Source organism: Aeromicrobium erythreum, from assembly GCF_001509405.1.
Classification (GTDB): domain Bacteria; phylum Actinomycetota; class Actinomycetes; order Propionibacteriales; family Nocardioidaceae; genus Aeromicrobium; species Aeromicrobium erythreum.
In genome coordinates this window covers 3,551,343-3,605,896 of sequence record NZ_CP011502.1, presented here as the reverse complement: position 1 = coordinate 3,605,896, position 54,554 = coordinate 3,551,343, and the positions used below count along the sequence as shown (strand labels likewise).

The window sequence follows — 54,554 nt, the reverse complement described above, 5'->3', positions numbered from 1 at the left end:
ACTACACGACGGAGGGCGTGCGCCCGCTCGGCAAGGACTACACGCCCCGTCGGGTCACTCCCGACGAGCTCGACCTCGACTTCGTGAGGCACGGCCACGGTCAGGCGGCCGGGTGGGCCGAGCAGGTTCGGCCGGGCGACCTCGCGTGGATCGCCGGACCCACCGTCGGGCAGGCCTTCCCGCACGACGTCGACGCGTTCGTGCTGGCCGGCGACGAGACCGCCCTGCCCGCCATCGGGCGCTTCCTCGAGGAGCTGCCGCCGGGTCCGCCCGCCCACGTCGTCGTCGAGGTCTCCGGACCCCAGGACGAGCAGGACCTCACCGTGCGCGACGGCGTCGACGTGACCTGGTTGCACCGACCGGTGGGTGCCGAGCCGGGGACCACCACGCTGCTGCTCGACGCGGTCCGTGACCTCGACTGGCCGGCCGGGCAGGTCTACGCCTGGATGGCCGGGGAGTCGACCGCTGCCCGCGACGTCCGCACCCACTGGCGTGCCGACCGGTCCGTCCCGCGCGACTGCCTCGACGTGTCCGGGTACTGGCGACGCTGACGCTCAGGCGCCGAGCACCATCCAGGCGGTGCCCCGCTGCCGCAGCCAGAGCGTGACGAGACGGGCGAGCTGGAACCCGCCGTAGGCGAGCCACAGCCACGCGAGCCCGGCGCCGAGCGAGCCGGCCAGCAGGGCCAGGGGCGCGTAAACCGCCAGCACCGCGAGGCCGGCCCACGCCAGGTACACGCCGTCGCCCGCCCCGATCAGCACACCGTCGAGCACGAACACGACGCCCGAGACGGGTTGCACCGCAGCCACGACGACCAGGGCCGGGACGAGTGCTGCATGCACCTGCTCGTCGGCGGTGAACCACGACCCCACGACCGGCGAGAGGGCGAGCAGCAGCAGCCCCGCGAGCAGACCGGTGCCGACGCCCCACGTGATCATCCGGCGGGTGAGCTCCCGGGTGCCCTCGGCGTCCCCGGAGCCCAGGGTGCGACCGGTGAGCGTCTGGCCGGCGATGGCGATCGCGTCCATCGCGAACGCGAGGAACGTGACGAGCGACGTCGCGATCTGGTGCGCCGCCAGAGGCGCGTCGCCGAACGTGGCCGCCACCGCCGTGCCCAGGAGCAGCGCGGCGCGCAGGGTCGCGGTCCGGGCCAGCAGCGGCACGCCGTCGCGCGCCGCGCTCACGACGCCCGCCACGTCGGGACGTCCCGACGACCCCGCCGCCCGGGCCCGCCGCAGCACCACGGCGACCAGCCAGAGCGCCGCCACCCACTGGGCGATCGCCGTACCGGCTGCGGACCCGGCCACGCCGAGCCCGGCCCCGTGCACGAGCAGGAGGTTCAGCGCCACGTTGAGCAGGTTCGCGACGACGGTGACGACGAGCGGCGTCCGCAGGTCGAGGACCCCGCGCAGCGCGCCGGTCGCGGCGAGCACCAGCAGCATGGCGGGCACCGCGGGTGCGGAGACGAGGAGGTAGGTCGTCGCGTGGCCCTCCACCTCCGGGGAGCTGCCGAGCACCCCGGCCAGGGGACGGCTCGCGGCGGCGAGCAGACCGCCGAGCACCACGCCGAGCCCGACCGCGAGCCACAGTCCCCCGGTGGCACCGTCGAACGCGGCCCGTTCGTGGCCGGCGCCGTGCAGTCGCGCGACCGTCGCGGTGCTGCCGTAGGCCAGGAACACGCACAGTCCGACGACCGTGAGCAGGACGCTCGACGCGACGGCCAGACCGCCCAGCTCGGCCACGCCGAGCCGGCCGACGATCGCGGTGTCGGCGAGCAGCATCAGGGGCTCGCTGACGAGGGCGAAGAAGGCCGGGACGGCGACCGCGACGATCTGCCGGTCGGCCGCGCCCCAGGTGAACACGTTTCTGTGCCTGGCTGTGGATTTCACCGGAACTTCACCACCGCTGTCGACGTGCCGATGCGACCGCAGGTGGCCGGAGGATGACGTCCACGTAATGTGGGCCCACAGTGTGTGCACGGCATCGCCGCAGGTCAGAGGCCGTTTCCACGTCCTGTTCCCCCCGTTCTCCACAAGGCCGTCCACGGACTGTGCACAGGCTTTCCGGCGATTTCCACATTCTCCCCAGCCTTGTCCACAGGGGCTGTGCGTGCCGGGCTTTCCTCTGCGCCCGCCGGGCCCCTAGTGTGACGCGTCGGCTGTCGCACAGGACGAGGGACCTGCCCGCCGGGGAGGCTGCGCGAACGTGTCGGAGGTCCGACCTACCGTGGGGTGGGTCGAGAGAGGAAGGCTGCTGCGTGACTGTCGCAGATCTGCACGCCATGGGGCCCGAGCCCGAGGACGACGTCCCCGCCGGACGCGTCCCGCCGCAGGACCTCCCGGCCGAGCAGAGCGTGCTGGGGGCCATGCTCCTCAGCAAGCAGGCGATCGACCCGGCGAACGACCTCCTCGAGGGCCGCGACTTCTACCGCCCCGCCCACGAGGCGATCTTCGAGACCATCGTCGACCTCGCACAGCGCGGTGAGCCGGCCGACGCGATCACGGTCGCGGCCGAGCTGCAGCGGCGTGGCGAGCTGACGAAGGTCGGCGGCGCGCCGTACCTGCACACCCTCGTGGCGGGTGTCCCGATCGCGTCGAACGTCGACTACTACGCCGAGATCGTGCGCGAGAAGGCCATCCTGCGCCGACTCATCGAGGTCGGGCAGAAGATCGCCGGGCTCGGCTGGGCCGAGACCGGCGAGATCGCCGAGATCGTCGACCGCGCCCAGGCCGAGGTCCTCGACGTCGACGGCAGCAGCGGCACCGATGACTACAAGGTGATCTCCGAGCTGATGGCGCAGACCATCCAGGAGATCGACGACATCCAGTCGCGCGACGGCGACATGGCGGGCCTGGAGTCCGGGTTCCCCGACCTCGACAAGCTCACCACCGGCTTCCGCGGTGGCCAGATGATCGTGGTGGCGGCTCGCCCCGGTGTCGGCAAGAGCACCCTCGGCCTCGACTTCTGCCGCGCCGCGTCGATCAAGAACGGCGTCCCGTCGGCCATCTTCAGCCTGGAGATGTCGGGCGCGGAGATCGCGATGCGTCTGCTGTCGGCCGAGGCCAAGGTCGCCATCCACCACATGCGCGGCGGCGGCATGACCGACCGCGACTGGGACGCGGTCAGCCGGGTCATGCCGCGCGTGCAGTCGGCACCGATCACCATCGACGACTCGCCGAACATGACGATGCCGGAGATCCGATCCAAGGCGCGGCGCATCCAGAAGGCCGCCGACGGCAAGCTCGGCCTCATCGTCATCGACTACCTGCAGCTGATGACGTCGGGCAAGAAGGTCGAGAACCGTCAGGTCGAGGTCTCGGAGTTCAGCCGCCAGATCAAGCTGCTCGCCAAGGAGATCAACGTCCCCGTCGTGGCGATCAGCCAGCTGAACCGTGGCTCTGAGCAGCGCACCGACAAGACGCCGCAGATCTCCGACCTGCGCGAGTCGGGCTCGATCGAGCAGGACGCCGACATGGTCTTCCTCATCAACCGTCCCGACGCGACCGGCGCGGGCGAGTCCGAGCGCCCGGGCGAGGCCGACATCATCGTCGCGAAGAACCGTTCGGGTCCCGTCAACAAGGTCGCCGTCAGCTTCCAGGGTCACTACTCCCGTTTCACCCCCATGGCCCGCGAGGCCGAGGCGCCCCCGGGCGCGGCCGCAGGCGAGTTCTACGGCGGCTGACGCTCTCGCGCCTACGACCCGATCGGCCGAGTGCCGGGCTCGACGGCCTCGAGCACCTCGACCGGGTCGCCGACGGCGATCGTCGCCCCGGCCGGCAGCGGGTGGTCGGGTATGACGTTGACGCCGAACCAGACGCCCTTGCCGAAGCGACGCAGGCGGGCGAGGGTGCGGGTCGGTTCGGGACCGCGCGCGACGCTGCCGGCGTCGTGGTCGGGTTCCATCGTGGTCATGACGCACCGGGCGCAGCCCTTGACCACGCGGAACGTGACGTCGCCGATCCGGAACCGCCGCCAGGAGTCCTCGGCCCACGCCTGCGTGCCCTCGACGACGAGGTTCGGACGGTAGCGGTGCATGGGCACCAGAGCCCCGGCCGCCACCGAGACGGCCTCGGCCGACGCCGCGGTGGTGAGGAGCAGCGGGTACCCGTCGGCCAGGCTCACACGGTCGTCCGGCTCGGAGTACGTCGGGCTCGTCGGCCGGCGTCGGGGGTCGTCCAGGTGGACCAGCCGCACGTCACGGCCCAGCACCTCGGTCAACCACGCCGCGGCGCCGTCGCCGGCGTCGGCCGCCGTGAGCCTGGACGACCAGATCGCGATCGGCACCTGCCCCGCCGGGTCCGGGACCGGCACGTCGACCGCCGGCGCACCGGGGGCCGTGAGCCGTAGCCCGTCGTCGGTGAGTGTCGGGTGCACGACCAGCAGCCGGTTCAGCTCGCGGGCGGTGACCATCGTCCCCGCCGGGTCGACGACCATCCAGCGTCGGTCCTGCGCGACGCCCCACGGCTCCACGACGACCCGCTCGAGCGACTCCCCGCGGCACGACTTGACCGGGTAGCGCCAGAGCGACGCGACGGTGGACTGCACGCCCACACTGTCGCACGGGCGAGGTGCGACCCACCGCGCCGCCGCTGCGAGGCGTTCGCACCGACGTCGCAGCAGGATCGCAGTGCCGAGGAACAGGCTCGCGGAGCGACGGCTCGACCCACGAGCCCCTCGACGGCAGGAGCACCTCATGAACCGACGATCAGCACTCACCTCGACCCTGGCGGCGATCGCCCTCTGTGCCGGCGCCGCCGTGTCGAGCACGGCCGCAACGGCGGGACCAGCCGAGTCCTCCGTGGCGGCGGGAGCGTCGATCGCCGCCGCCGAGCGACCCTCGCTCGAGGTCCCGTTCCCCTGCGGTCAGGAGTGGCGCGGCAACACCCGCAAGAACCACGACCCGTTGAACGCGATCGACTTCAACCTGCCGACCGGCGGCGACAGCGACCTCGGCAAGCCGGTCCAGGCGAGCAACGGCGGTCGCGTCACGTTCGCGGGCAACAAGGGGACGGGCTACGGCCTCACCGTCGACATCTATCACGCGAACGGCTGGTCGACTCGTTACGCCCACCTCAGCAAGGTGGACGTCGAGGTCGGTCAGATGGTCAAGGCCACCAGCGGCATCGGCCGGGTCGGCAAGAGCGGAGGCCAGTCGTCGGCGCACCTGCACTACGAGCAGCGCTACAACGACACCGCCGCCGGGATCTACTTCAAGACCACGAAGGCGAAGTACTGGGGCGACGCCATGTACACGCGCACCACGATGTGCAGCTGACGGGCTCCCCGGCCGTCGGGTCCGTGGACCCGGCGGCCGGCCCGTGCGTGGTCCCGTCAGCCGACGCGGGTCGCCCGCGGACCGTCGAAGGCGCGTGACAGCAGCAGGATCGGCGCGACCAGCACGAGCGGCACGAGGAACGCCACCCGCAGCCAGCCGCCCTGCGCGACGGCACCGATCACCGCGCCACCGAGGATCGCGCCCATGTAGTTGGCGATGTTCATCCGGGCGATCGCCGCGTCGGCGGCCTCCGGGGGGACGGCGGCGCCGACGGCAGCGAACGCGAGCGGGGCGATGACCGCGATCCCGAGACCCGCGACGAGGAAGCCGGGCACCGCCAGCACCGCGACCGGCGCGGCCAGCACGACGGCGAAGCCGACGACACCGAGGAACGCACCGCCCGCGACCACCCGGGCTGCACCCACCCTGCGCACGAGCTGGTCGCCGAGGAGACGCGAGACGAGGGCTCCGACCTGGTACGCCGCGTACCCGAGCGGGACCAGCCAGCTCGCCGCGCCGAGCGCCTGCTGCAGGTACACCGCACTCCACGAGCCGGTACCGGTGTCGGCCGAGTAGAACAGGCAGATCACCAGGCCGAACAGCAGGACGGGTCGCCAGGGGACAGGGATCGTCGCGGCGGCCGCGAGGTCGTCGACCTGCGTCCCCGGCGCGTCCGCTGCGAGGTGGCGGGCCGAGGCGACGGCGAGCGCGACGACGACCACCGCCACGACCGACAACCCGACGCCCAGGGGCAGACCGAGCGCGGCGTACCCGGCGCCGACGATGCCGCCGACGCTCCAGCACGCGTGGAACCCGGTCATCACGCTGCGTCCCCGCAGCGCCTCCACCCGCACGCCCTGCATGTTCATGCTGGCGTCGACCCCGCCGAGCGCCACGCCGTAGACGGTGAACGCCGCGATGAGCAGCGGGTACGAGGGCGCCCAGCCGACCAGTGCGGCCCCCGCGCCGATGCCCACCAGCGAGGTCGTCAGGGCCGTCCCGCTCGAGCGTCGAGTGGCCAGGACACCCGCGAGCACGCTGCCGAGTCCCGCCACGACGGCGACCCCCACGAGAAGGACCGTCACGTCGCCCTCGCCGAGGTCGAACCTGTCCTGCAGGCGCGGCGTCTGCGTGACGAGCGCGGCGAACGTGAAGCCCTGGAGCAGGAAGCCGGCGCTCACGGCGACGCGGGTCCGGTCCATGCCGTCAGGGTAGGACCACGGAGGGGCACCCGCCCTGTCCTGCCCAGCTCACTGGTACGTGACGAGATCCGGTCGGGGCCTGACGTCGCGCCAGGTCTGTGGCACGGTGAGCATCGGCTCGTCCTCGTCGAGGAAATTCTTCCAGCCCCAGTGGACGCCCTTCGGCGACCCCTGACGGATCGTGTTCCAGGTGCCGATCTTCGCGCCCGGCGTGCCCTGGCCGTCGACGTGGACCACGGTCGACAGCTCGGGGTGGCCGACGTCGAGGGTGCTGCGGTCGCGGATCATCGACGTCGAGAACTGGTGGAGCACGAAGAGCTTCTGCGGCAGTCGGCGCTCGCGGGTCAGCTCGGCCAGCCAGTCGGCCACGGCGTTCACCTCCGAGGCGCCGACCGACCCGATCTGGGTGAGGTGCTTCTGGTCGCGCGCGAGCCGCCACTCGGGATCGAGCGCGAGGCCGACGTGCGGGCGCTCCAGCAGCGAGCGGTAGCGCTTGGCCTGGGCGAGGAAGTCGGTCCGGCCGGGCTGCAGGTCGATCACGACGTACTGGCCGGCCTTCTCGGCCGCCTCCACGAGCGGCCGCAGGTCGCGGACGCTGCTCTCGGCGGAGTAGTCGCCATCGTCCCCGGCCTCGGAGGAGGCGACGGTCGCGATGATCTCCAGCGCGGGGACGACGGGCTGGTCCGAGAGCTCCTGGTACTCGCGCGCCAGCCGCGCGGCTCGGCGCACCGTCGCCGCAGTGCCCTGCTCACCGAGCAGGCCGAGGGACGGGGTGCCGGGATGGCCGTAGAGCGCGACCACGTGACGCCCCGGGAATACGAGCAGTCCGCCGCCCGGCTGGGTCAGGTCGCGGCGCACCGCGGTGACCTCGTAGCCGAGGCCGCGTCGGAAGGTCGTCCCGACGCCGACCACGGGCGCGTCGGGCTGGTCACGCAGCGCACGGATCGCGCGTCGGTCCGCGCGCGGGTCGCCGCCCTTCACCCCGACGACGGTCGCGCCGGCAGCGCGGGCGGTGCCGACGGAGGTGAGGTCGGCACCGGGCGCGTGAACGAGCACCACGACGTCCTGGTCGCGGGGCGAGGTACGCGGGATCCGGGCCACGGCGCGGTCGACGTCGGCCTGGTCGTCACCGACGAGACGACGTCCGGGCAGGTCGGGCCAGTTCGCGTCCTTCGGCCCGACGGCGAGCGTCGTGCGCACGCCGAGACGGTCGAGCTCGGCGCGGGTGGTGGGTCCGACGAGCAGCACGGGGACGCCCAGGCGCGCGGCCACCTTCACGGACCGCTGCTGGGAGCGGGCGCTGCGGGCCGACACGATGGCCACGTCCGAGCGTTCGAACAGCCGCCGGGAGGTGCCGACGGCGTTCTGGGCAGGAGTGCGGCCCGCCACGACGTCGACCGCCCGCGACGGTGTGCGGAACGTCGTCGCCGCGTCGCCGTCCTCGTCGTGGCCGCCGGTGCAGGCGGAGAGCAGGAGGAGGGTCGCGGTGAGCACGGTGGCGCTGCGTGTGACCCGAGATCGCATACCGCGACGGTAGCCCCGGGTCCGTGTCGGACCCTGGCTCGGGTGCGCGCAGGTACCCTCGCCTGGTGATCAGCGCAGCCGTGACGTCCGCCCTCGTGCAGTCCGCCACCTCGACGGGTCCGGACAGCGGCCTGGCCGGTCTGACGGTCGACCTAATGGAGAAGCTGGGCCTGTTCGGCGTGGCCCTCGCGGTCGGCGCCGACAACATCTTCCCGCCGATCCCGAGCGAGATCATCCTGCCGCTGGCCGGCTTCGCCGCCGCGCAGGGCACGTTCAGCCTCGCGGGAGCGCTGTTCGCGACGACGGCGGGCTCGGTGATCGGCGCGGCGATCCTCTACTGGTTGGGCCGCGCCTACGGCCGCGACCGCACGGTGTGGGTGTTCGAGAAGGTGCCGCTGCTGAAGGTCAGCGACCTCGAGCGGACGGAGGCGTGGTTCGCGAAGCACGGCACCAAGGCGATCTTCTTCGGCCGGATGGTCCCGATCTTCCGCAGCCTGATCTCGCTTCCCGCGGGCGTGGAGTGCATGTCGTTCGGCCTGTTCCTGGCGCTGACGACGGCGGGCAGCCTGATCTGGAACAGCATCTTCGTGGTGGCCGGCTACCGGCTGGGCGAGAACTGGGAGCAGGTCGAGCCCTATGCCGACACGTTCCAGAAGCTGGTGATCCTGGCGGTGCTGCTCGTCATCGCCGTGTTCGTGGTGGTGCGGGTGCGGCAGCTGCCGCGCTACCCGCGCCGCCGTCCCCGCCGCCCCCAGTGAGCGACGCGCGCAGGATCGCGTCGCTGCTGCCGTCGGCGACGGAGATCGTGTACGCCCTGGGTCTGCAGCACCGGCTCGCGGCCGTCACGTTCGAGTGCGACGAGCCGGTGTCGGCGCGCACGGAGCACCGCGTGGTGGTGACGGGCGCCGACACGAGCGGGTGGACGCCGGGCGAGATCGACGCCTACGTGCGGGCGCGGCGTGAGGAGGGTGTCGACCTCTACACCCTCGACGAGGGTGCGCTCGCCGACGTCGACCCGGACCTCGTCCTGACGCAGGACCTGTGCCGGGTGTGCGCCCTGCCGACCGACCGGGTGGACGAGGCACTGGCACACCTCGGGTGCAGCGCCGAGGTGCTGACGCTCGACCCGCACACGTTGGACGACGTGCTGGTGTCGGTGGAGCAGGTGGCTGCCGCGGCTGGTGTCGTCGACCGCGGCCGTGCGGTGGTGGCGAGTCTGCGCGGGAGGCTGGCCGACGTGGAGGCCCGTGTGGCTGGCCGCCAGCGTCCTCGGGTGTCCGTGGTCGAGTGGGTGGACCCGCTCTTCACGGGCGGTCACTGGATCCCGGACCAGGTGGCAGCCGCCGGTGGCGAGCCCGTCGGGATGCACGCGGGGACGCCGTCGGGTCCGTCGGGCTGGGACGCGCTGCGGGCGGAGCGTCCCGAGGTGGTCCTGGTGGCACCGTGCGGCTTCGGCCTCGACGGCGCCGCCGAGCAGGCCGAGGTCGTCGCGCGGGAGCTCCCGGACACCCAGGTGTGGGCCGTCGACGGCAACGCCGTGGTGGTGCGACCCGGTCCGCGACTCGTGGACGGGGTCGAGGCGTTCGCGTCGGTGCTGCACCCGGAGGTGTTCGACCGCTCCGCACTCGTCCGCCGCGTGCGGTAGCGGCTCAGCCGGCTCGGGTGCGACGGGCGTTGGTGCGTCGGGTCCTGAGGGTGCGGTGGGTCTGGTGGGTGTCGGGGTCGATGGTGAAGAACCCTTGGTGCACCGCTGAGTGACATCTCGGACAGAGCCCGATGAGGTTGGCGAGGTCAGTCGGTCCGCCTTCGGACCAGTACTCGACGTGGTGGACGTGGACCACGGGTCCTCTGCAGCCGGGGCCTGCGCAGGTGCCGCCTTGTCGGTTGACGACTGCCTTGCGTTGTTGGGGTGTGGCGAGGCGGTGGGTGCGGCCGACGTCGAGGACGCTGTGTCTGCCGGCGGTCAGGATGGGGGTGAGGTCGCTGTCGCAGAGCATCTGCTGCAGCTGGCCGGGGCCGATGGTGCCGAAGCCGGCGAGCTCGGCGGTGGCGGTCTCGGGGTTGTGAGCGAGCCGGGACAGGTCGACGGTCAGGTCCACGTGGGGGCGCACGCCCTTGTCCTGGGGCAGGCCGGAGTCGAGTACCGAGGACAGCAGGGCGTCGAGGGCGGTGACGCGGCGGATGCTGACGGGTCGGTCGTCCTCGGCGCAGGTGGGCGCGGACAGTGACTGGAGGACGGTCTTGAGCTTGGTGCCGGTGTCGAAGGGCAGGAACCCGGTGACGGCGACGCCGTCGCCGACGACGGAGACCTTGAGGTCGTGGCGGTCCATGCCCTTGATCCAGGCCTCGTCGAGGTCATCGGGGTGGGCGGTGGCGCGCAACTTCTTGACGGCTTGACGCACTGTCGTGGGTGCTGCGTGGGTGGCCAGGTCGAGCAGTGGGTTCATGCACTGCTCGACGACCATGGGGTCGATGTGCTTGGCGGCGTAGGTGAACGCGTCGACGTGGTCGAGGGAGACGGCACCTTCGACGGCGAGTGACTCCAGGTCGGGCATGTCGCGCAGGGTCCGACTCGAGCGGACCAGCTGGCCCGCCTGCTTGCCGTCGAGGTGCAGCTGGTCGCGCAGCCAGTTCTTCAGGCTCGAGCAGCCCTCGGCCTCGAAGTCCCGATGCTCGTCCACGTCCGCGACCAGGACCACCTTCTCCGCGTCGATCGCGTTGGAGAGCCCCTGCAGCAGCCGCAACGCATCGGTGGGCGTCGGGTACGCACGCAGCTCGGCGGCGACGGCCTCGAGCCGGTCGGCGAGCTGCGTACTGGACATGCCTCTATGATACCGAACACAGAAGCGAAAGAATACGGACAAAGGCCATGCTTGCAGTGAGGCTAAGGTCACCAGGTGCCGACCGGCCGCGACCGTCGTAGCCTCGGGACATGACCTCCTCCGCACTGCCCGACGTCCCCACCCAGCTCTTCATCGGCGGCTCCTGGCGCGACGCGACCGGCGGTGCGACCTTCGCCGTCGAGAACCCCGCGGACGGCTCGACGCTGGTGGAGGTCGCGAACGGGACCGTGGAGGACGGCAAGGCTGCCATCGACGCCGCCGTCGCTGCGCAGCCCGACTGGGCCAAGGTGCCGCCGCGCGACCGCGGGGAGATCCTGCGCTCGGCGTTCGAGACGGTCGTCGACCGCGCCGACGAGCTCGCCACGATCATGACGCTCGAGATGGGCAAGCCGCTCAGCGAGAGCCAGGCCGAGATCACCTACGGCGCCGAGTTCCTGCGCTGGTTCTCCGAGGAGGCCGTCCGGGTGTCGGGCCGCTACTCCGTCGCGCCGAACGGCGCCACCCGCCTGCTGACCCTGAAGCAGCCCGTCGGCCCGTGCCTGATGATCACGCCCTGGAACTTCCCGCTCGCGATGGGTACCCGCAAGATCGCGCCCGCCATCGCCGCCGGCTGCACGATGGTCGTCAAGCCCGCCGGCCTCACCCCGCTCACCATGCTGTGGCTGGCGAAGGTGCTCGAGGAGTCTGGCGTGCCCGAGGGCGTGCTCAACGTCGTCACGACCAGGAGCACCGGCGAGGTGATGGAGCCCATCATCCGCGACCCGCGGCTGCGCAAGCTCACCTTCACCGGTTCCACCGAGGTCGGGCGCTCCCTCGTCGAGCAGAGCGCCGAGGGCCTGCTGCGGGTGTCGATGGAGCTCGGCGGCAACGCACCGTTCCTCGTCTTCGCCGACGCCGACGTCGACGCGGCGGTCGAGGGCGCGATGCTCGCGAAGATGCGCAACATCGGCGAGGCGTGCACGGCCGCCAACCGGTTCATCGTCCACGCCGACGTCGCCGAGGAGTTCTCCTCCAAGCTCGCCGAGAAGATGGGCGCCCTGAAGATCGGCCCCGGCCTGGAGGACGACGTGAAGGTCGGCCCGTTGGTGGAGGAGAAGCAGCGCGACAAGGTGGCTGAGCTCGTCGACGACGCCGTCGAGAAGGGCGCCACCGTGGTCACCGGCGGCCAGGTGCCCGACGGCCCCGGCTGGTTCTACCCGCCGACCGTCCTCACCGACGTGCCGCTGTCGGCGAAGGTGTCGACCGAGGAGATCTTCGGCCCGGTCGCGCCGATCTTCACGTTCACCGACGACGACGACGCGATCCGCATGGCGAACGACACCGAGTACGGCCTCGTCGCCTACGCGTTCACCACCGACTACGCCCGCGCGGTGAAGGTCTACGAGGGCCTCGAGACGGGCATGGTCGGCATGAACCAGGGCATTGTCTCGAACCCGGCCGCCCCCTTCGGCGGCGTCAAGGCGTCCGGCTTCGGCCGCGAGGGCGGTGCCGAGGGCATCGAGGAGTACCTCGAGACGAAGTACGTGGGCCTCGGCGGCCTCTGACCGCAGCTCGACCGCTCACGCCGTGCCGTGGTGCTCTGCGTGACGGTCGACGCGCGCGAGCCAGTCCCGGACGAGGGCACCCGTGACACCGGGCTGCTCGAGGTGGACGTTGTGGCCGGCCGTGTCGAGGACTGCGTAGGTGCCGCGTGGGTAGTGGTCGCGCAGGGTGAGCGCGTCCTCGTAGCCGACCACGTGGTCCTGCCGTCCGAGGACGTGCAGCGTGGGTGCGGCGAAGGGCTCCGGGTGCGCCACCTCGGGCACCGCGGGGAGGGCGTACGCCGACGCAATGCGCTCCATGGCGCCCGGGTCCGCGCCGCGCAGGCCGGGGAGGACGTACTCCTCGAACGACTCCAGCGAACGAGCGTCCTGCACGACGCTCATCGCCGCGAAGTCGTCGCGTGCGTCGCCGGCGCGCTCGAGGACCGCGTCGTCGCGGTGCAGGACCGTGCGTGGCGGGACGTCGCGTGCAGCGTGGTCCGGTTGGACAAGCCCGGCGACGGTGGCCAGACCGAGGACTCGGATTCGACGCTCGTGCGCGAGCCACCGCGCGATCATCCCCCCGAAGGAGTTCCCGATCACGGCGAACGGCTCGGTGCCGAGGTGCTCCTCGACCTCGGCCAGGACGCCCTCGGCCACGTCCTGCGCGCTCGAGGCGGCCGCGTCGTGCACGGCCTCCGCCCAGGACAGGTCGACGTACACGCGGCGCCAGGACACGTCGCTCACCATGGACTCGAGCGGCAGCATGATCCGGTGGTCCACCCCGAAGCCGTGCAGCACGACGAGGGGGCGACCCGTCCCTTCGACTCGAGCGATCACGCGACGACGGTAGCGCTGAGCCCCGACGGAAGCCGCCCGCGCGGGGCGGCGACGGGACGGCGGGTCACACGCTGACGTCCGCCCGGCGCTCGTCGGCGCGCCGCGGGCCCCGACCGGACTGGAACTGCTCGACGTAGAGGCGGGCGTAGAGGCCGCCAGCAGCCAGCAGCTCGTCGTGGGTGCCCTGCTCGACGACCTGCCCGTCCTCGACGCCGAAGATGACGTCGGCGTCGTGGATGGTCGACAGCCGGTGCGCGATGGCGATGGTCGTGCGGTTGGCGCGGGCGCGCTCGAGGGCCTGCTGCACGAGCCGCTCGGTCTCGGTGTCGAGGGCCGAGGTGGCCTCGTCGAGGATGAGGATGCGGGGGTCGGCGAGCAGCACGCGGGCGATCGCGAGCCGTTGCTTCTCGCCGCCGGACAGCCGGTAGCCGCGCTCGCCCGTGACGGTCTCGTAACCGTCGGCGAAGCTGAGGATCCGGTCGTGGATGTTGGCGTCGCGGGCAGCCTGCTCGATCTCCTCGGCACTCGCGTCGGGCCGGGCGTAGGCGAGGTTGTCGCGGATGGTGCCGTGGAACAGGTACGGCTCCTGCGTCACCATGCCGACGGCGCCGGTGACGGTGTCGAGGGTCAGGTCGCGCACGTCGTGGCCGTCGATCAGCACGGCACCACGGGTGACGTCGTAGAAGCGTGGGACCAGGTAGGTGGCGGTCGTCTTGCCCGATCCCGACGGCCCGACGATGGCCGCCAGCTGGCCCGGCTCGACGCGCAGCGACACGTCGCGCAGGGCCCAGGCGTCGTCGGGCACGGGCGCGGCGACGCCGTCGGGCCGGTCGATGCGCACCGTCGAGTCGCCGAACCGGTCGCCGGTCCGCCCCCCGCTGAGCGAGCGCGGCTCGGGGTAGCGGAACCAGACGCCACGCATCTCGACCTCGCCCCGCACCGTGGGCAGCGCGACGGCACCCGGCCTCTCGACCACGGCAGGCTGGAGGTCGAGGTACTCGAAGATGCGGCGGAACAGGGCGAGCGACGTCTGGACGTCGAGCGTCACGCGCATCAGCTGCAGCAGCGGCATCTGGAGCCGGGCCTGGAGCGTCGTGAACGCGACGAGCGTCCCGGCGGTGAGCGCGTCGGCCCCACCGGGCAGGCTGCCGGTGATCATCAGCCCGGCCAGCAGGTAGATGAGGGCCGGCGTGATCGCGAAGAACGTCTGGACCGTCGCGAAGAACGTGCGGCCGGTCATCGCCTGCGCCACCTGCAGGCGCGCCTGCTCCCGGTTGGCCTCGCGGTAGCGTTCCGTCTCGGACTCGGCGCGGCCGAACACCTTCGACAACAGGATGCCCGAGACGCTCAGCGACTCCTCGGTGATCGCGGTCATCTCCGACAGCGACTCCTGCGTGCGGCGCGCGAGCTTCTGGCGACGTCGACCGACCCGCAGCTGGATGGCGATGAACGCCGGCATGAGCACCAGCGTCAGGACCGTCAGCTGCCACGACAGCAGCACCATGGAGACGACGGCGGCGACGACCGTGACCGTGTTCTGCAGGATGGTCGTCGCAGTGTCGGTGAGCACCGTCCGCACGCCGGCCACGTCGTTGGCGAGCCGCGACTGGATGGCACCGGTCTTCGTGGCCGTGAAGAACGCGAGCTCCATCGTCTGCAGGTGGGCGAACAGCTGGCTGCGCAGGTCGGCCATCGCGGAGTTGCCGATCGTGGCGGTGAGCCAGTTCTGCCCGACCGAGATCAGGGCCGTCACGACCGGGATGAGGCACATGAGCCCGACGAGCCGTCCGAGCAGGCCGAGGTCGGCGGGGCCGCCGTCGGTGGGGAAGAGCGCCTGGTCGAACACGGCGCGGGTGAGGAACGGGATGACCGACGTCAGCGCCGCGCCGGCCACGACGGCGACGCAGACGAGCACCAGCTGTCGGCGGTAGGGCCGCAGCAGGGAGGCGATGCGTCCGAGCACGGGGCTGTCGGCGGCGGCGACCTCCTCCCGCGACAGGTGCGTGACCTGGGCACCCCGTGGCATCAGGCGTCGACTCGTGACAGCTGCAGCTCCTCGCGCACGGTGACCAGCTCGGGGGTGCCCCACACGCCGACGTCGGTGCGCAGCATCGCCCAGAGACGCAGGGTGTCGGGGTCGGGGACGAGCGCCGCGTCGACGGACAGCTCGAACGGGGTGGGTCCGTCGCCGGCGACGCTGGCGGAGGCGGCCAGCACCTCGCCGTCGGGCGAGACGAGCTTGACCGTGAGCACGCCGCCGTCGGGCAGCGCGACCTTCTCGCGGGTCGAGGCGGTCCCGGTGACGGAGAGAGTGCTGATGGAGGCCATGCCCTGAGCCTAGGCCGTCAGCCCTCGGTGAACACCTCTGGCGAGTCGGCGCCCGTCCTGCTCAGGTGGAGGCATGGGACGGTGGCTGGTGCTCGGTGGCACGGCATGGCTCGGCCGCGAGGTCGCGCGGAGCGCGCTGGAGCGGGGGCACGACGTCACGTGCCTGGCGCGTGGCGAGAGCGGCGACGTCGTCGACGGCGCGCGCTGGGTGCGTGCCGACCGCGGCGGTCCCGACGCCTACGACGCGGTGGCAGGACCGTGGGACGCCGTCGTCGACGTCGCCCGCCAGCCGGGACACGTCCGCTCCGCCCTGTCGGCGCTCGGCGCCGCGACCGCCCACTGGACGTTCGTGTCCACCGCCAACGTGTACGCGGACCTGTCGGGACCGCTGCACGAGGACGACCCGCTGCGCGATGCGGTGACGACAGACGAGGTGGACGCCGAGCAGTACGGCGAGGGCAAGGTCGCGTGCGAGCGCGCGGTCCTCGCGCACGCCTCCCCGCTCGTGCTGCGTGCGGGCCTGCTGGCCGGCCCGGGCGACCCGTCGGACCGGTTCGGCTACTGGCCGGCGCGGTTCGCCCAGGCCGACCGCGACGACGTGCTGGTGCCCGACCCGCCGGCAGCCTGGTGCCAGGTGGTCGACGTGCGCGACGTCGCGACGTTCGCGGTGGATGCAGCCGAGCGCGGTGTCACGGGGGTCCTGAACGTCGCCGGGGACGGCGTCGCGCTGGGGGAGGCGCTGCTGCGGGTCGCGCAGACCGTCGGGTTCCGCGGACGCCTCGTGCCCGTCGGCCCGGAACGGCTGGAGGCGATCGACGTGCGGCCGTGGTCGGGCGAGCGCTCACTGCCGCTCTGGCTGCCCGACGGCTACGGCGGCATGATGCGGATCGACACCACCCGGGCGGAGGCCGCGGGGCTCGTCCGTCGCCCGCTCGAGGAGACGGCCGCCGAGGTGCTCGCCGACGAGCGCGCACGAGGTCTGGACCGACCCCGCGCGGCGGGCCTGACGCGCGAGGACGAGCTGGCCGTCCTGGCCGCCGCGACGGCGTGACGCGTCAGCGAGGCGCGGTGAGGGCCTCGGCGAGCGAGAGAGCCGGGCGCCCCAGGAGTCGAGGGACGTCGTCGCTGACGTCGGCGAGCTCGCCGTCGCGGATCGCGGTGTAGGTGCTCACCCACGCGTCGACCTGCCAGTCGGGTGCGCCGTAGTGGGCGCGACTGGCGCGGGCCTCCTCGAGCGTCTCGTCGTGGAAGCGGTGCGGTCGGCCGGTGACCTCGCTCAGGACGGTCGCGATCTCCGCGAGCGTCAGCGCCTCGGGGCCGGTGAGGTCGTAGGCGCGGTCCGCGTGGTCGCCGGGATGGAGCAGCACCTCGGCGGCCACGGCGGCGACGTCACGCTGCGAGACCGCCGCGACCCGTCCTTCGCCGGCCGGGCCGCGGATCACGCCCTCCTCGCCGGCGAAGTGCGGGAACACCTCCGCGTAGAAGCTGTCGCGCAGGAAGGTCCACGCGAGGCCGGAATCGCGCAACAGGTCCTCGGTGGCTCCGTGGTCGCGGCCGAGCGTGAAGGTGCTGTCGGCGGCCGCGCCCACGAACGACGTGTAGACGACGTGCCCGACCCCGGCCTCGACGGCCGCCTCGACGACGGAGCGGTGGTCGGCCATCCGGTCGGCGCTCTCGTGCCCGGAGACGAAGAAGAGCGCGTCGACGCCGGCCAGCGCCTCCCCGAGCGCGGGCCCCTCGTCGTACGCGCACTGCCACACCGGCAGCCCCAGGTCGGGGGCCCGGCTCGGGTCGCGGACGAGCAGGCGGGCCTCCGCCCCGGCCTCGGCGAGGTGGCGGGCGACGAGCCCGCCGACGGTCCCGGTGGCGCCGGTCACGGCGATGGTGGTCATGCCCGGTGCAACGACGGGAGACCGGCCCGATGTTCCGCGCAGCCGCTCGTCGCTCATCCGTCCGACCGCCCTCCGACGGCAGGACGCCAGTGCATCCCCGCCGCCACGACACCGTCGCGCTCGCCCCACCGTCCCCGCAGACGGGCAGGGAGGGACGTCCGGGCGACGGCGTCGAGGATGACCTCGAAGCTGCCGTCACGGGCGAGGTGCACGGTCACGTCGTCGAAGCCCAGCCACCGCCGTTCCAGGGGGAACCAGACCTTGTAGCAGGCCTCCTTGGCGCAGAACAGCAGCCGGTCCCACGGCACGGAGGCGTCCTGGTCGGCGAGGTCGGTGAGATGGCGACGTTCCGCCGGCGACGCGACCACGTCGAGCACGCCGGGTGGCAGCGGCAGGCTCGGCTCGACGTCGATCCCGAGCGCGCGGACGTCGCCGCCGTGCGTCACGGCGCACGCCGCGTAGCCGTCGCAGTGCGTGATGCTGCCGACCACGGAGGCCGGCCACAGCGGCTCGCCCCGGTCGCCCCGGCGAAGGACGGGCACGTCTCGGTCGAGCTCGGCCAGCGCCGCGTGCGCGAGGAGTCGTCCGGTGGCCCAGTCGTCCCGCCGACGCTCCCCCGCGCCTGGCACCAGACGGCGCTCCTCCTCGGCCAGGAGGGCCCACGCCTGACCGGGCGCGCCGGACCGCCGCGTCTCGTGGACCACCGCCTCGTCCGGCAGCAACGACGCGACGAGCGGGGTCACGGCTCGACCGGGCGGACGGCGGGTCGGCGGTGACGGTCCACGCCGACAGGCTAGTCGGCGCGAGTGCGAGGATCGGGCCCATGGCCCACGTCCGCCCTGCGGTGCTCGCCGACGACGCCGCCCTGCTCGGTCTCGACCTCGCGACCTGGAGCCCACGGTGGTCGCCGGGCGAGCCGCCGGCCCGCGACGCGTTCTTCGGCGAGCGCAACGGCGGTCCGGGCGGCTTCCTCGTGGCCGAGCGCGACGGCGCGGTCGTCGGCTACGTGGCGCTCCACCGGGCAGGTGGTCTGGCCACGCACGCGCACGTGCGGATCATCGACGGCCTGGCCGTGGACCCGTCGGCCCGGGGTCGGGGGATCGGCGAGCTGCTGGTGCGTGCGGCCGTCGAGCGGGCGCGCGCCGAGGGCGCCGCGAAGGTGACGCTGCGGGTGCTGGGCACGAACCCGGCTGCGCAGCGGCTCTACGAGCGCTGCGGCTTCGTCGTCGAGGGCGTGCTCGTCGGGGAGTTCCTCATCGACGGCTCACCCGTGGACGACACGTGGATGGCGCTGCACCTGCGCTGAGGTGCGTCGCTCGGATGGGCAGCTCAGATGGTCTGGGCGACGACGTCGAGCTCGACGGGCACGCTGCGGGCGCTGGACCCGGCGCTGATCCACAGCCCGACGGTGCGGGCGGCGTCGGGCTCGCTGGGGATCCACTCCGCGATCCATGCGGCCACGGCGCGGTCGGCGGTGCCGGGCCAGACGCGGTGGACGGTGACGCGGGCGGGCGTCTCGAGGACGGGGAGGTCGACGTCGGGGTCGATCTCGACGACGACCTGGCCGTACACGTCGGCGGGCAGCAGGGCCAGCGCCGACTGCAGCACCACGAGGTCGTCGGCGCAGCCGGCGAGCAGCACGTGCTGCAGCGGGACGCGGCGACGGTGGGACCTCATGAGGTGAGTATAGGCTTACCTGCGCCGGTTGAGGCAAGGGTTGCCTATCTCACACGCAGCGGTTCGCTTGCTCGTGGCGCGGGCTGCCTCCTGCGCTGTTCCCCTGTCGGGCGGTGACTTCTCCACCGAATGGACCGGTCGGCCGGGGTGCGCGGTGCGGATTCCACCCTCTGAGCGCTGAGACGATGGAGAAGTCCCCGCCCGGAGCCGGGATCCGGTGGAGGACGCACCAGGACCCCCGTCATCGGTGGCTCGGCAACCGCAGCGGCCTCTCTGAGGTTGCAGATCCACCGATGGGGGCGAAGGCCGGGACGGCCGACCACGCGGGGCGTGCTTGCTCCGTCGAGGCCTTTCGGAGACCGCCCTCACCACCGGCCGCACCGACGCAGTCCCGACCGACGGCGCCGAGGGCAGACCGCGGCCGAGGACGCAGCGAGCCCGGCCCGCGCGTGGCGGACCGGGCTCGACGACCGGGCGATCAGGCGGCGATGTGCGCCTGCAGCAGCCAGCGGTCCTTCGTCAGGCCGCGCTCGATCTCGATGGCGACGTCCTGGCTCGACAGGTCGATGTCGTCCAGTCCGGTGATCGCGGTGCGGATCGTGACGAGGGCGGCGTCGATCTGGGCGACGGTCTGCGCGACCGTGGTCTGCCAGGGCTGGAAGCCGTCGGACAGCGGGGGCAGCGTCGACTTCGCGGCGACGGTGGCCAGGCGCGAGTCGAGCGGCAGGCCGAGGGCGACGATGCGCTCGGCAGCGGTGTCGGCGTAGTCCTGCGCGTGGGCGACGAGCTGGTCGAGCGTCTCGTGCACGCCGGCGAAGGCGCTGCCGCGCACGTGCCAGTGGGCCTGCTTGCCGTCGACGACGAGGGCCTCGAGGTCGTGGACGACGGGGGTGAGGAACTGGGCGACGCCGGCCGCGATCTCCGACGTGGTCGCGAGGGCCGAGGGGGCGTCGGTGTGGGTGGTCGAGGTCATGGTGCACGTCCTTCTCAGTCAGGGTCTCTGATCTCTACAACGCACATCGTTCCCAAGAATTCCATCGTGCGCAACGTAGATCAGGCTCGCCTCACGGAGCCCAGGCTTGCCTCGCCCGCCTGGAACGACGGGCGAGGCGCGGTCCTCGGCGGCCCGGTCAGCCGACCGGCAGGTCCTCCCGCGGACGGTCCGGCTCGTCGGCCGCGGACCGACGAGCCCGGGCGGCCAGCGCCAGGTCGAGGAGGAGGAACACCGCCAGCGAGACACCCAGCAGCGGCACGAACCACCCGACCGCGAGCGTCACCCCGACGACGCCGACGAGCACGCCGGGCGAGAGGCGACGCCACGTGCCGCGCCCCGGCGCACGCCCGACCCGGGCCGTGCCGCGCGTGGGACGACGCTGCCACCACGACCGGTAGCTGAGCAGCGTCACGGCGATCAGGCCGAGCGCGACCGCCGCGAGCACCAGCTGGTTGAGCAGCCCGAACAGGACGCCGACGTGGGCGTCGATCGTCCAGCGGGTGAGCTTGGCCGCGAGCGGCTCGTCGGCGAAGCGGATCTCGTCGACGACCGACCCGTCACGCGGGTCGACGGCCACCGAGTCGAGCCGCGTGGGCGCGCTGCGCTTCTTCTCGGCGACGGTCCACGCCGACGCGTCGTCGACGGGGGCGGTGAGCAGGAGCGGGTCCTGCAGCCCCGACGCGCGCGCCGCTGCCAGGACCCCGTCGACGCCGACGCCGCGGCTCACGACGTCGTCGGAGGTGCCCGCACCGGATCCCCCGTGCCCACCGTGGGACCCGTGCCCACCGTGGCCCGACGACCCGGCGTCGTCGCCGTCCAGCGCTGTCGTCAGCGTGGTGCCGGTCCACGAGAGCGCCGTGCGCACCTCGGCCACGTGCTCGCCGGCGAAGCGCGACCAGGTGAGCCCGGTGGCCGACAGGAACAGGGCACCGACGGCCAGCCAGACGCCGAGGGTCGCGTGCCACGACAGGGTGCGGCGGCGTCCCGTCGCCGACTGCTCCGGCAGCAGGAGACGACGTGCGCGACGGTCGGTGCGCCGCTTGGTGGACCAGAGCGCGAGGCCGCCCAGGACGACGACCCAGAGCCAGCTGGCGGCGAGCTCGCTGTAGTAGCGCCCGACCGTGCCGAGGTGCAGGGTGCTGTGCAGCTCGTTGAGCCAGGCGCGCACGCCCAGCCACTGGCCGTACTGGCGCTCCTGGCCGAGCACCTCACCGGTGTAGGGGTCGACCATGACGGCGCGGTAGGAGTTCTCGGGCACGTCGGCGTCGGTGAACACGACCCGGGTGCTGCTGTCGGGGGTCGCGGGCGGCCGGATCTCGACGAGGGTCCCGTCGGGGTGCGCCTCGCGGGCGACGGCGAACTGCTCCGAGAGCGGCAGCTGTGCGCCGCGAGGCTCGACGGTGAGCTCGTCGGCGTAGACGGCGCGCTCGATCTGCGGTGCCGCGGTGTAGACGAGTCCGGTCACGGCGGCGACGAGGATGAACGGCGCGACGAGGACGCCGGCGTAGAAGTGCAGGCGCAGCACGAGGGGCTTGAGCTGCGCCCAGACGCCCGGTCGGGCGTCGGTGGTGGAGGTCATGGTGGTCCTTCGCAGGAGAGGAGGTCAGGTGAGGAGGGACTGGCCGAGCTGCTCGCCGCGGCGTGCGCCGGGCAGCACCGCGAACACGGCGGAGCCGATCGGGGTGGTCCACTGGTTGAGCAGGTCGAGCTCGGCGAGCCGCCGCTGGAGGGGCACGAACTGCGCCTCGAGGTCGGCCTGGAAGGACACGAAGACGAGGCCCGCGTCGGTCAGCTCGCCCGGTGGCGGCGGGTCGTCGTAGTTGTAAGGCCGCCGCAGGATGCGCTGGCGACGGTCGTCCGTCCTGGCCCGGCGGACGTGGGCGAAGGGGTCGATGACCTCCAGCCCGTTGGCGTCGACCGCGTCGAGGTCGGGATCGTCCTCGAGTCGTCCGCCGGTGAGCGGCCGCCCGTCGTCGAGCCGGCGCCCGATCGTGCGCTCGCGCGCGGTCCGGTCGATCTCGTCCCAGGTGTCGAGCTCCATGCGGATGCGCCGCACCACCATGGTCGTGCCGCCGTCGAGCCAGGCCGGACCCTCGGGCGTCGTCGTCGAGCTGCGCCACACGAGCGCGTCGTGGTCGGCAGGCCGCGGGTTGGCCGTCCCGTCGACCTGGCCCATGAGGTTGCGCGGTGTGCGGTCACGCCCGAGCGGGCCACGGAAGCCACGCTGCACCCACCGGACGGTCGTGAAGGTGCGCGCCTCCTTCGTGAGCAGACGGAGGGCGTGCGAGACGACGAGCTCGTCGTCGGAGCAGATCTGCAGCAGCAGGTCGCCCTCGCTCCAGCGGCCCTCGAGCCGGTCGACGGTGAAGTCTGGCAGGGGGCCGAGCCACGACGGCACGTCGACGCCGGCGGCCTCGACCGCTCCCGGCCCCACGGCGAGCGTGACCGTGAGCCCGGACGGGCGCAGCGCCAGCTCGGGCTCGGTGTCGGCGAGCCCCGCGCGTCCGGCCGTCAGACGCTCCACGTCGTCGGTCCAGATGGCGAACAGCCGGCGGAGTGCGTCGGCGTCGACACCGTCGAGCAGGTCGTAGGCGACGAGCACGCCGTGGTCCTGCGGGGGCGTGACGACCCCGGCCTGGTGGGTCCCGCGGAACGGGACGGTCCGCAGGCCGGGGTCGGCGGCGGGTGGTTCGTGGGCCGCGGCCGACGCGCCGGCGGCACCCACGACGACACCGGCCGCACCGACCGAGCCGGACGTCAGGAGCGCCCGCCGCGAGAGTCCGCGACGCGGCTCACCCATGGTCGCCGTGGTCCGCGTGCTCGCCGGTGTCCCCGTGACCGGTGCCGCCCTCGTAGTCCTCCTCGGCGCCGGAGAAGGACCGCGCGGGGGCCGTGAACGACATGGTCGAGTCGTCGGAGAACCGGATCGTCACGCGTACGTCCTGTCCGGGCTCGACCGGTCGGGTGAGGTCCATGAGCATGATGTGGTCGCCGCCGGGCTCGAGCGTGTGCGCCTTCCCGGCGGGGACGACGATGCCGCCCTTCTTCTGGCGCATGACCATCTGGCCGTCCTCGTCGGTGGCCATCTCGTGCAGCTCGACACGGCCCGCCACGCCGTCGGTCGTGGCGGAGACGATGGTGACGTCGCGGTCGGCGGCGTTGCGGAAGGTGCCGAACGCGGCGGTCATGCCGGAGTCGGCGGCCTTGACCCAGGGGTCCTGCACCGAGACGGTCGACGCCTCGGTGGCGGTCGAGGCGTCGGTGGAGGCGCCGCAGGCGGTCAGGCCGACGGCGGTGACGGTGACGAGCAGGAGGGTGGTGAGTCGCTTCATCGGGTGTGGTCCTTGTCGGAGGTCGGGGTGGTGCGGGAGCGGCGCACGAGGACGACGACGGCGGCGAGCAGCACGAGGGCAGCGAGGCCGCCCAGCGCGTACGCGCCGTAGCGCGACGTCGAGGAGACGTCGGACGCTGTGCGCTGGGTGGGTGCGGCGATGGCCGGGGTCCGACCGTCGCCGAGGGTGAACGCGACGACGCCGTCGATCGGGTGGCCGTCGGCCGACACGACGCGCCAGACGAGCGTGTAGCGGCCGTCGGGCAGCGTGGTGCCGGGTGCGTCGGCCAGGAGCCGGGTGCCGTCGGCGCGAGGCCTCAGCGTGGCCACGGTGTCGCCGTCGCGGCGCAGCACCATGGCGGGGCTGATGTCGCTGACGGGTTCGTTGAAGCGCAGCTCGAGCTGCTCCGGCAGGGCCTGGACGGTCGAGCCGGTCTGGGGGTTGGAGCCGATCAGTGCGCTGTGCGCCGACGCGGCGAGCCCGGGCAGCAGCACGAGCAGGCCGGTGAGCAGGCACAGCAGCACGGACCGACCCCGGAGGGTCGGGTGCATGGGTGTCTCTTCCGGGAAGGGGGTGGATCGGTGGTCAGACCGATGCCGGGGGTGCCCTTCCGAGAGGCAGCGCGAGGCGCGCGACGCCGTGCAGCGACGACGGGGTGGAGACGAGGAGGTCGGGGCGCGGTGTGGGCGCGAGGACGCGCAGGATCCGCAGCGCCCGCAGGGCGAGGTGGTCGAGGATCGACAGCAGCGCGTGCTCGGCGCGTGGGACCACGGCCACGAGGAGAGCGGCGGCCAGGCCGTGGGTGAGCAGCATGAGGGCGCCGTCGCCACCCATGACGGGGTGCTGCGCCATCGACACGCCGTGGACGGCGCCCTGCGTGAGCAGGAACGCCGCAAGGAGGGTCCGCGGGGTCCAGCGCTGGCCGCTCAGCATCCAGGCGAGCGCGCCGACGCCCACGGTGATCGCGCCCAGCGCACCCAGGGAGGGCGCAGCGCCTCCGGCGGCCTCGTGGGCGCCGACGCCGAGCCCCGTCGTGAGCGCGCCGACGAACGCAGCACGGACCGTGCGGGCGTGGCCCGAGGTCAGGCGGCGGTCTGCGCTCACCGGCACACGGTACTACGCGTCGTCGTAGGTGGACGAGAGCCGTGAGTCAGTCGAAGCGACGCAGGCGCAGGCTGTTGGTCACCACGAGCACGCTGCTGGCGGCCATCGCGACGCCGGCGATCATCGGGTTCAGGAGCCCGGCGACGGCGAGGGGCAGGGCGGCGACGTTGTAGCCGAACGCCCACACCAGGTTGGTCCGGATGGTCCGCAGCGTCGCCCGCGACAGCCGCACGGCGACGACGGCGGCGGAGAGGTCGCCGGAGACGAGCGTCAGGTCCGACGCGGCGATCGCGACGTCGGTGCCGGTGCCCATCGCGATGCCCAGGTCGGCGGCGGCGAGCGCGGCGGCGTCGTTCACGCCGTCGCCGACCATGGCCACCACGCGACCCTCGGCCTGCAGGCGCTGGACCGCGCGCAGCTTGTCGTCGGGCGTCACCTCGGCCTCGACCCGCTCGATCCCGACCTCGGCGGCCACGGCGTCGGCGACGCGGCGCGCGTCGCCGGTCAGCAGCACCGGCTCCAGGCCCAGGTCGCGCAGGTCGGCGACCGCCTGGCGCGACGTCGGCCTGACCGTGTCGGCCACCGTCACGGTGCCGACGAGGCGGCCGTCGGCCTCGACGGCGATGGTCGTGCCGACGACGTCGACCGGCGCGACGTCGTGGCCGAGCCACGACGCCCGTCCGGCCCGCACACGACTGCCGTCGACCACGCCGCTGACGCCCTGGCCGGGGTGGTTGGCGAAGTCCTGGACGGGAAGGGGCTGGTCGACGAGGGCCGCGACGGCGCGGGCGACGGGGTGCTCCGACGCGTGCTCGACACCGGCCGCGAGGGCGCGGAGCCGCCCGACGTCGACACCGGGGACAGGCCGCACGTCGACGACGCGCATCTCGCCCGTGGTGACCGTGCCGGTCTTGTCGAGGACGACGGTGTCGATGCGGCGGGTCGACTCGAGCACCTGCGGCCCCTTGATGAGGACGCCGAGCTGCGCACCGCGACCGGTGCCGACCATGAGGGCGGTCGGCGTCGCGAGGCCGAGGGCGCAGGGGCAGGCGATGATCAGGACCGCCACGGACGCGACGAACGCCTGGGTCAGGGTGCCGCCGAGCAGCAGCCAGCCCGCGAACGTGGCCACCGCCAGGGCGATCACGGCGGGCACGAACCAGGCGGCGACGCGGTCGGCGAGCCGTTGCACCTCGGCCTTGCCCTCCTGGGCCTCCTCGACCAGCCTCGCCATCTGCGCGAGCCGGGTGTCGGCGCCGACGGCCGTGGCGCGGACCACGAGCCGACCGCCGACGTTGACCGTCGCCCCGGTGACCGCACGACCCTCGTCGACCTCCACGGGCACGGACTCGCCCGTCAGCATCGACTCGTCGACGGCTGACGCACCCTCCACGACCTCGCCGTCGGTGGCGATCGTCTCGCCCGGCCGGACGACGAAGAGGTCGCCGACGCGCACGTCGTCGACGGGGACGCGCGTCTCCAGGCCGTCGCGCAGCACGGCGACGTCCTTGGCGCCGAGGTCGAGGAGCGCCCGGAGGGCGGCGCTCGACTGACGCTTCGCGTTCGCCTCGAGGTAGTGGCCGAGGAGCACGAACGTGGTGACGACGGCCGCGACCTCGAGGTAGATCTCGTGGGCGCCGCCGCCGGTGAGCGACCACTCCATCCGCATCCCGACGTGACCCGCCCCGCCGAGGAGAAGGGCCCACAGCGACCAGAGGTACGCCGCGCCGACGCCGACCGACACGAGGGTGTCCATCGTGGCGGCGCCGTGGCGCAGGTTGGTGGCGGCAGCCCGGTGGAACGGCCAGGCGCCCCAGGTGACGACGGGGGTGGCCAGGGCCAGCGCCAGCCACTGCCAGCCGGGGAGCTGGGTGGCCGGCACCATCGACAGGACCAGGACCGGGAGGCTGAGCACGCCGGAGACGAGCGCACGTCGCCGCATGGAGGCGGCCCCATGGAGACCGTCCGTGTGGTCGTGCGCCCCGCCGTGGTGCTCCTGCGGCAGCGTCGCCGAGTAGCCCGTCGCGGCGACGGCGTCGAGCAGCACCTGGTGGTCGGTGCCCTCGGGCACGCGCACGGTCGCCTTCTCGGTGGCGTAGTTGACGCTCGCCTCGACGCCGTCGAGCCGGTTGAGCTTCTTCTCGATGCGCGCCGCGCAGGCCGTGCAGCTCATGCCGTGCACGTCGAGCCTGACGGTCTCCTGGCCGGCGTTCTGGGTGGTCACGGTGTGCTCCCCTCAGGCCAGGGCGTACCCCGCCTCGGCGACGGCCTCGCGGACCGCGTCGGACGAGGTGTCGCCGGTGACGGTGACGTGGGAAGTGCCGCCGGCGACGAGGTCGACGGTGACGTCGGTGACGCCGTCGAGGGCGCTGAGCTCCTCGGTGACGGCGGCGACGCAGTGGGCGCAGGTCATGCCGGTGACGTCGTAGGTGGTGGTCATGCTGGTCCCCTCTCGGGACGGGGTCGGCTGGGTTCGGGTCGGTTCAGGAGCGGACGAGCCGGGCGATGGCGTCGGAGGCCTCCTTGACCTTCGCGTCGGCCTCGGGCCCGCCCGCGCGCGCCGCGTTGACGACGCAGTGGGCGAGGTGCTCGTCGAGCAGCTTGAGGGCCACCGCCTCGAGCGCCTTGGTGGTCGCGCTCACCTGGGTGAGCACGTCGATGCAGTAGGTGTCGTCCTCGACCATGCGGGTGAGGCCGCGGACCTGGCCTTCGATACGCCGCAGTCGGGCGAGGACCGCCTTCTTGTCGTCGGAGTAGCCGGGCGCCTCGGGGTGCTCGTGCGTGGCGCTCATCCGAGGAGTCCCTTCATCTGGGTGATCTCGGCGGTCTGGGCGTCGATGATGGCGCGCGCCAGCGCCTTCGCGCGCGAGTCCTGGCCGTCGGCGAGCTCGGTCCGGGCCATCTCGACGGCGCCCTCGTGGTGCTCGACCATCAGCTCGAGCCAGAGCCGGTCGAAGGTGGCGCCGTCGGAGTCGGCGAGCCTCGACAGCTGGTCCTCGCTCATCATCCCGGTCATCGAGTGGCCGGCGCCCCCGTGCCCCTCGTGGCCACCGTGCCCGCTGGGCACGTCCTCGCCCCAGCCCTCGAGGAAGCCGGTCAGCTCCTCGATCTCCGGCTTCTGGGCGGCGCGGATGCGGGTGGCGAGGTCGGTGACCTCGGCGGACGCGCCGCGGGCGGGCTCGAGTGCGAGGTCGCTCATCTCCACGGCCTGCTCGTGGTGGGGGATCATCTGCTGCGCGAACGTGACGTCGGCTCCGTCGTGGCCCTCGTCGCTGGTGTTGGGCGAGCCGCACCCGGCCAGCAGGAGGGCCGAGGCCAGGGTCAGGAGGACATGACGAGGACTCATGGGACCACGATACCCCTAGGGGGTAGCGGTATCTGTCCGATGAGCCGCAGGAGTCGACCAGGCGCTCGTCTCGTCCGAGACACGCTCATCGACTCGAGGGGCATCTAGGGACGGGGGACGCCCAGGATGCGGGCGCGTAGCCCGGGGAGTGCTCGTTCGAGGAGGGCGTGGGGTGGTTGCCGGGTCACGAGCTGCAAGCTGGTGCTGCTCGTGACCGGCGACGGGAGGAGGGTGTCGCGCGGATCGTCCCACCACAGGGCCGCCATCTCGGGCACCACGGCCGGGACTCGACGATGTCGCGCGACGCGCAGTGTCGTCTCGAGCGTCAGCCCGTGGTGTGCGTGGGCTCCCAGCGCGGAGAGCGCTGCGTGCAGCCGGTGGCCTGCGAGGTCGATCGAGTGGTGGATGACCTCTCGACCTGCCAGGTCTCTCCCGTCCTTGCCTGGGGCAGGTGTCAGGTGTGGCAGGACGAGCACGTGCGAGGAGCTGCCGAGCGGGACGGTGCGGAGTCCGTGGGGGAGGACGGTCTGGCCCGCGATGGTGATGATTGCGGCATCGAGCAGGCCTTGATGCACCTGGCCGACGAGCACGGGGCCGTGGTCCACCTCTCCCTGGATCGCGATGTCGGGGAGCTCGACCTGCGCAGCGGTGAAGACGATGGGTGCGAGGGATTGGATCGTTCCGAGGCTGAGGGCCCGTGTCTCGGTGGCCGCCTGGACGTGGGCGGGGAGCATCTCGAGCTCAGCCAGGAGTCGTGCGGCGTGCCGCGCCAGCTCACGTCCGGCTGGTGTGGGGCGGGCGCCCGTCGTGTCGCGCTCGAACAGCCGAGTACCGAGACGACGCTCGAGAGCTGCCAGGCGCCGCGATGCCGATGGCTGGGTGGTCAGCAGCTCCTTCGCAGCAGCCCCCACCGATCCGTGCCGGGCGACGGCCTCGGCCAGGACCAGGTCATCAGTGCGAAGGCGTGGCGTCATGCCTTCAGTGTATGAGTCAGGGTCGCGACGTCACCCCTACCTGACGCGCGCATCGCACCGCACGCTGGAGTCGTGCGCACCTCTCTGCTGCTGCTGACCGCGACCACCTTCGTCACCTGGATCGGGACTCGCCTGACGGCTGTCGCGCTCCCTCTCGTGGCGCTCCAGGAGACTGGCGAGCCCTGGACCATGGGTCTCGTCGGGGGAGCGGCCGGCCTGCCGCTGCTGACCGTGGCATGGTGGGGTCGCCACGTGCGCGACCGTCTGACGACAGGCCGGGCTCTGGCCGTCGTCATGGCTGCGAATGCTGTCGGGATGGCAGTGGTGCCTGCAGCGACGATCTCGGGCGAGCTCGGAGCGACGGCGCTCGGTGCGTCCGGGCTGATCACGGGGTCGGCAGCCGCGCTGCTGGGACCGGCGGAGCGGTCGCTGGTCGCCGATCTCGCCGACGAGCACGTCCGCCGAGGCGGGAGGATGGGCCCGGCCAGGTGGCTGGCCTGGCAGGACCTCGCCCACCGCGTGTCGATGGTCTTCGCCCCGCCTGCCGCGGCCTGGTGCGTCACCGTGTGGGGTGCTGCGCCGCTGCTGTGGTGCGAGACGGTCGTCGTCGGGTTGGCCGCGCTGGCACTCCTCGCGGTACCTGGCGTCCCCACCCCGACACAGGACCGAACCGTCCCTGCGACCGTGCGAGGCGTGTCCGCCGTTGCGGTGCTGCGCAGGCACCCGGACCTCGCCGCCGGGGTGGCCATGGCGGGCATCGCCGGCGTGTGCTGGTTCGGCTTCAGCCTGGGACTGACCATCCTGGGCACGGAACACGGTCGCCCCGGTCAACTGCTCGCGGCCGGGATGGGCGGGTACGGACTCGCCTCGGTGCTCGCCTCGTTCGTCGTCCCGTTCGTCATCCAGCGCGTGCCGCACACGCTCGCCATGTCGGGCGCATGGCTGACCCTCGGTGGTGCCTTCCTGCTCCTCCCGCTGGCGACTCCGAGCCTGGTCGGCGTCGCGTGCGCGGCGGCAGTCGGCGGCGCCGCCACGCCGTGGGCGATCGCTGCGCTCAACGCAGCCATCAGCTCCCGTACCCACGGCGCCGACCGACGAGCGGCGTTCACCGCCGAGACCGTGCTGCACTCGGGAGGGACGTCCGTCGGCCTGCTCCTGGGAGGAGCGGTGATCGGCTGGGTCGGAGCTGAGACCGTGCTCGTCGCGGCGGGCATCACCCAGGTCATGGCTGCTGTCGTCGGTGCAGGTTGGGCCCGAAAGGCGACGCAGCCTGGACCCGACCCTGGTCAGGCGAGCGGACGTCGACAGAGTCTGCGCGTCAGCACGATCTCGACCTGGGCCGGGGGGTCGCGAGATCAAGCCCGGTAAGCGGCCTTCTGAGTCGGAAGTTCTCACTCAGGAGCAGGCGGAGCGGATGGCCTTCGCCGCCGCGGTGACCTCATCGTCGGAACCGCCGTCGAGGGGCTGGTAGGCCTCGGGGTCGTCGAGGTAGTCGACGAGCTGTCCGACCGGGTCCTGCAGGTCTTTCGGACCGGAGGAGACCACCGCGAACAGCGTGTCCTGGAGAGACTGGCGCTCGTCGCCCGAAAGGTCCGCCCCGGCGAGCGCGCGATCCACGAGCCCGTCGTCGCCCGTAAGGGCCGGGCACGGGTTCGACGGGTCGAGGCTCGGGACGGTGGCGGAAGCACTCGGCGAGGCCGACGCGTCTGCGGCCCCACTCTCGGTGCCGGAGGTACCGCCGCACCCGGTCAGCAGGGCGAGCCCGATCACCGCGAGCACAGCAAGGGATCCCTTTTTTTGGAAGATCGTACAAGTCATGACGACACGATAGCGTGGTAAGCCAGTGCCTCGCCAGAAGGTCTCGGTGAACACTCTGCACGCACACCACCTGCGTGCACCACTCCGAGGATTCCGCGGGGACGCTCATCGACGCAAGGGCCGGTACTCAAACGTCCGTCGCTTGGCTCGTCGCTCGGCAAGGCCGACTGTCAGAGACGCAGATCACCCTTCTCGCGCCCCCGCAGGCAGCCGCCCCGACTCCAGCGCGCTGAGTCGAAGGTGTCTGACTGCTGCACCGAGACCCCCGTCTCCATGAGTCGGAGCTCACGCTCGAATAAACATCCGTACCACTTCCGCGTGATGCGAACGTCTTTCTAGACTCTTGACCGGCGCCGCGGCGATCCGCCCGGGGCATCGGACCCGTAAGGGGGATCATGGACACCATCTTCTGGCGGCGGCCGTTCGCCGCGTTCTTCGCCGTCGCAGCCGTCCTCACAGCCGGGCTCGTTGCAGCCGGCACGACCAGCGCGACCGCCGCCGACCGCGACGTCGTCACCGGCATCTCGGTGACGCCTGAGTCCGCGCTCGTGGGCGAAGGCCTCGAGGCCCGCGTGACCTGGCAGGCTCCGACGGGAACCCAGCCGGGCGACACGTTCACCGTCGGCATCCCCTCTCAGGTGAGTGGCGTCCCGGGCACCCAGGAGCTGCGCTCGCCGAGTGGGCAGGTGATCGCGAACTGTGTCATCGAGCAGACCCGCGCTACCTGCACCTTCACCGACTACGTCGCCACGGCGTCGAACGTGCAGGGAGAGCTGACGGTGCCCGTCATCGGCGCGCAGCCGACCAACGGCGCAGGACTCGACTGGACCACCGGCGCGGGCCGCATCATCCACACCGACACCGAGATCAACCCTCGCCAGGGCGGCTGGGCCGACGCGGCCATCAAGACCTCGACGCTCCGGGACAACGGCAACATCCTCTACGACGCGGCCATCCGCGGGAGCCGGCTCGACGACGGCACCACCGTCACCGACACCTACGACCCGCGGACGTCGATCGTCGCCTCCACCTTCCAGGTCTACCAGTCCGACAGCTCTCAGAACTGGACGCAGATGGACTCGAGCACGTGGACGCTGTCCGACGACCCAGCCGACCACCGGTTCACCGTGACGATCCCGAACGCCGTGACGGACGGCTCGATCGCCTACCGCTACATCTACGAGGCTGCGGTCGACGACTCCGTCGCGTCCGGGGACGTCATCGAGAACACGTTCGGCACGCGGGACAGCACGTGGACCGACCGGATCCGGTACGTCCGTCAGGGCGGCGGTGGCACCGGGGACCAGGGCACGCTCGCCTGGACCAAGGTCGACGAGGACGGTGAGGCTCTCGCCGGCGCCACGTTCACGGTCACCGGGCCGAACAACTTCAGCACCACGGTCGCTGACGACGGCGCCGGCGACCGTGACACGCGGCCGGGCCACTTCTCGTTGACCGGACTGGCCGCGGGCACGTACACGGTCGTGGAGGCGCAGGCGCCGGACGGCTACGTCCGCTCAGATCGTCAGCTCACCGCCACGCTGACCGCGGCCGACCCGACCGGTGACGCCGGCGAGCTGGTCAATGTCCGGGCCGTCGACCCGACCCCCACGCCCACCCCGACGCCGACCGTGCCCGACGACGGCAGCACGACACCGACCCCAGACCCCGGCACGAGCCGCCCGGGACGTGACGGCGGTCCGCTGCCCGACGCCGGCGGACCGCAACTGGGCCTGCTGATCGCCGGGACCGTCGCCCTCGTTGCGGGATCGATGCTGGCGCTGCGCCGACGCAGGGCCTGACGCCCGGGCACCGGGCGGTGTCGATGCCCGCTCGTCCTGCATCGACATCGCCCCGTCGCCCGGGCACCCACCTCGCCATGGCGACCTCCCGCCGCACGAGGACCCCGGCTACTCCGCCGCCCCACGCACACCGCTCGAACAGGACAACACCATGACCTCCACACCTCGCACATCCGCCGATGTCGTCCGCCAGTTCGTCATCCAATGGGTGGTCGTCTCGATCCTCATCCTCGTCTTCATCGCCGCGCTGGCCCTCGTCACCGACGACGCCCTCAACTGGGGCCTCTTCGCGCAGCTGATGAGCCTCAACACCTTGGCTGCCGTGCTCGGCGTCATCTACCAGAGACCGCGCCGCCGCGAGCGCGATTGAGCCACCCAGAGATCTGTCGCGCCGCGCACCCTGGGACCGTGAGACGGTCGGCCTCTGACGTGCGCTCACGCTGCACACGTCCGCTCCCATCTGTGGACTGTCCGGCTTCGAGAGACCTCAGGACGCGGCGCCGTCATCATCACGCGTCCGGGCCGCGAGCAGCCCACCAGGAGCAGTGCTGGCGTCGCGCCCTCACGGCATCACTCAGACCAGACCGGCGCGCACGGCGAGGAGCGCCAGCTGCACGCGATCTCTGCTCTGCGTCTTGGCCAAGAGGTTGGTGACGTGGGTTTTCACGGTGTGCGGGGACAGGATGAGGTGGTCTGCGACCTCGTGGTTGCTGAGACCGCGCCCCACGAGGGTGAGCACCTCGTGCTCGCGTGGCGTGAGCCCGAGTCGTGAGATGTCTTCCGCCGTCGTCGACGGGTCCCGTCGGACGCGGCGCACGACCGCGGGGACGACATCGGGCGCCAGGACCGAGCCGCCTGCGGCCACGGTCCTGACAGCCGAGAGCAGGTCGACGCGGCGTCCTCGCTTGAGCAGGTAGCCGTCGGCCCCTGCGGCGATCGCGTCCAGCACCAGCTCGTCTCGGTCGAAGGTCGTCACCACCAGCACGGCAGGTCGCATCGCGCGACGTGACAGCTCGCCCAGGGTGCGGATCCCGTCCATGACCGGCATGCGCAGGTCCAGCAACGCGACGTCGACCTCCACTCCGCGATCGAGGGCGTCGAGGAGCTTCCCGCCGTGCTCGCCCTCGATGGTGACGGTGATGTCCGGTTCGGCGTCGAGGATGAGGCAGAGGCCGTCGCGCACGAGACTCTGGTCGTCGATGACGGCCACGGCGATCATCCTGCATCCCGTGGCAGCACGGCCTCGACGGTCACGCCATGCGGGGAAGAGCTCCTGACGGCGACGGTGCCCGACGCTTCTTCTGCGCGACGGCGGATGCTTTGCAGGCCCGCGCCACGACGCAGTGCTTCAGGGAGGCCGACGCCGTCGTCCGCGACCAGGACGCGGATGTTGCCGTTCTCGGTCTCGTCGACGACGACTCGCACGCGAGTGGCCTGAGCGTGCCGCATGACGTTGGTGAGCGACTCCTGCACGATGCGGTAGACCGTGTGCTCCAAGGCGGCAGACAGATCTTGTGCGGCGACGGTGACGGTGACCTCCAAGCCGGCAGCGTGCAGCGGTGGGACCAGGTGAGTGTGGATGCGGGTGAGCTCTCCGCCGGGTCGGGGTGCCTGGCGCAGTCCGAAGAGCACGGCCTCCAGCTCCTGGAGCGCTTCTCGCCCGAGCGTGCCGATCGAGTCGAGCGCGCGGTCGGGCGAGGACACGTGGCCGGCCTCGGCCTGGACGACCATCGCCGTCAGATGGTGCCCGATCGAGTCGTGCAGCTCCTGGGCGAGCTCATGACGCCGTTCGAGGTCCGCACGGTCGGCATCCACGCGCTGGGCGATGCGGCTCACCCGGTCCGTCTCTCCGCGTGAGTGCGCGAACATGCCTCGAATGCCGGCGATGCTTCTACCCGCCACCACGACGACGATGGCCAGGACCACGGCGACGAAGGCGAGACCTGCCCGGTCGGGATCCATGGGCGGCGAGCTCCAGGCCGAGGGGTCGGCAGCGGCCGCCGCCCGCCGGGGACCCGCTGGTACCGGCTCCGACCACCCGTCGGACGTCAGTGGTGCGACCAACCACACCCACGCCACCACCAGCGTGGCGACGATCAGGATCCCCAGCGCCTGCAGGGAACGGCTGCTCCGGTGCGTGAAGCAGACATAGCCGGCAAGGGCCACGAGTCCGGCGGTGGCGGGCCACATGGAGAGCATCTCGGCATTCGTCATCCCGACGGACACGCAGGTGGCGAGGATCAGCAACAGCGAGCGCTCGACGGGTGCCGACCGTGATGCCCAGGCCGCCACCGCGATGCCGGCGGTGCTGGCCACGGCGAAGCGCATCGCACCGTGCTGAGCGAAGGTCCACAGCAGTGAGCACGCGAGCACCGTGCAGGTCAGGCCGAAGAGCCACGGACGCAGAGCACGCGATGCCACGGGCAGCCACGAAGTAGAGGGAGCAGTGGTCGTCATGTCGTCGATTCTGCATCGGGTGACCGCGCACTTGATCTTCTCCGACGGCACCCGCTGAAACTCGGTACCGAGGTACCAGCCAGGGTGGTCCCTCGTTCCGAGGCGGCTGGGTCGTCCCATCCTGCGTGGCGATGCAGAGCGTCCGGCGAGGGATGCACGCTGCGGACATGATCTCGTTCTCCGCCCTCTCCAGCCGAGAAGACCCCGACAGGACGGCGCAGGTGGGTCTCGCGCCTCACCGGGATGTCGACCTCGGAGACCTGCGCACCGTCGCCAATCTCGTCACCCTCGTGCGCACGGTAGGAGCCGTCGTCACCGGCGTCGTCGCCGTGGTCGAGGCGCGCCTTGACCTCCTCGCGGTCGCCTACGGCGTGTACTGGATCGGAGACATGCTCGACGGGCTCGTGGCCCGCCGCCGGGGCGAGGAGACCCGGTTCGGGGCTGTCCTCGACATCGTCAGCGACCGAGCCTGCACGTCGGTCCTCTGCGTCGGGGTGATCGGACACCTGCCCGAGACGGCTGTGGCGCTCGTGCCGTTCTTCCTGTCGTTCATGGTCCTCGACACCATGCTCTCGCTCGCCTTCCTCGCGTGGCCCCTCGCCAGTCCGAATGACTTTGCCGCGGTGGACCCAATGGTGTATCGGTGGAACTGGTCTCCGCCTGCGAAGGCGGTCAACACCTCCGCCGTGGTGCTCTTGGCACTCGTGGGTCTGCCCTGGCTCTCCCTGTCGTTGGTCCTCGCCGTGGCCGCTGTGAAGGTGTGGTCCGGACGACGTGTCCTCCGGCTCCTCGCGCCTGCAGGGGAGGGCTGCGGGTGAGCGCCGTCCTCGTCACGGCCGGCGCTGCCGTGCTCGTGGGTGCGGGCTCGGCCCTCGTTCCGGTGCTCAACGCCGAGGCCTATGCGCTCGTCGCTGTGGCAGCGCGGCCCGACGTGCTCGTGCTCGTGGTCCTGGGTCTCGCCGTGGGACAGACGGTCGGCAAGCTCGTGATCTACGAGGCGGCCCGCAGAGGGGTGGCGAAGGCCCGTGGCAAGGCCCCCGCACGTCAGGGTCACAGGTCCAGCCGCGTGGTTGCGGCGCTGCAGGAACGCAGGACGGCGGTGCCGATCGTCTTCGCGGCTGCCAGCGTCGGCCTCCCGCCGCTCGCCGTCGCCAGCGTCGCTGCGGGCTGCGCCCGGCAACCCCGAGTCCTCTTCGGCGTCACCTGTCTGGCGGGAAGGGTCGTCCGCTTCGCGGTGATAGCGGTCCCCGTGGCACGGCTTGCGACACACGGCTCCTGAGACCTCTCGCCCTGCGCGACGGGTCTCGCTCGGAGGTCCACTGTGCCGTCGTGATGAGGCCCGACAGTCCTCGTGCAGCGGTGGACCCAGGAGTCGGACGGTGCCTGTCTCGTCCGAAACTCGCCAGACGGAGGCAGCCGAGCCCCTTTGACTGGCGAGGTGAACACGATGATCGAGCACGCCGCAGCCTTCCACGCCCTCCACGCCGACCCGAGCCGCCCGCTCCTCCTCGCCAACGTCTGGGACGTGGCGAGCGCCCGGATCGTCGAGGAGGCCGGCGCACCGGCTGTCGCGACGACCAGTGCAGGTGTCGCGTGGGCGGTCGGTCGTGCGGACGGCAACGCCCTGCAGCGCGCGGACGCTGTCGCCGCCGTCTCTCGGATCACTGGCGCGGTCTCGGTGCCGGTCACCGTCGACGTCGAGGCCGGGTACGCAGCGGGTGCGGACGGCGTGGAGCGAACGGTCGACGCCATGCTCGAAGCCGGTGCCGTCGGGATCAACATCGAGGACGGCGCGCTTCACCCGGACGAGCTCGTGGACCGCATCAGCGCCGCCAGACGCGCAGCGCTGCGGGCGGGAGTGCCCCTGTTCGTCAATGCGCGGACCGACGTCTATCTCGGGGGCCTCACCGCTCCCGAGAACCTCCTCGCCGAGACGCTCGAACGGGCGCACCGGTACCTCGACGCCGGAGCGGACGGCGTCTTCGTCCCGGGAGTCGGCGACCGCCAGACCATCGCGACGTTGGTGGAGGCCGTGGCCAGCCCGCTCAACGTGATGGCCGGACCCGGCGGCCTGAGCGTCGCGGAGCTCTCACGACTCGGGGTGGCACGGGTGAGCGTCGGCTCGAGCGTCGCACAAGCCGCCTACGCCGTGGCCCGACGAGCGGCTGCGGAGCTGTTCGACGCTGGCACGTACGAGTCTCTGGCTCGTGGTCTCGACTACGGCGAGCTGAACTCGCTCTTCTAGCGCGCGGCTGTTCGGCCGTGCCGGCGTGGTGGAATGACCCCATGCCCGACGCCGTCGATGGTCCGTTCCGCCCGGTCCTGCAGGACTACCAGCCGGTCGAGCCCTCCTACAACGTGTTCTCCGGGGTGTTCCCGGCCATCGTCGGCGGCAGCGTCGGCACGACGCTCGGCATGCTGGCGATCGCGCGTCGGCTGCGGGTGTCGCCTGCCGTCCAGGCCGCCGTCGTCGGGATCGGGGTCGTCGGGGTGGCGCTGGGCGTTGCCCTCGCCCTGGGGACGACGCTCAGCAATGCCGTGTCGTTCCGCGTGGGCGGGCTGGCCGCCTTCGCCGGCCAGCTGCCGCTGCTGCTGCGACCGTTCCGCGCCTGGCAGGCCCGCGGCGACGACGTGGCGTCGTTCTGGGGGGTGGGCGTCGCGGCGACGATCGCGGGCCTCCTGGCGTCGGCGGTGATCGGTCTGTCCGTCCCGGGCATCCGGGACACCCTGTGATGAGCGACTCCGCGCTGACGCGCGCCGAGCACTGGCTCGAGGTCGGCCGCCCCGAGCGCTGCCTCGAGGAGCTCGCGCAGGCGGGTGCCGAACCGGACCCGCGCGGTCTCGCCCTCCAGGCCATGGCGCTGCGCCAGCTCGAGCGGTGGCAGGAGTGCGTCGACGTGACGTCCCGTGGTCTTGCCCTCGCCCCCGACGACCTGGAGCTGCGCTTCCAGCGCGCCGTCGCCGTCGAGCAGCTGGGCGACGTCGCGCAGGCCGAACGCCTCCTCCTCGCGTGCCTCGAGGCGCAGCCTCGCCACGTCGTCCTGCTGACCGGCTACGCGTCGCTGCTGCTGCGCCACGGACATCCCGACGAGGCCGAGCGGGTGCTCACGCGTGCTGCGGCGGAGGCGCCCGGCTCTCCAGAGGTCGAGATGGTCCGGGCACGCCTGCTGATGGTCCGGCGGCGCGACGCGGACGCCGTCGAGGTGGTCCGCGGGGTGCTCGCCCAGGACCCCACGCGTGCGGACGCCCTCTGGCTGCTGGGCGCGCTGGAGCACGAGCGGGGCCTCAGCAGGCAGGCGGCACCCCGTCTGCGCAGTGCTGCGCTCAGCAACCTGGACGACCGCGAGCTCGCGAGCGGAGCGCGGGACGTCGGCCGCGAGGCGCGCTGGTTCGCCTGGCCGCTGCGGCTCGTCCGACGCCTGCCCGACGCGCTGGTCGTGCCTGCCCAGCTCGGTGTCGTCCTGGCCGCGGCCCTCCTGCTCGGCTACCGTCCCACGCAGGCGGCCGGTGCGGTGCTCCTCGCGGCCTTCCTGGTCTTCGTCGCATGGTTCTGGATCGCCGTGCTCGTCAGTCGCGCTGCTAGCAGGAGGAACCGATGACCGACCCGAGGATCGACGCGCTGCAGGCCGCTGTCGCGGCCGACCCGACCAACGTCGCGCTGGTGGGGCTCCTCGCCGACCTGCTCGTCGACGCGGGCCGCGTCGACGAGGCGGTCACGCTGCAGGCCGGCCTCCTGTCGGCCGGCGACCTCGGACCCGAGGACGCCCTCGTGCTGACCCGGCGCGCCCTCGACGTCGACCGGCTCGACGTGGCGCGCGGCGCCCTCGAGGTGGCCCGTGGTGGCGGTCTGGTCGAGGGCCTGGCCGAGCTGGAGGCGTCGCTGCAGCAGGCGATCGCGCGACGGGGCATCGCGCTGGACGCCGGTCCCGACACGGCGCCGAGCCTGGCCGAGGAGGTCGGCCTGACCTTCGCCGAGGTCGGCGGCATGGACGACGTCAAGAAGCTGCTGCACCGCATGATCATCCTGCCGTTCGTGCGACCCGAGCTGTACGCGAAGTACAACCGCAGCGCCGGCGGCGGTGTGCTCCTCTACGGGCCTCCCGGCTGCGGGAAGACGCTGCTCGCCCGGGCCATCGCCGGGGAGTGCGGCCTCCCGTTCTTCTCGGTCGGCATCGACGACGTGGTCTCGCCGTTCCAGGGCCAGGCCGAGCTGAACGTGTCCGAGATCTTCGCGCAGGCGCGCGACCTGCGGCCGGCCGTCGTGTTCATCGACGAGATCGACGCGATCGGGTACGCGCGTCAGCGGGCGCAGGGCGAGATGGGCCGTCGGCTGACCAACGCCCTCCTGCAGGAGCTCGACGGCGTCGGCCGCTCGACCGAGGGCCTCCTGGTGCTGGCGGCGAGCAACGCCCCCTGGGACGTCGACAGCGCGCTGCTGCGGCCCGGACGCTTCGACCGCCGCGTCTTCGTGCCGCCGCCCGACGAGGCGGCCCGCGAGGCGATCCTCGACGTCAGGCTGCGGGGCGTGGAGACGTCCGGCGTGGACCTGCGCACGCTCGCGCGGGCGACCGAGCTGTTCACCGGTGCCGACCTGCGCGCCACCGTCGAGCGTGCCCTCGACGAGGTGATCGAGACGGTGCTCGACACCGGCGAGGAGATCCCCGTCGGTCAGCAGCACCTGACCGCCGCGCTCGCCCAGGTGACCCCGTCGGCGCTGGACTGGCTGGCGCGGGCCCGCGACTACGTCGAGTTCTCCAACGCGAGTGGTCAGTGGGCGGACGTCGAGTCCTACCTCGGTCAGCGTGCCGTGCGGCGGCGGCTCACGGGTCGCTGACGTGGACGAGCGCACCGTCAGCCTCGCCCGGCACTGGCTGCAGACCGACCGGCCCGACCGCTGCCTCGAGGTCCTCGACGGCGCGGACCCGACCGACCCGCAGGTGCTGCTGCTGCGGGCGTGGGCGCTCTCACGGCTCGAGCGCTGGGACGACGCGGAGTCCGTCGCCCGGTCCGGCCTCGCGGGCGACCCCGGGTCGGTCGAGCTGCGCCGCGTGCTCGCCCACGTCCTCACCGGTCGCGGTCGCCTGAGGGAGGCGGCCGAGGTGCTCGCGTCGGCCGCCGCCGACGCACCCGAGGACGTCGAGGTCCGGGCCCAGCTGGCGGCGAACCTCGTCGTCCGGCGGTTCGAGGACGAGTCGGCCCGGGCGATCGACGCCCTCGCCGCGCTCGCGCCGGGCTCGGGCCGGGTCGCCCTCCTCCGCGCCCACTGGCACCTGGAGTTCGGACGTCGCGAGGACGCCCGGCGACACGTCCTGGAGGCGCTGGAGGCCGACCCTGCGGATCCGCAGGCCCGCGCGCTGCTCGGTGATCTGACGACGCGGTCCGGCGACGTGGCGGGTGTCGGCCACCTGCGTCGCGCCGCGCTCGACGACTTCGGTGACCGGTCCACCGTCGCCCGGGCGCGCCAGGCGGGCGTGCTGGACCGCTACCCCGGGCGTCTCCTGCTCCCCGCGTTGCGCGTGCACCCGGGCTGGGCCGCCGCCGGCTGCTTCGTCCTGCTGTGGGTGTCGGCGCGGGTCCTCGTCGTCGGCGACGCGGTGGTCGGTGGGGCGATGCTGGCGGTGACCCTGCTGCTGGTGGTGTGGCTGGCCGTCGCCCACGCCGTCGCCGTCTGGGTCCTCGACTGAGGCCGAGGTCTAGGCTCGCCCCATGAGCGACCTTCCCGGACTCGACGGTGTGCTCGGCGTGGAGCACGTCGAGCTGACGGCAGACAAGGTGGTCGTGCGCTTCACGATCACCGAGAGGCACCTGCAACCCTTCGGCATCCCGCACGGCGGCATCTACTGCGCCGTCCACGAGTCGACCGCCAGCGTGGCCGCGCAGATCTGGCTCGGCGAGAAGGGTGTCGTGGTCGGCACGAACAACTCGACCGACTTCATCCGCCAGGCGAAGCTCGGCGACACGATCACCGTGACCGCGACCCCGATCCACCGCGGCCGCACCCAGCAGCTGTGGCACCTCGACTCCGTCGGCAGCGACGGCAGGCTCGTCGCGCAGGGCCAGGTGCGCCTGGCCAACCTCGACCAGCCCGTCCCGCCGGAGGCGCTCGCCGCCTTCACGGGGACGACGACCGGCTGACCGTGCGCCGCGCGCCGACCCCGGCCGAGGCCGACGCCGTCGGACGCGCGCTGACCGAGCGGTTCCTCGACCCGACGCGGTGGGGCATCCAGGCGCCGCCCGACGGACGCTGGGACGAGAGCACCCGCAGCATCCTGATCACGTCCTACCTGGGACACGCGCTGGAGCCGCCCTGGGCTCTGCGGCTCAGCGACCGCACGGCCCTGGGCCTGCCCTCGAGGCGGCGCCGCTGGTGGCAGCGCGACCTCCAGGACCTCGACCGCGTGACGCTCGAGATCAGCTGGATCGTGAACGAGGAGTTCGCGGTCGACGACCGTCTCGCCGTGGTCGTCGTCTGAACGGGGGCCGTCCACGACCCGGTAGTCTGGGGTCGTCGGCGCGACTGGCGTTGAGGTGGACATCCACCAGGGAGCCCGGCACCGCATCGACTGCAGCACCCGACAAGGGACCGTTCGCCTGGGCCCCGCGTCAGCCCCCACCACGCTGACCGGAGGAATCCCCCATGATGATGACCGTGAACGCACTCGCCACCCAGACGCCCACGACGCTCGACGACGCCGACGTGAAGGTGCTGCTGCTCGAGAACATCCACGCCGACGGCCGCGACTTCCTGCGCGGCAAGGGCTACGACGTGCAGACCAACGCCGGCGCGCTCGGCGAGGACGAGCTGATCGAGGCCATCCAGGGCGTGCACCTGCTGGGCATCCGCTCCACCACCTACATCACGCCGCGCGTGCTCGACGCCGCTCCTGACCTGATCGCCATCGGCGCGTTCTGCATCGGCACGAACCAGATCGACCTCGAGGCCACGACGCAGCGGGGCATCGCCGTCTTCAACGCGCCCTACTCCAACACCCGCTCGGTCGTGGAGCTCGCGATCGCCGAGATCATCTCCCTGGCCCGGCGGCTGCACGAGAAGTCGACCGACATGCACCGCGGTGTGTGGAACAAGTCGGCCGCCGGCAGCCACGAGGTGCGCGGTCGAACGCTCGGCATCGTCGGCTACGGCAACATCGGCAGCCAGCTGTCGGTCGTGGCCGAGGCGCTCGGCTTCAAGGTGATCTTCTTCGACATCGACGACAAGCTCGCCCTCGGCAACGCGAAGCGCTGCTCGACGCTGGAGGAGCTGCTCGCCGAGGCCGACGTCGTGACGCTGCACGTCGACGGCCGCCCGGGCAACGCCGGCCTGTTCGGCGACGAGCAGATGCGCCTCATGAAGCCGCGCGCCCTGTTCCTCAACCTCAGCCGCGGCATCGCGGTCGACACGAGCGCCCTGCGGGCGCACCTGGAGTCGGGGCACATCGCCGGCGCCGCGCTCGACGTGTTCCCGGTGGAGCCGAAGCGCCAGGGCGACCCGTTCGAGTCCGAGCTGCGCGGCATCCCCAACGTCATCCTCACCCCGCACGTCGGCGGCTCGACGGAGGAGGCCCAGCAGGACATCGGCCGCTTCGTCGCCTCGAAGCTGCGCTCCTACGCCGCGTTCGGCAGCACGTCGCTGAGCGTCAACTTCCCGGAGATGAACCTCCCGGCCGACGACACGCGGTGCCGCCTGGCGCTCGTGCACGAGAACGCCCCCGGTGTCCTCGCGCGGATCAACGGCCTCCTGGGCGAGCACGACGTCAACATCGAGGCGCAGTCGCTGTCGACCCGCGGCCCGCTGGGCTACGTCGTCACCGATGTCGCCGACGCCGTCCCGTCGGAGGTGCTCACCGAGCTGGCCGACCTGCCCGAGACGGTCCGGCTGAGGCTGCTGAGCTGATCTCGTGCCCGCCGCGCCGGTCCGCCTGCGACCCAACCTGATCGACCACTTCTACCGAGGTGGTCGGCGGATCGCGGACCTGCGCGGCGTGGTCACGACGTCGCCGCGGCAGCCCGAGGAGTGGGTGGCCGCGACGGTCTCGCGCGACGGCCACCCCACGCTCGGGCTGTCCTCGACCGAGGACGGCTCCGTGCTGCGCGACCTCGTGGCCGACGACCCGGTCGGCTGGACCGGCACCCCGGGCGCCTGGCCTGGCGACACGGGGCTGCTGCTCAAGCTGCTCGACGCCGGGCAGCGGCTGCCCGTGCACGTGCACCCCGACCGCGCGTTCGCCGCGAGGCACCTCGACTGCCCCTACGGCAAGACCGAGGCCTGGCTCGTGCTCGACGCCGAGCCGGGCGCGGCGGTGCACCTCGGCTGGGACCGCGACGTCGACCCCGCGGACGTGGCCCGGGCGCGCGACGAGCAGGACGGCACCTGGATGGTCGAGCGCATGCACCGGCTGCCGGTGCGGCGGGGCGACGCGTTCCTGGTACCGGCCGGCACGCCGCACGCGATCGGGGCAGGGGTCTTCGTGGCCGAGGCGCAGGAGCCGACCGACTTCTCGATCCTGCTGGAGTGGTCGGTCACGACCTCGACGCGGGACGAGTCGCACCTCGGCCTCGGGTTCGACCTCGCCATGCAGGCCCTGGGGCACGAGGCGATGAATCCCGACCGGCTCGCCTCGGTCGCGACCTGGACGGACCTCGACGGACCGACCCGCCCGCTCACGTCGCTGCTGCCCACCGAGGCGGACCCGTTCTTCCGCCTCGACCTCGCCACCGAGGGCGCGGAGCTCGACGCCGGCTTCGCGGCGCTCGTGGTGCTCGACGGCACCGGGGAGCTGGCCGGCGGCCACGGCTCGACGGCGCTGCGTCGCGGCGAGGTGCTCGCCGTGCCTGCCGCGGCGGGGGACTGGACGGTGGCGGGCGACGCGCGCGTGCTCGTCGCCCGCCCCGGCGTCAGTCGAGGCTGAACGGCGGGTACTCGTCGGTCAGCAGGACGTAGTAGGCGGAGGCCCGCTGGCTCCAGCGCAGGTAGCCGAGCACGAAGTCGCGCAGGCCCTCGGGCCAGCGCGCGGTGAAGACCACCGCGAACCAGCCGATGAACAGCAGCACGCTCGCCGCGATCGACAGGAAGTACAGGACGACGTAGTGCGGGATGATCATCAGGGCACGGAAGAAGATCGTGAGCCGGCTGCGCCCGTCGACCTGCGGCACCACGTCGAACCGCACCTGCGGGTAGCGCCCGGAGTCCGCGGTGCCGACCGAGAGGTCGAACGGTGGGTACTGGTCGGTGAGGAAGTACACGTACGCCCCGACCCGCGCGCTGTAGCGCAGCGCCATCGCGAGGAACCCGAGCAGGGGCGCGGGCACCCTCCCCAGCACGACGCCGCAGAACCACGCGGCGATCAGCACGAAGAACACGCCGATACCCACCAGCCCGAGCACGACGTAGTGCGGGATCGCGAGGATCCAGTGCAGGAACGGCCGCCAGCGGGCGATCCGCTCCGGCAGGGCGAACGTGAGGGTTGCCGGGTAGGCGGGGGCCGGGGGCCCGGCCGCGGCTGCGGGCTGAGGGGGCAGGGTGGTCATGGGCGTCGCCTTTCCTGAGGTCAGGCGAAAGGTACCGCGAGAGCGCCGAGCGTCTCAGCACATCCAGCATCCAGCTTCAGGTCCGCCAGGTGGTCGCCCCGGATGTTGCCACGGTTCACGATCACCACCGGGGTGCCGAGTGCGGCGGCCCGGCGGACGAACCGCAGGCCGCTCATGACCTGCAGGCTCGAGCCCAGCACGAGCAGGACGTCGGCGCGCGCCACCAGCTCGAAGCAGTGCTCGACGAGCGGCTTCGGCACGGAGTCGCCGAAGAACACGACGTCGGGACGCAGCCGTCCGCCGCACACCAGGCACGGCGCCACCACGAAGTCGCTCGTGTCGTCGAGCTGCACGTCGCCGTCGGGTCCGTGCACCACCGTCTGGGCGCTCCAGCCCGGGTTGAGCCGGTCGTGCCGGGCCTGCACCGCCTCGCGGGGAGTGCGGTCGCCGCAGTCCATGCAGACCACCCGGTCGACCCGGCCGTGCAGGTCGACGACGTCGCGGTGGCCGGCGCGCTCGTGCAGGCCGTCGACGTTCTGGGTGATGAGCCCGACGAGCCGGTCGTCGCGCTGCCACTGCACGAGCGCGTGGTGCGTCGCGTTGGGCTCGGCGTGGCCCATGCGCGACCAGCCGAGGTGCGCGCGGGCCCAGTAGCGCTGCACCGCCTCCGGGCTCGAGCGCAGCTGCTGGATCGTCATGGGCGTCGGCACGACGAGCCGGTCGGGGCCGCGGTAGTCGGGGATGCCGGAGTCGGTCGAGACGCCGGCGCCCGTGAGCACCAGCGAGCGTCGACCGTCGAGGAGGGCCGCGAGCCGGTCGACGTCGGCGCTGCCGGGCGTCCTCGAGCCGTTCACCCGTCCAGCGTAGGTCGGGTCACCGCGGTGGTCAGGTCGAACGGAAGTCCGGACCGAAAACTGGAGTCTCGTGCCAGGTCCCGTGATGACGGGTAGGGTCGCCGCCATGCCGACCGCCCGCAGGCCCCAGCAGCGGCGGTCCGTGGCCACGCGCGAACGCCTCCTCGAGGCGGCGTACGAGAGCCTGCTCGAGGGCGGCTACGGGGCGGCGACCGTCGGCGACGTCCAGCAGCGCGCCGGGGTCGCGCGGGGCACGTTGCTGCACCACTTCCCGACCCGCGACCTGCTCATGGCGGGTGTCGTCGAGGACGTGGTGGAGCGCCGGCTGAAGCTGTCGGCTGCGGCGGACGACGCGTCGGCGCCCGCCGGGTGGAACGACGTCGTCGACCTCGTCTGGACGGAGCTTCGCTCGCCCGCCTTCGCGGTGCTGCTCGAGCTGTGGGTCGCCGCGCGCACCGACGACGACCTGCGGGAGTCGTTGGTGCCGATGCAGGAGCGCATCTACGACACGGTGCACCGCAGCGTCATCCGACTGGTCGGCCCCTCGCACCCCCGCGCGCCGATCCTGGTGCAGTTCACGATCAACCTGCTCACCGGTGCGCACCTCGCCGGCATCCTGCGCTCGCGCTCGGGCACGTCGTCGGTGGTCGAGGCCTGGAAGCACGCGCTGCGCGAGCTCGCCGCGCCGCCACGCCGGTCGTGACCCTCAGCCGCGCCGGCTCCACGCGACGGCGGCCGAGCCGAGGGCGACGAACACGAGGGTGAGCACGACGCACGTGACCGCGACGGTCCCGGCGCCCAGCTCGCCGGCGTCGAGGAAGCCGTAGGGCACGGGAGCGGTGGTCGTCGGGGTCAGCGAGAAGGTCGGCCGGACGACCCCGGCCCGGGTGAGCGTGTAGGCCAGCCAGAGGACCGGGAACGTGAGACCGCCGAGCGCCGACCACGTGAGGCGGGTCCGGGGGCGCAGGACGACGAAGCCCACCACGGTCAGCAGCGGGACGACGTAGTGGAACGCCTTGTCGAACCACCACTCGGCACCGGAGAGGTCGACGTTGCCGGCCAGCACGGTGGCGTAGACGACGCCGGTCACGGTGATGCCGGTCAGGCTGGCGAGGCGCAGCATCCCGAACGCCCGCCCGCCCCGGTCCGGTCGCAGCGCGAGGAGGGTGCACGTGACGACGACGAGGATGTTCGACTCGATGGTGAAGTAGCTGAACAGGTTGACGAGGTCGTCGCCGCGGCGGGCCGACACGATCGTCTGCCCGACGAGCGCGACGAGTCCGACGACGGCGGTCAGGGCGTGCCAGGTGCGGGTCACGGGATCACGCTAGCCGCGCGAGGGTCAGTCGCTGAGGTGGCCGAGTGTGACCGTGCCGGTCACGCCGACGACGGTGTGCCCGCCGACCCAGACGGTGTCGTCGACGATGTCGACGTGCACCCGGCCGCGGCGGCCGAGGGAGGTGCCCTGGGCGGCGACGTAGTGCTCGGGCAGGACGCCGTCGGCGACGAGCCACTGGGCGAGAGCGGCGTTGAGGCTGCCGGTCACGGGGTCCTCGCCGACGCCGCCGGGGAAGAACGCGCGCACCTCGAGCTGCACGTCGGAGCCGTCGGCGTACAGCCCGGCCAGCCCGACCTTGTCGTGCGCACCGGACGCCCCGAGCAGGTGGGCGCGCGCACCGTCGACGTCGAGCACGAGGTCGGCGTCGCGCAGCAGGAGGCCCATCCAGCCTGGGCCGTTGTCGCACCAGTGGGCGCCGACGACGTCGGACGCTTCCATACCGAGCGCGGCGACGACGGCCGCCACCTCGGCGGGGTCGACCGGTCCTGAGCGGGCGCGGTCCGGGGCGGCGAACGCCAGCCGCTCGCCGTCGCGCCGCACCCGCACGAGCCCCACCCCGCACTCCTGGACGAGGGTGTCGGCGGAGCGGGGTGCGCCCCCGGCCTCGAGCCAGGCGCGCGCCGTGCCGAGCGTCGGGTGGCCGGCGAACGGCAGCTCCCGACCCGGGGTGAAGATGCGGACGCGGTAGTCGGCCGCCGGGTCGCTCGGGCGGAGCAGGAACGTGGTCTCGCTGAGGTTCGTCCACCGGGCGAACGCGGCCATCGTGGCGTCGTCGAGGTCGTCGGCCGCGTGCACGACGGCGACCGGGTTGCCCAGGCCGAGGGTGTCGGAGAAGACGTCGACCTGGTGGAACGGCAGCATGCCCCGACCCTAGGCGAGGTCGATCAGCCTCTGCACCGTGGTGAGGTTGCGCCCGGTGCCGTGGTGCCCGAGGAGTCGCCGCACGCGCGCCGGTGTGATCCGCGAGCCGGCCACGCCGTCGCGGTAGCGGACGTGCAGGTCGCGACCCAGCACCCGGACGTCGTCACCGCGCCAGTCCTCCGCCTCGAACGCGCGGACGGCGTCGGGCGTCGGCTCGTCGAGCAGGAAGTAGACGTGCGACAGCTTGGGCTCGACCACCTCGAACGGATGGTCGGCGAGTGCGGCGCGCAGCTCGTCGGGCGAGCGCGACACGACCTCCCGGAAGAAGCCGAACCGTGCCTCGATCGCCTGCTCCAGCGCACGGTCGAACACGTCGGGCTCGGTGGGCGGGGTGCACAGCAGGTTGCCGGACGCGATGTGCGTGCGGACGTCGCTCGCGCCGAGGTCGGCGGCGAGCTCGCGCAGCTCGGCCATCGGCAGCGTCGCTCCACCGACGTTGACCGCCCGCAGGAGGTGGACTCTCATGCGGCCAGGATGGCAGCGTCCGCCGACAGGAGCGCGGACGCGACGAGACCCCGCACCGTCGAGCGGTGCGGGGTCTCGAGGTCGCGGGTCAGGCGCGCGCGCGGACCTGGCGGTAGATCAGCAGCGCCACGATGGCGCCGACGATCGACAGGATCAGGCCGCTGGTCGTGAAGTCCAGCACGCTCCGCGAGGAGAACAGGGCGCCGATCATGCCGCCGACGAACGAGCCGACGACACCGAGCACGATGGTGGCGAGGATGCCCATCGAGTCGTTGCCGGGGACGATCGCGCGGGCCAGGAGACCTGCGATGAGGCCGACGATGAGAAGCGTGATGAGTCCCATGACAGTTCCTTTCGGTTGGGTACCGGACCGGTTGCGTCCGGTACCTCCACGCTAGGGATTCTCAGGAACTTCGCATGTCGAGACGGATCATGAGGACATCCACATCCTGACCTCATCGTCCGCTCATCGACGGTTCCTAGCGTGGGGTGCATGGATCTCAGCACCCTCCTCGCCCGCCCGGACGCCGTCGTCGAGCTCGTGGTCAACACGGGGGCCCGGCAAGGCGCCTCGGCGCTGGAGCGTGCGACCCGGCTCGTCGGGGACCGCGCCGTCGTGCGCGCGCACGCCGTCCACTCGGGTGCGGAGCTGGTCGAGACGCTCGACCGGGTCGCGGCCGACGAGCCGGACCTCCTCGTCGTCGGCGGCGGTGACGGGACCGTCTCGGCCGCCGCCGCACGCGTCGCGGGGACGTCGACGGTGCTGGCCGTCCTGCCGCTCGGCACGGCCAACGACTTCGCCCGCACCCTGGAGATCCCGGCCGACGTCGGCGCCGCGGTCGCGTCGGTGCTCGACGGCGAGGTGGTCGACGTCGACCTCGGTCGCGTCGACGGTCGCGCGTTCGTCAACGTCGCGTCCATCGGTCTGTCGGTCGCCGTCACCGAGCGGCTCACCCCGGGCCTGAAGCGACGTCTGGGACCCGTCGCGTACCCGGTGGCCACGCTCGGCGCGTTCCGCCAGCACCGCGGGTTCGCGGCGCGTCTGGAGTTCCCCGACGGCGACCACGACCCGGTCGAGCTGACCGACCTGCTCCAGCTGGCGGTCGGCAACGGCCGGCACTACGGCGGCGGCAACACCGTCGCGCCGAACGCGTCGCTCGATGACCACCTGCTCGACGTCTACGCCATCGAGCGCGGGCGGCTCGCCGACCACGTGTCGATCGCGCGTCTGCTCAAGAGCGGCCGGTTCGTCGAGCACGAGCGGGTGCACCACCTCACGACCCGCCGGGTGCGGGTGGTCACCGACGAGTCGCTGCCGGTGAACCTCGACGGCGAGATCGCCGCCACCACCCCCGCCGAGGTCACGGTCGAGCGCAACGTCCTGCGCGTCGCCGTCCCCCGCGGCAGCCGCGCCGCCCGCCTCGACGCCGCCGCCTGACCCCCGCCACCGGTGGTCGGACTACTCGACCAGCGGAACGCGCCGCTGGTCGAGTGCCTCCACGAGCGCCAGCGAGGGGAGGCGTAACGAGACCACCCAGGCCGTCGCTGGGGGTCGGCCTGCGCCGGGCCGTTGCGGGGTGGTCTCGATACGCAGGGACGTCGCAAGCTCGTCCCTGCTACTCGACCAGCGGGTCAGACCGCTGGTCGAGTAGTCGACGCCGCGACGAAGGAGCTGGCGGAGGCGTAACGAGACCACTCCAAGCCGACGCTGGGAGCCGGTTCGCGCTGGACTGTTGCCGGGTGGTCTCGATACGCACCGACGAGCTCGCTGGCGCTCGCCGTCGCTGCTACTCGACCAGCGGAACGCGCCGCTGGTCGAGTGCCTCCACGAGCGCCAGCGAGGGGAGGTGTATCGAGACCGCTCCAGGCCGTCGCTGGGGGTTGGCCTGCGCTGGGCCGTTGCGGGGTGGTCTCGATGAGCAGGGACCTCGCAAGCTCGTCCCTGCTACTCGACCAGCGGAATCCACCGCTTGTCGAGTGCCTCCACGAGCGCCAGCGAGGGGAGGTGTATCGAGACCACTCCAGGCCGTCGCTGGGAGCCGGTTCGCGCTGGACTGTTGCGGGGTGGTCTCGATACGCAGGGACGTCGCAAGCTCGTCCCTGCTACTCGACCAGCGGGTCAGACCGCTGGTCGAGTAGTCGACGCCGCGACGAAGGAGCTGGCGGAGGCGTATCGAGACCACTCCAAGCCGTCGCTGGGAGCCGGTTCGCGCCGGGCCGTTGCGGGGTGGTCTCGATACGCAGGGACGTCGCAAGCTCGTCCCTGCTACTCGACCAGCGGGTCAGACCGCTGGTCGAGTAGCCGACGCCGCGACGAAGGAGCTGGCGGAGGCGTATCGAGACCACTCCAAGCCGACGCTGGGAGCCGGTTCGCGCTGGGCCGTTGCCGGGTGGTCTCGATACGCAGGGACCTCGCAAGCTCGTCCCTGCTACTCGACCAGCGGGTCAGACCGCTGGTCGAGTAGTCGACGCCGCGACGAAGGAGCTGGCGGAGGCGTATCGAGACCACTCCAAGCCGACGCTGGGAGCCGGTTCGCGCTGGACTGTTGCCGGGTGGTCTCGATACGCACCGACGAGCTCGCTGGCGCTCGCCGTCGCTGCTACTCGACCAGCGGAACGCGCCGCTGGTCGAGTGCCTCCACGAGCGCTAGCGAGGGGAGGCGTATCGAGACCGCTCCAGGCCGACGCTGGGAGCCGGTTCGCGCTGGGCCGTTGCCGGGTGGTCTCGCTCCGTCGCGGCTACGCCCCTCTTGCGACGGCTCCATCGCGGCACGGCGCTCCTTCGTCGCGCGTGCCGCTACTCGACCAGCGGTGGGGGCGGGGTCAGCGGGTGGGGTCGTCGCCGACCTTCACGAGGAGCTTGCCGACGTTGCGGCCGGTGAGGAGGCCGCGGAAGGCGTCGACCGCGTTCTCCAGGCCGTCGACGACGTCCTCGAGGTAGGCGACGTCGCCGTTCGCGACCCACTGGCCCATCTCGCGGGTGAACGCCTCGGTGTGGGTGGGCACGAACTCGTCCTGGATGAACCCGCGGACCGTCAGGCTCTTCGCCAGCACCGCGCCCATGAACGCCGGGAACCCGAACGACGACTCGGCCGGGCGGTTGTAGTTGGCGACCAGCCCGCACACCGGCACGCGACCGTACGTGTTCATGCGTCGCAGCACGGCCTCCCCTACCGGGCCGGCGACGTTCTCGAAGTAGACGTCGACGCCGTCGGGGGTGGCCGCCTTGAGGTCGTCGACGAACGTGGGCGAGCGGTGGTCGAGGGCGACGTCGAAGCCGAAGTGCTCGCGCAGCAGCCGCACCTTCTCCTCGCCGCCGGCGATCCCGACGGCCCGCGCACCCTTGAGCCGTGCGACCTGCCCGACGGCGGAGCCGACCGGTCCGGCGGCAGCGGCGACGACGACGGTCTCACCCTCGGCGGGCTTGCCGATCTCGAGCAGCCCGGCGTAGGCGGTGAACCCGGGCATCCCGAGCACGCCGAGCGCGGTGGAGATCGGCGCGGCGTCGAAGGGCGGTGCCGTCGGGTCGAGGCGCTTCATCTGCCGCGCGTCGACGACGGCGTGCGTCTGCCAGCCGATGAAGGCGAGGACGATGTCGCCGGGCTTGCGGTTCTCGGCGCGCGACTCGACCACCTCGCACACGGTGCCGCCGAGCACGACGTCGCCGAGCTCGAGGTGGGCGGCGTACGACTTCGCCTGGCTCATCCGACCGCGCATGTACGGGTCGAGCGACAGGTAGATCGAGCGCAGCAGCACCTGGCCGTCCTGCAGCTCGGGCAGGTCGACGGTGACGGTCTCGAAGTCGGAGTCCTGGGGCTCTCCGTCCGGGTAGGCGGCGAGTCGGACCTGGGTGGTCTGTCCGGGGGTGGTGGACATGGTGTTCTCCCTCTCTCGTGGTGCGGGGTTCAGAGGCGCGCGGCCAGCTCGGTGGCCTGCTTGATGGCGCGCTTCGCGTCGAGCTCGGCGGCGACGTCGGCGCCGCCGATCACGTGGGTGGTCACGCCGGCCGCCTCGAGCGGCTCGACGAGGTCGCGCACCGACTCCTGTCCGGTGCACAGGACGATGGTGTCGACCTTGAGCAAGAGCTCCTCGCCGGCGTCGTCCTTCTCGCTCGAGCGGACGGTCACGTGCAGCCCCTCGCGGTCGACACGGTCGTAGGTGACGCCGCCGACGAAGTCGACGCCGGAGTCCTTGAGCGTCTGGCGGTGCACCCAGCCGGTGGTCTTGCCCAGGCCCTTGCCGTGCGCGCTGTGCTTGCGCTGCAGCAGATACACCTGGCGACGCGGAGGTGCCTGCACCTTCGTGGTGAGGCCGCCCCGCTCCAGCGCGGGGTCCGTGACGCCCCAGCGCTGCATCCAGTGCTCGAGCGACTCGTGCGGGTCGTGCAGCAGGAACTCCGACACGTCGAAGCCGATGCCACCGGCACCGAGCACGGCCACGGTGTGCCCGATCTCGGCGCCACCGCCGACGACCTCGTCGTAGCGCAGCACGGTCGGGCCGACGCCGGAGCCGAGGCCGGGGATCGACGGCACGCGAGGCTCGACGCCGGTCGCGAGCACGACCTCCTCGAACGGGCGGAGATCCTCGACGTCGGCTCGACGGCCGAGGTGCACGGTCACGCCACGCACCTCGAGCATGCGGGTGTAGTAGCGGAGGGTCTCGACGAACTCCTCCTTGCCGGGGATGCGCGCGGCGAGCTTGAACTGGCCGCCGATCGTCTCGTCGGCCTCGAACAGCTCGACCCGGTGGCCGCGGCCGGCGAGCTCGACGGCGGCGGCCAGGCCGGCGGGTCCGGCGCCGACGACGGCCACGCGCTTGGCGCGCTGGGTCGGCAGGAGCACCAGCTCGGTCTCGTGCCCGGCGCGCGGGTTGAGCATGCAGCTGGCGCGCTGGTTCTTGAACGTGTGGTCCAGGCAGGCCTGGTTGCACGCGATGCAGGTGATGATCTCGTCGCTGCGCCGCTCGGCGGCCTTCGCGACGAAGTCGGGGTCGGCGAGCAGCGGTCGGGCCATCGAGACGAGGTCGGCCTGTCCGGAGGCGACGATGCCCTCCGCGACCTCGGGGGTGTTGATGCGGTTGGAGGCGACGACCGGCACGACCGCGTCGTGCTCCTCGAGCGCCTCGCGCAGCCGCGCCGTGTGCGCCACGAACGCGGCGCGCGGCACCGACGTGACGATGGTGGGCACCCGCGCCTCGTGCCAGCCGATGCCGGTGTTGATGATCGAGACGCCAGCCTGCTGCAGCTTGAGCGCGAGCTCGACGGTCTCGTCCCACGACTGCGCGTCGTCGACGAGGTCGAGCAGGCTCTGGCGGTACATGACGATGAAGTCGTCGCCGACCAGCTCGCGGGTACGCCGCACGATCTCCACGGGGAAGCGCATCCGCTTCTCGGCCGTGCCGCCCCACGCGTCGTCGCGGGTGTTCGTGCGGGCCGTGATCATCTGGTTGATGAGGTAGCCCTCGGAGCCCATGATCTCGACGCCGTCGTAGCCGCCGCGCTTCGCCAGGGCCGCGGCCTTCGCGAAGTCGGTGGCGGTGCGGTCGATCTCCCGCGCCGAGAACGCGCGCGGCCGGAACGGGCTGATCGGGCTCTTGCGCCGCGACGCGCTCTTCACGAACGGGTGGTAGCCGTACCGACCGGCGTGCAGGATCTGCATCGCGATCTTGCCGTCGTGCTCGTGCACGGCGTCGGTGACCACGCGGTGCGCGTCGGCGAACGAGCGGTTGTTCATGGTGCCGCCGAACGGCAGCAGCCAGCCGGTGCGGTTGGGCGAGAAGCCGCCCGTGACCGACAGGGCGACGCCGCCCTTCGCGCGCTCGGCGAAGTAGGCGGCGAGCTTGGGCAGGTCCTTGCGCCGGTCCTCGAGCTTGCTGTGGATCGAGCCCATGACCACCCGGTTGCGCAGCGTGGTGTGGCCGAGGTCGAGCGGCGTCAGCAGGTGCGGGTAGTCCGGGTGGCCAGGCTGGGAGAACTGGTGGGTGAACGGGCTGCTCATACTGGTCCTGTGATCTCGAGAGTCTCGGCGTGGGTGCTGGTCGTGGCGGGCGTGTTCAACGTGGTCATCTGGCCGCGGTTCGCGAAGGCGATCGTCGACGACGACCGGGCGTGGTCGGGCGAGGCGTGGAGCAGCGCCCCGACGGCGTTCCTGTGGGTGCACGCCGTGCTCATCGCGGCGGCCATGACGCTCGGGATCTGCGTGCTCGTCATCGGGGTGCGCGCCCTTCGAGCCGCTCGAGGATCTCGTCGCACCAGCTGAGCGCCGTCTGCTCGCCGATGATCCCGCCCCGCAGCACCAGGTACGGGCCCACGTCGGCGGGGTCGAGCGCGTCCGGGTCGGGGTAGAAGCGCTCGGCGCTCGTCTCGTAGTACGCGAGCTTCTCCGCATGGAGGGCCCGCATGCGGTGCACGTCGGCGAGGATCGCGTCGCGGTCGCCGTGCTCGAGCGCTCGGAGCTTCACGGCGAAGCTGGAGCGCAGGGGCTCGGGTGCCGACGGCTCGGTCGTGAAGTGGGCCAGCTC

Annotated in this window: 59 protein-coding genes (2 of these 59 cut by a window edge); 25 read left to right on the top strand and 34 right to left on the bottom strand. The window is 72.4% G+C overall.

What is annotated here, in order from left to right; genetic code table 11:
• Positions 1-551, top strand: partial view of a siderophore-interacting protein gene (locus Aeryth_RS17060; protein ID WP_067861070.1) — the 3' portion only. 253 nt of this gene lie to the left of the window's left edge; 551 of the gene's 804 nt are visible here — the last part of the coding sequence; the start codon falls outside the window, past its left edge; it ends in the stop codon at positions 549-551.
• A gap of 3 nt (positions 552-554) precedes the next feature.
• Here Aeryth_RS17060 and Aeryth_RS17055 read toward each other — a convergent pair whose 3' ends face one another.
• Complete coding sequence (locus tag Aeryth_RS17055) at positions 555-1,862, bottom strand: MATE family efflux transporter (protein WP_067861068.1); 1,308 nt, start codon at positions 1,860-1,862, stop codon at positions 555-557.
• Between the two features lie 419 nt (positions 1,863-2,281).
• On the opposite strand from Aeryth_RS17055, the gene dnaB reads away from it, so the two are divergent.
• Positions 2,282-3,682 (top strand): replicative DNA helicase, encoded by a 1,401-nt coding sequence (gene dnaB, locus Aeryth_RS17050; RefSeq protein ID WP_083516529.1) that lies wholly within the window; start codon positions 2,282-2,284, stop codon positions 3,680-3,682.
• A gap of 11 nt (positions 3,683-3,693) precedes the next feature.
• Here the strand turns inward: dnaB and Aeryth_RS17045 are convergent, their stop codons facing one another.
• Positions 3,694-4,545 (bottom strand): MOSC domain-containing protein, encoded by an 852-nt coding sequence (locus Aeryth_RS17045; protein ID WP_236749774.1) that lies wholly within the window; start codon positions 4,543-4,545, stop codon positions 3,694-3,696.
• A 148-nt stretch (positions 4,546-4,693) separates the two neighbouring features.
• Between Aeryth_RS17045 and Aeryth_RS17040 the strand changes: the two genes are divergently transcribed.
• The gene (locus tag Aeryth_RS17040) at positions 4,694-5,275 is read left to right on the top strand and encodes a M23 family metallopeptidase (RefSeq protein ID WP_067861062.1); all 582 of its coding nucleotides are present in this window, start codon (positions 4,694-4,696) and stop codon (positions 5,273-5,275) included.
• 56 nt (positions 5,276-5,331) lie between these two features.
• Here Aeryth_RS17040 and Aeryth_RS17035 read toward each other — a convergent pair whose 3' ends face one another.
• Together Aeryth_RS17035 and Aeryth_RS17030 are read right to left on the bottom strand one after the other, a co-directional pair.
• Positions 5,332-6,477, bottom strand: a complete 1,146-nt coding sequence (locus Aeryth_RS17035; RefSeq protein WP_067861060.1) for an MFS transporter — start codon at positions 6,475-6,477, stop codon at positions 5,332-5,334.
• A gap of 48 nt (positions 6,478-6,525) precedes the next feature.
• Entirely contained in the window at positions 6,526-8,001 is a 1,476-nt protein-coding gene (locus Aeryth_RS17030; RefSeq protein WP_067861058.1) for a hypothetical protein, read from the bottom strand.
• Positions 8,002-8,066: 65 nt separating this feature from the next.
• Here Aeryth_RS17030 and Aeryth_RS17025 point away from each other — a divergent pair, with 65 nt between their 5' ends.
• Both Aeryth_RS17025 and Aeryth_RS17020 read left to right on the top strand, forming a co-directional pair.
• Entirely contained in the window at positions 8,067-8,759 is a 693-nt protein-coding gene (locus Aeryth_RS17025) for a DedA family protein (protein WP_236749773.1), read from the top strand.
• Positions 8,756-9,646 carry an ABC transporter substrate-binding protein gene (locus Aeryth_RS17020; RefSeq protein ID WP_067861056.1) on the top strand — a complete coding sequence of 297 codons (891 nt, stop codon included), beginning with the start codon at positions 8,756-8,758 and terminating at the stop codon, positions 9,644-9,646. The genes Aeryth_RS17025 and Aeryth_RS17020 overlap by 4 nt, the downstream gene beginning before the upstream one ends.
• Before the next feature lie 4 nt (positions 9,647-9,650).
• On the opposite strand, the gene Aeryth_RS17015 is transcribed toward Aeryth_RS17020, so the two are convergent.
• Positions 9,651-10,823 carry an HNH endonuclease gene (locus Aeryth_RS17015; protein WP_067861054.1) on the bottom strand — a complete coding sequence of 391 codons (1,173 nt, stop codon included), beginning with the start codon at positions 10,821-10,823 and terminating at the stop codon, positions 9,651-9,653.
• Between the two features lie 110 nt (positions 10,824-10,933).
• Here Aeryth_RS17015 and Aeryth_RS17010 point away from each other — a divergent pair, with 110 nt between their 5' ends.
• Positions 10,934-12,388, top strand: coding sequence for an NAD-dependent succinate-semialdehyde dehydrogenase (locus Aeryth_RS17010; protein ID WP_067861052.1), 1,455 nt, complete (start codon positions 10,934-10,936; stop codon positions 12,386-12,388).
• Positions 12,389-12,403: 15 nt separating this feature from the next.
• Here Aeryth_RS17010 and Aeryth_RS17005 read toward each other — a convergent pair whose 3' ends face one another.
• The 3 genes from Aeryth_RS17005 to Aeryth_RS16995 all read right to left on the bottom strand — a co-directional run bounded on the left by Aeryth_RS17005 (position 12,404) and on the right by Aeryth_RS16995 (position 15,532).
• Positions 12,404-13,204 carry an alpha/beta fold hydrolase gene (locus Aeryth_RS17005; protein ID WP_067861050.1) on the bottom strand — a complete coding sequence of 267 codons (801 nt, stop codon included), beginning with the start codon at positions 13,202-13,204 and terminating at the stop codon, positions 12,404-12,406.
• A gap of 64 nt (positions 13,205-13,268) precedes the next feature.
• On the bottom strand, positions 13,269-15,230 hold the full coding sequence (locus tag Aeryth_RS17000; protein ID WP_067861048.1) for an ABC transporter ATP-binding protein: 1,962 nt from the start codon (positions 15,228-15,230) through the stop codon (positions 13,269-13,271).
• The gene (locus Aeryth_RS16995) at positions 15,230-15,532 is read right to left on the bottom strand and encodes a YbaY family lipoprotein (RefSeq protein ID WP_067861046.1); all 303 of its coding nucleotides are present in this window, start codon (positions 15,530-15,532) and stop codon (positions 15,230-15,232) included. The genes Aeryth_RS17000 and Aeryth_RS16995 overlap by 1 nt, the downstream gene beginning before the upstream one ends.
• 73 nt (positions 15,533-15,605) lie before the next feature.
• Between Aeryth_RS16995 and Aeryth_RS16990 the strand changes: the two genes are divergently transcribed.
• On the top strand, positions 15,606-16,583 hold the full coding sequence (locus Aeryth_RS16990) for an NAD-dependent epimerase/dehydratase family protein (protein ID WP_067861044.1): 978 nt from the start codon (positions 15,606-15,608) through the stop codon (positions 16,581-16,583).
• 4 nt (positions 16,584-16,587) lie between these two features.
• Here the strand turns inward: Aeryth_RS16990 and Aeryth_RS16985 are convergent, their stop codons facing one another.
• Positions 16,588-17,424 carry an SDR family oxidoreductase gene (locus tag Aeryth_RS16985; RefSeq protein WP_067861042.1) on the bottom strand — a complete coding sequence of 279 codons (837 nt, stop codon included), beginning with the start codon at positions 17,422-17,424 and terminating at the stop codon, positions 16,588-16,590.
• Between the two features lie 53 nt (positions 17,425-17,477).
• On the bottom strand, positions 17,478-18,167 hold the full coding sequence (locus Aeryth_RS16980) for a 4'-phosphopantetheinyl transferase family protein (RefSeq protein ID WP_067861040.1): 690 nt from the start codon (positions 18,165-18,167) through the stop codon (positions 17,478-17,480).
• An 80-nt stretch (positions 18,168-18,247) separates the two neighbouring features.
• Between Aeryth_RS16980 and Aeryth_RS16975 the strand changes: the two genes are divergently transcribed.
• Positions 18,248-18,730, top strand: coding sequence for a GNAT family N-acetyltransferase (locus tag Aeryth_RS16975; protein WP_067861038.1), 483 nt, complete (start codon positions 18,248-18,250; stop codon positions 18,728-18,730).
• 23 nt (positions 18,731-18,753) lie between these two features.
• On the opposite strand, the gene Aeryth_RS16970 is transcribed toward Aeryth_RS16975, so the two are convergent.
• The 12 genes from Aeryth_RS16970 to Aeryth_RS16915 form a co-directional block, all read right to left on the bottom strand.
• On the bottom strand, positions 18,754-19,101 hold the full coding sequence (locus Aeryth_RS16970; RefSeq protein ID WP_067861036.1) for a ferredoxin reductase domain-containing protein: 348 nt from the start codon (positions 19,099-19,101) through the stop codon (positions 18,754-18,756).
• A gap of 478 nt (positions 19,102-19,579) precedes the next feature.
• Positions 19,580-20,074: a Dps family protein gene (locus Aeryth_RS16965; RefSeq protein WP_067861034.1), complete on the bottom strand. Its 495-nt coding sequence runs from the start codon at positions 20,072-20,074 to the stop codon at positions 19,580-19,582.
• Positions 20,075-20,231: 157 nt separating this feature from the next.
• Entirely contained in the window at positions 20,232-21,674 is a 1,443-nt protein-coding gene (locus Aeryth_RS16960; protein WP_067861032.1) for a PepSY-associated TM helix domain-containing protein, read from the bottom strand.
• Positions 21,675-21,698: 24 nt separating this feature from the next.
• Positions 21,699-22,895: a Dyp-type peroxidase gene (locus Aeryth_RS16955; RefSeq protein WP_067861030.1), complete on the bottom strand. Its 1,197-nt coding sequence runs from the start codon at positions 22,893-22,895 to the stop codon at positions 21,699-21,701.
• Complete coding sequence (locus Aeryth_RS16950) at positions 22,888-23,427, bottom strand: copper chaperone PCu(A)C (RefSeq protein ID WP_067861028.1); 540 nt, start codon at positions 23,425-23,427, stop codon at positions 22,888-22,890. Before Aeryth_RS16950 ends, Aeryth_RS16955 begins: the two co-directional genes overlap by 8 nt.
• On the bottom strand, positions 23,424-23,978 hold the full coding sequence (locus Aeryth_RS16945; protein ID WP_067861026.1) for a copper resistance CopC family protein: 555 nt from the start codon (positions 23,976-23,978) through the stop codon (positions 23,424-23,426). Before Aeryth_RS16945 ends, Aeryth_RS16950 begins: the two co-directional genes overlap by 4 nt.
• A gap of 34 nt (positions 23,979-24,012) precedes the next feature.
• Positions 24,013-24,531: a hypothetical protein gene (locus tag Aeryth_RS16940; RefSeq protein WP_144433841.1), complete on the bottom strand. Its 519-nt coding sequence runs from the start codon at positions 24,529-24,531 to the stop codon at positions 24,013-24,015.
• A 46-nt stretch (positions 24,532-24,577) separates the two neighbouring features.
• Positions 24,578-26,755 carry a heavy metal translocating P-type ATPase gene (locus Aeryth_RS16935; RefSeq protein WP_257721382.1) on the bottom strand — a complete coding sequence of 726 codons (2,178 nt, stop codon included), beginning with the start codon at positions 26,753-26,755 and terminating at the stop codon, positions 24,578-24,580.
• 12 nt (positions 26,756-26,767) lie between these two features.
• Complete coding sequence (locus tag Aeryth_RS16930; RefSeq protein WP_067861023.1) at positions 26,768-26,971, bottom strand: heavy-metal-associated domain-containing protein; 204 nt, start codon at positions 26,969-26,971, stop codon at positions 26,768-26,770.
• A 43-nt stretch (positions 26,972-27,014) separates the two neighbouring features.
• Entirely contained in the window at positions 27,015-27,323 is a 309-nt protein-coding gene (locus Aeryth_RS16925) for a metal-sensitive transcriptional regulator (RefSeq protein ID WP_067861021.1), read from the bottom strand.
• On the bottom strand, positions 27,320-27,877 hold the full coding sequence (locus Aeryth_RS16920) for a DUF305 domain-containing protein (protein WP_067861019.1): 558 nt from the start codon (positions 27,875-27,877) through the stop codon (positions 27,320-27,322). The genes Aeryth_RS16925 and Aeryth_RS16920 overlap by 4 nt, the downstream gene beginning before the upstream one ends.
• A gap of 104 nt (positions 27,878-27,981) precedes the next feature.
• Positions 27,982-28,851 carry a LysR family transcriptional regulator gene (locus tag Aeryth_RS16915; protein WP_067861017.1) on the bottom strand — a complete coding sequence of 290 codons (870 nt, stop codon included), beginning with the start codon at positions 28,849-28,851 and terminating at the stop codon, positions 27,982-27,984.
• Positions 28,852-28,923: 72 nt separating this feature from the next.
• Here Aeryth_RS16915 and Aeryth_RS16910 point away from each other — a divergent pair, with 72 nt between their 5' ends.
• Positions 28,924-30,219 (top strand): MFS transporter, encoded by a 1,296-nt coding sequence (locus tag Aeryth_RS16910; RefSeq protein WP_067861015.1) that lies wholly within the window; start codon positions 28,924-28,926, stop codon positions 30,217-30,219.
• A gap of 27 nt (positions 30,220-30,246) precedes the next feature.
• Here the strand turns inward: Aeryth_RS16910 and Aeryth_RS16905 are convergent, their stop codons facing one another.
• Positions 30,247-30,669, bottom strand: a complete 423-nt coding sequence (locus tag Aeryth_RS16905; RefSeq protein WP_144433840.1) for a hypothetical protein — start codon at positions 30,667-30,669, stop codon at positions 30,247-30,249.
• 395 nt (positions 30,670-31,064) lie between these two features.
• Between Aeryth_RS16905 and Aeryth_RS16900 the strand changes: the two genes are divergently transcribed.
• Positions 31,065-32,471 (top strand): SpaA isopeptide-forming pilin-related protein, encoded by a 1,407-nt coding sequence (locus tag Aeryth_RS16900; protein WP_067861011.1) that lies wholly within the window; start codon positions 31,065-31,067, stop codon positions 32,469-32,471.
• Positions 32,472-32,622: 151 nt separating this feature from the next.
• The gene (locus Aeryth_RS16895; protein WP_067861009.1) at positions 32,623-32,841 is read left to right on the top strand and encodes a hypothetical protein; all 219 of its coding nucleotides are present in this window, start codon (positions 32,623-32,625) and stop codon (positions 32,839-32,841) included.
• Positions 32,842-33,045: 204 nt separating this feature from the next.
• Here the strand turns inward: Aeryth_RS16895 and Aeryth_RS16890 are convergent, their stop codons facing one another.
• Both Aeryth_RS16890 and Aeryth_RS16885 read right to left on the bottom strand, forming a co-directional pair.
• Positions 33,046-33,690 (bottom strand): response regulator, encoded by a 645-nt coding sequence (locus Aeryth_RS16890; RefSeq protein ID WP_067861007.1) that lies wholly within the window; start codon positions 33,688-33,690, stop codon positions 33,046-33,048.
• A complete protein-coding gene (locus tag Aeryth_RS16885) occupies positions 33,687-34,928 on the bottom strand; it encodes a sensor histidine kinase (RefSeq protein WP_158509226.1) in 1,242 nt (413 codons plus the stop codon). Before Aeryth_RS16885 ends, Aeryth_RS16890 begins: the two co-directional genes overlap by 4 nt.
• A 167-nt stretch (positions 34,929-35,095) precedes the next feature.
• On the opposite strand from Aeryth_RS16885, the gene Aeryth_RS16880 reads away from it, so the two are divergent.
• The 11 genes from Aeryth_RS16880 to Aeryth_RS16830 all read left to right on the top strand — a co-directional run bounded on the left by Aeryth_RS16880 (position 35,096) and on the right by Aeryth_RS16830 (position 43,837).
• Entirely contained in the window at positions 35,096-35,746 is a 651-nt protein-coding gene (locus Aeryth_RS16880) for a CDP-alcohol phosphatidyltransferase family protein (RefSeq protein ID WP_083516663.1), read from the top strand.
• Positions 35,743-36,207, top strand: coding sequence for a hypothetical protein (locus Aeryth_RS16875; protein ID WP_067861003.1), 465 nt, complete (start codon positions 35,743-35,745; stop codon positions 36,205-36,207). Before Aeryth_RS16880 ends, Aeryth_RS16875 begins: the two co-directional genes overlap by 4 nt.
• A gap of 72 nt (positions 36,208-36,279) precedes the next feature.
• Positions 36,280-37,173 (top strand): isocitrate lyase/PEP mutase family protein, encoded by an 894-nt coding sequence (locus Aeryth_RS16870; protein ID WP_236749772.1) that lies wholly within the window; start codon positions 36,280-36,282, stop codon positions 37,171-37,173.
• A 41-nt stretch (positions 37,174-37,214) separates the two neighbouring features.
• Entirely contained in the window at positions 37,215-37,661 is a 447-nt protein-coding gene (locus Aeryth_RS16865) for a hypothetical protein (protein WP_067860999.1), read from the top strand.
• Positions 37,661-38,527 (top strand): tetratricopeptide repeat protein, encoded by an 867-nt coding sequence (locus tag Aeryth_RS16860; RefSeq protein WP_067860997.1) that lies wholly within the window; start codon positions 37,661-37,663, stop codon positions 38,525-38,527. The genes Aeryth_RS16865 and Aeryth_RS16860 overlap by 1 nt, the downstream gene beginning before the upstream one ends.
• Complete coding sequence (locus tag Aeryth_RS16855; RefSeq protein ID WP_067860995.1) at positions 38,524-39,762, top strand: AAA family ATPase; 1,239 nt, start codon at positions 38,524-38,526, stop codon at positions 39,760-39,762. Before Aeryth_RS16860 ends, Aeryth_RS16855 begins: the two co-directional genes overlap by 4 nt.
• 1 nt (position 39,763) lies before the next feature.
• On the top strand, positions 39,764-40,612 hold the full coding sequence (locus tag Aeryth_RS16850) for a tetratricopeptide repeat protein (protein WP_144433839.1): 849 nt from the start codon (positions 39,764-39,766) through the stop codon (positions 40,610-40,612).
• Positions 40,613-40,634: 22 nt separating this feature from the next.
• Complete coding sequence (locus Aeryth_RS16845; RefSeq protein ID WP_067860992.1) at positions 40,635-41,063, top strand: PaaI family thioesterase; 429 nt, start codon at positions 40,635-40,637, stop codon at positions 41,061-41,063.
• 2 nt (positions 41,064-41,065) lie between these two features.
• Entirely contained in the window at positions 41,066-41,401 is a 336-nt protein-coding gene (locus Aeryth_RS16840) for a hypothetical protein (RefSeq protein WP_067860990.1), read from the top strand.
• Positions 41,402-41,565: 164 nt separating this feature from the next.
• The gene (gene serA / locus Aeryth_RS16835) at positions 41,566-42,822 is read left to right on the top strand and encodes a phosphoglycerate dehydrogenase (protein ID WP_067860988.1); all 1,257 of its coding nucleotides are present in this window, start codon (positions 41,566-41,568) and stop codon (positions 42,820-42,822) included.
• Positions 42,823-42,826: 4 nt separating this feature from the next.
• Complete coding sequence (locus Aeryth_RS16830) at positions 42,827-43,837, top strand: class I mannose-6-phosphate isomerase (protein ID WP_067860986.1); 1,011 nt, start codon at positions 42,827-42,829, stop codon at positions 43,835-43,837.
• On the opposite strand, the gene Aeryth_RS16825 is transcribed toward Aeryth_RS16830, so the two are convergent.
• Complete coding sequence (locus Aeryth_RS16825) at positions 43,824-44,456, bottom strand: DUF4389 domain-containing protein (protein WP_067860984.1); 633 nt, start codon at positions 44,454-44,456, stop codon at positions 43,824-43,826. The genes Aeryth_RS16830 and Aeryth_RS16825 overlap by 14 nt on opposite strands.
• Positions 44,457-44,476: 20 nt before the next feature.
• On the bottom strand, positions 44,477-45,310 hold the full coding sequence (locus tag Aeryth_RS16820; RefSeq protein ID WP_067860982.1) for a Sir2 family NAD-dependent protein deacetylase: 834 nt from the start codon (positions 45,308-45,310) through the stop codon (positions 44,477-44,479).
• Positions 45,311-45,416: 106 nt separating this feature from the next.
• On the opposite strand from Aeryth_RS16820, the gene Aeryth_RS16815 reads away from it, so the two are divergent.
• A complete protein-coding gene (locus tag Aeryth_RS16815; RefSeq protein ID WP_067860980.1) occupies positions 45,417-46,013 on the top strand; it encodes a TetR/AcrR family transcriptional regulator in 597 nt (198 codons plus the stop codon).
• 3 nt (positions 46,014-46,016) lie between these two features.
• Here the strand turns inward: Aeryth_RS16815 and Aeryth_RS16810 are convergent, their stop codons facing one another.
• From Aeryth_RS16810 to Aeryth_RS16795, 4 genes are all read right to left on the bottom strand, one after another.
• The gene (locus Aeryth_RS16810; protein ID WP_067860978.1) at positions 46,017-46,628 is read right to left on the bottom strand and encodes a Pr6Pr family membrane protein; all 612 of its coding nucleotides are present in this window, start codon (positions 46,626-46,628) and stop codon (positions 46,017-46,019) included.
• A gap of 24 nt (positions 46,629-46,652) precedes the next feature.
• The gene (locus tag Aeryth_RS16805; protein ID WP_067860976.1) at positions 46,653-47,510 is read right to left on the bottom strand and encodes a PhzF family phenazine biosynthesis protein; all 858 of its coding nucleotides are present in this window, start codon (positions 47,508-47,510) and stop codon (positions 46,653-46,655) included.
• Between the two features lie 9 nt (positions 47,511-47,519).
• The gene (locus tag Aeryth_RS16800) at positions 47,520-48,035 is read right to left on the bottom strand and encodes a DUF1697 domain-containing protein (RefSeq protein ID WP_067860974.1); all 516 of its coding nucleotides are present in this window, start codon (positions 48,033-48,035) and stop codon (positions 47,520-47,522) included.
• A gap of 88 nt (positions 48,036-48,123) precedes the next feature.
• Positions 48,124-48,378 (bottom strand): GlsB/YeaQ/YmgE family stress response membrane protein, encoded by a 255-nt coding sequence (locus Aeryth_RS16795; protein WP_067860972.1) that lies wholly within the window; start codon positions 48,376-48,378, stop codon positions 48,124-48,126.
• A gap of 150 nt (positions 48,379-48,528) precedes the next feature.
• Between Aeryth_RS16795 and Aeryth_RS16790 the strand changes: the two genes are divergently transcribed.
• Positions 48,529-49,473, top strand: a complete 945-nt coding sequence (locus Aeryth_RS16790; RefSeq protein ID WP_067860971.1) for a lipid kinase — start codon at positions 48,529-48,531, stop codon at positions 49,471-49,473.
• 1,385 nt (positions 49,474-50,858) lie between these two features.
• On the opposite strand, the gene Aeryth_RS16785 is transcribed toward Aeryth_RS16790, so the two are convergent.
• Positions 50,859-51,911 (bottom strand): NADP-dependent oxidoreductase, encoded by a 1,053-nt coding sequence (locus Aeryth_RS16785; RefSeq protein ID WP_067860969.1) that lies wholly within the window; start codon positions 51,909-51,911, stop codon positions 50,859-50,861.
• Between the two features lie 29 nt (positions 51,912-51,940).
• Positions 51,941-54,031: an NADPH-dependent 2,4-dienoyl-CoA reductase gene (locus Aeryth_RS16780; protein WP_067860967.1), complete on the bottom strand. Its 2,091-nt coding sequence runs from the start codon at positions 54,029-54,031 to the stop codon at positions 51,941-51,943.
• A gap of 9 nt (positions 54,032-54,040) precedes the next feature.
• Here Aeryth_RS16780 and Aeryth_RS17480 point away from each other — a divergent pair, with 9 nt between their 5' ends.
• Positions 54,041-54,292, top strand: coding sequence for an SCO4848 family membrane protein (locus Aeryth_RS17480; RefSeq protein WP_083516527.1), 252 nt, complete (start codon positions 54,041-54,043; stop codon positions 54,290-54,292).
• Here Aeryth_RS17480 and Aeryth_RS16770 read toward each other — a convergent pair.
• Positions 54,240-54,554, bottom strand: partial view of a PadR family transcriptional regulator gene (locus tag Aeryth_RS16770; protein ID WP_067860963.1) — the 3' portion only. 231 nt of this gene lie beyond the right edge of the window; the window shows 315 of its 546 coding nt (coding positions 232-546); its start codon lies off the right edge, out of view; the stop codon is at positions 54,240-54,242. The genes Aeryth_RS17480 and Aeryth_RS16770 overlap by 53 nt on opposite strands.

Excerpts from the sequence above, each read along its gene's own strand:
- dnaB (WP_083516529.1), top strand. The coding sequence starts at position 2,282 with ATGGGGCCCGAGCCCGAGGACGACGTCCCCGCCGGACGCGTCCCGCCG.
- Aeryth_RS17040 (WP_067861062.1), top strand. The coding sequence starts at position 4,694 with ATGAACCGACGATCAGCACTCACCTCGACCCTGGCGGCGATCGCCCTC.
- Aeryth_RS17035 (WP_067861060.1), bottom strand. The coding sequence starts at position 6,477 with ATGGACCGGACCCGCGTCGCCGTGAGCGCCGGCTTCCTGCTCCAGGGC.
- Aeryth_RS17030 (WP_067861058.1), bottom strand. The coding sequence starts at position 8,001 with ATGCGATCTCGGGTCACACGCAGCGCCACCGTGCTCACCGCGACCCTC.
- Aeryth_RS17015 (WP_067861054.1), bottom strand. The coding sequence starts at position 10,823 with ATGTCCAGTACGCAGCTCGCCGACCGGCTCGAGGCCGTCGCCGCCGAG.
- Aeryth_RS17010 (WP_067861052.1), top strand. The coding sequence starts at position 10,934 with ATGACCTCCTCCGCACTGCCCGACGTCCCCACCCAGCTCTTCATCGGC.
- Aeryth_RS17000 (WP_067861048.1), bottom strand. The coding sequence starts at position 15,230 with ATGCCACGGGGTGCCCAGGTCACGCACCTGTCGCGGGAGGAGGTCGCC.
- Aeryth_RS16995 (WP_067861046.1), bottom strand. The coding sequence starts at position 15,532 with ATGGCCTCCATCAGCACTCTCTCCGTCACCGGGACCGCCTCGACCCGC.
- Aeryth_RS16990 (WP_067861044.1), top strand. The coding sequence starts at position 15,606 with ATGGGACGGTGGCTGGTGCTCGGTGGCACGGCATGGCTCGGCCGCGAG.
- Aeryth_RS16985 (WP_067861042.1), bottom strand. The coding sequence starts at position 17,424 with ATGACCACCATCGCCGTGACCGGCGCCACCGGGACCGTCGGCGGGCTC.
- Aeryth_RS16975 (WP_067861038.1), top strand. The coding sequence starts at position 18,248 with ATGGCCCACGTCCGCCCTGCGGTGCTCGCCGACGACGCCGCCCTGCTC.
- Aeryth_RS16970 (WP_067861036.1), bottom strand. The coding sequence starts at position 19,101 with ATGAGGTCCCACCGTCGCCGCGTCCCGCTGCAGCACGTGCTGCTCGCC.
- Aeryth_RS16965 (WP_067861034.1), bottom strand. The coding sequence starts at position 20,074 with ATGACCTCGACCACCCACACCGACGCCCCCTCGGCCCTCGCGACCACG.
- Aeryth_RS16960 (WP_067861032.1), bottom strand. The coding sequence starts at position 21,674 with ATGACCTCCACCACCGACGCCCGACCGGGCGTCTGGGCGCAGCTCAAG.
- Aeryth_RS16955 (WP_067861030.1), bottom strand. The coding sequence starts at position 22,895 with ATGGGTGAGCCGCGTCGCGGACTCTCGCGGCGGGCGCTCCTGACGTCC.
- Aeryth_RS16950 (WP_067861028.1), bottom strand. The coding sequence starts at position 23,427 with ATGAAGCGACTCACCACCCTCCTGCTCGTCACCGTCACCGCCGTCGGC.
- Aeryth_RS16945 (WP_067861026.1), bottom strand. The coding sequence starts at position 23,978 with ATGCACCCGACCCTCCGGGGTCGGTCCGTGCTGCTGTGCCTGCTCACC.
- Aeryth_RS16930 (WP_067861023.1), bottom strand. The coding sequence starts at position 26,971 with ATGACCACCACCTACGACGTCACCGGCATGACCTGCGCCCACTGCGTC.
- Aeryth_RS16925 (WP_067861021.1), bottom strand. The coding sequence starts at position 27,323 with ATGAGCGCCACGCACGAGCACCCCGAGGCGCCCGGCTACTCCGACGAC.
- Aeryth_RS16920 (WP_067861019.1), bottom strand. The coding sequence starts at position 27,877 with ATGAGTCCTCGTCATGTCCTCCTGACCCTGGCCTCGGCCCTCCTGCTG.
- Aeryth_RS16915 (WP_067861017.1), bottom strand. The coding sequence starts at position 28,851 with ATGACGCCACGCCTTCGCACTGATGACCTGGTCCTGGCCGAGGCCGTC.
- Aeryth_RS16905 (WP_144433840.1), bottom strand. The coding sequence starts at position 30,669 with ATGACTTGTACGATCTTCCAAAAAAAGGGATCCCTTGCTGTGCTCGCG.
- Aeryth_RS16900 (WP_067861011.1), top strand. The coding sequence starts at position 31,065 with ATGGACACCATCTTCTGGCGGCGGCCGTTCGCCGCGTTCTTCGCCGTC.
- Aeryth_RS16895 (WP_067861009.1), top strand. The coding sequence starts at position 32,623 with ATGACCTCCACACCTCGCACATCCGCCGATGTCGTCCGCCAGTTCGTC.
- Aeryth_RS16890 (WP_067861007.1), bottom strand. The coding sequence starts at position 33,690 with ATGATCGCCGTGGCCGTCATCGACGACCAGAGTCTCGTGCGCGACGGC.
- Aeryth_RS16885 (WP_158509226.1), bottom strand. The coding sequence starts at position 34,928 with ATGACGACCACTGCTCCCTCTACTTCGTGGCTGCCCGTGGCATCGCGT.
- Aeryth_RS16880 (WP_083516663.1), top strand. The coding sequence starts at position 35,096 with ATGATCTCGTTCTCCGCCCTCTCCAGCCGAGAAGACCCCGACAGGACG.
- Aeryth_RS16865 (WP_067860999.1), top strand. The coding sequence starts at position 37,215 with ATGCCCGACGCCGTCGATGGTCCGTTCCGCCCGGTCCTGCAGGACTAC.
- Aeryth_RS16860 (WP_067860997.1), top strand. The coding sequence starts at position 37,661 with ATGAGCGACTCCGCGCTGACGCGCGCCGAGCACTGGCTCGAGGTCGGC.
- Aeryth_RS16855 (WP_067860995.1), top strand. The coding sequence starts at position 38,524 with ATGACCGACCCGAGGATCGACGCGCTGCAGGCCGCTGTCGCGGCCGAC.
- Aeryth_RS16845 (WP_067860992.1), top strand. The coding sequence starts at position 40,635 with ATGAGCGACCTTCCCGGACTCGACGGTGTGCTCGGCGTGGAGCACGTC.
- serA (WP_067860988.1), top strand. The coding sequence starts at position 41,566 with ATGATGATGACCGTGAACGCACTCGCCACCCAGACGCCCACGACGCTC.
- Aeryth_RS16825 (WP_067860984.1), bottom strand. The coding sequence starts at position 44,456 with ATGACCACCCTGCCCCCTCAGCCCGCAGCCGCGGCCGGGCCCCCGGCC.
- Aeryth_RS16815 (WP_067860980.1), top strand. The coding sequence starts at position 45,417 with ATGCCGACCGCCCGCAGGCCCCAGCAGCGGCGGTCCGTGGCCACGCGC.
- Aeryth_RS16805 (WP_067860976.1), bottom strand. The coding sequence starts at position 47,510 with ATGCTGCCGTTCCACCAGGTCGACGTCTTCTCCGACACCCTCGGCCTG.
- Aeryth_RS16800 (WP_067860974.1), bottom strand. The coding sequence starts at position 48,035 with ATGAGAGTCCACCTCCTGCGGGCGGTCAACGTCGGTGGAGCGACGCTG.
- Aeryth_RS16795 (WP_067860972.1), bottom strand. The coding sequence starts at position 48,378 with ATGGGACTCATCACGCTTCTCATCGTCGGCCTCATCGCAGGTCTCCTG.
- Aeryth_RS16790 (WP_067860971.1), top strand. The coding sequence starts at position 48,529 with ATGGATCTCAGCACCCTCCTCGCCCGCCCGGACGCCGTCGTCGAGCTC.
- Aeryth_RS16785 (WP_067860969.1), bottom strand. The coding sequence starts at position 51,911 with ATGTCCACCACCCCCGGACAGACCACCCAGGTCCGACTCGCCGCCTAC.
- Aeryth_RS16780 (WP_067860967.1), bottom strand. The coding sequence starts at position 54,031 with ATGAGCAGCCCGTTCACCCACCAGTTCTCCCAGCCTGGCCACCCGGAC.